Here is a 44328-nt window from a genome sequence, read left to right as displayed (position 1 = left end):
CGATGCCGATTTCACGTTCCGCTTTGCTTTGGGGGCATGTGCTGACCTCTCTGGTTTCCAACGCCTTATCCCTAATCGTCATCATTCTTGTAGCGTTGCTTATGGGTTTTCGTTCGTCCGCGGGCATAATGCCATGGCTCGCCGTAGTAGGCATACTCGCGTTGTTTACACTGGCCTTAACTTGGGTTGCGGCGATTGCCGGACTGTCCGCAAAAACGATTGAAGGTGCAAGCGCATTCTCCTATCCACTTATCTTCCTACCGTTTATCAGTTCGGCGTTTGTGCCGACCGAGTCGATGCCGTCGGTCGTTCGCGCCTTTGCCGATATCCAGCCGGTGACCTCGATCGTGAACGCCATCCGTGCACTACTGACAGAGCAGCCAGTGGGCAATGAGATATGGGTCGCGCTTGCCTGGTGCGTTGGGATTTTGATTGTAGCCTATTTCTTTGCAATGCGGGTGTACAAAAATCGGGTGTAAAAAAAGTCAGCTTCTTCTGAATTGAACATCCAGCTGAATCCAACAAAGCACCCAAGTGGTGCTTTTTATTTTGTTTTTCTCTCATTTTTTTAGTAAATATATATTTAATCCCTTCTATTTCCACCCTAATACGTCCAATAGCAATTTTCAGGATCCTTATCAAAAAGAAACCCTTTAAATATAGTCGTATGAAGCTGATGTTGATCGGTACGCTCTTGATATTGAATCCTACAACAAAGCTTTGGTTCTACCCAAAATGTTTGCTTCTCCATTCTAATTTGTAGCTGTCTTGCTATCTCTTGAAATGCGTACTTATCATCTTCACTAATACCAACTTCAACAAAACCAACAGGTTTATACTTAACTGTTTTAAAGTGCAGTCCTACTACCAAGCCAAACTGCGGTTCTGTACGATAGCCTAAAATAATGGTGTCGATCGTTTTGAAATTTTTAATTTTCAACCAATCATTCGTTACTACACCCAAAACATATTTGGAGTCTTTTCGCTTCGCTACAATGCCTTCCATATCATGTTCGTTGCTCCAAGAGCTTAAATCTCTTCCACGCCCTTCAATATAAACAGTTGGAGTGATCATGTCTGTGCTTCTGACCATCTCTTTGAGTCGATTTTTACGGGTCATAAGTGGTTCCTTCAGGTGCTCTGAACCAGTGAACAATACATCAAAAACAACAAATGTAGCAGGGTGCGTTCTAAGCGCGGCTTTTATTTTGGCTGAATCAGAAATACGTCCACGATAGGAAAAATCATCAAACACAGATCTGCCGTCTCGCATACATACGCCTTCACAATCCAATATGCAAGTATCGGCTTTTATTGAAGAAATTGCTGCCTTCAGTTCGGGAAATTTGCTTGTAACAACATGACCATTTCGGGTAAACGCTTCTAATCGAGTCCCCTGTTTGTGTAAAAGAATTCTCCAGCCGTCCCATTTGGGTTCAAAAACATATCCCTCATCATCAAACGCTTCTTTACCGCTCGCAACAATCATTGGCTTTAAAGGAGAAAATAGCATGCAAATTACACCTTTTTATTAGACCTCAGAGTAGAATGATAACCATTATGTCCTCAATCCCTATCCGAGCATACTTCTTATATAAAAAACTCACCTACACCATCCTATTCAGCGAAAATAAAGTCATATCATCTCTAGATACAATAAACAGCAAGTTGAATACGATGTAACATCGTCTTGTTCCGAAAGCAACGGACAAAGAGAAAGCCTTGGGGAAATCCCCAAGGCTTTCTTCTTTAGTATTTACTTACCCTTTTTTCTACTTTTACCATGATTCGGTTTATTATCTTCTTGATCTTTAGCGTGATTTTCTTGTTGTTTATCGTGTGTTGTCATAACATTAGCCCACCCATCTGAGTAATTGAAAACATAAATATTGTACTCATCTAAGGGGTATTGTACGCATCCACTTTGTACCAATTACTAGATCTCATTTCCATACGGTGACAAAGTGAATTACAACTCACAAACGACGTTTGGTTAGTTTTGCTGGTTCATCCGCTGCCTAGCCGCCTCAAACAGCAAAACCGTCGCCGCCATCGCGACGTTCAGCGATTCCGCCTTGCCCTGCATCGGAATAATGACCTTCACGTCCGACTGCGCAGCAACTTCCGGCGACACGCCTTTGGCCTCGTTGCCGAAAATCAACCACGTCGGCTGCCGCAGGTCCGTGTCGTAACACGAGCCCTGCGCTTGCAGGCTCGTCGTCACGAGCCGCACGCCGCGCTCACGCGCGCGCGGCAACAACTCACCCAAATCTGCCTCCACAATCGGCAGATGATACATCGATCCCATCGTCGAGCGGATCGTCTTGGGATTGAACAGATCGACCGTGCCGCGGCCGAGCACGACCGCTTTCGCCCCGACGGCATCCGCACTGCGGATGATCGTGCCGAGGTTTCCAGGGTCCTGAACACCGTCCAGGACCACGACCAAATCGTGCTCGCCAGCAAGCAGCTCGTCCATGCCAACCTGTGGCCGCGTCACGATGGCCACTACCCCCTGCGGAGTCTGTGCATCCGAGCACTTGGCCAATACCGCTGCGCTCACGCTGACCCATTCGATAGCTCGATCACCAGCGAGGGCGACAAGCTCCAGAGGGCTCCCTTTTTCCGATAGAAAAAGAATAGTCTCCACCTCGGCCCCAGCCTTCAAAGCTTCCTCAATCAAATGATAACCCTCTATGATATACTTGCCTTGCTTGTCCCTACCGCGCCGCTCTAAGAGCTGAGCCCAGTCCTTAACTCTTGTATTTTGAACAGACATGATTTCTACGTATGCATTTGTCATGAATATACCTACTCCGCAAAAGTGACTTCAAAGTTCTGAAGACTCGAATTTTTACCCACAATGACCAAAATATCTTCTTGTTTAAGTGGTGCCTCCGCACTCGGCGGAATAGTCATCTGCTCGTTATGTTTAATCGCTATCACGTTGCAACCATATTTGGCACGCACATCGAGTTCACGCAAACTTTTGCCAAGCATCTCTTTCGATGCTCTCATTTCTACAATACTATAATCAGCGGAGAGCTCTATATAATCGATAATGTTCGATGAAATCATATGATGGGCTACACGTTGCCCCATATCCCGTTCTGGATAGACGATTTTATCTGCGCCAATTTTTTTGAGAACCTTGCCATGGAGATCATTTACAGCTTTTACGATCGTTGTAGCTACGCCCATTTCTTTGAGAATTAATGTCGTTAGAATACTTGCTTGAATATCTTCCCCAATGGCCACAACCACAACGTCAAAATTGCGAATTCCGAGCGCCCGCATAGCTTCCTCATCCGTAGAATCAGCTTGAACCGCATGAGTCACATAAGCGGAAACGTCTTGAACCGTTTCTTCGTCCTGATCAATGGCAAGAACCTCGAATCCTAGTTGTGATAACGTCTTAGCAACAGCTGAGCCAAATCTTCCCATCCCAATAACCGCAAATTGTTTTCTCACCGGTCACGTTCCTCCATATTCCAAGAATATATCCCATTTATTATACCATACTCAGCCCCTAAGCTCACTTCACAACAATGGATCCACTGCCTGCATTGGCGAAGAGTGGGAAGGATGAAGCCATCTGAATCTGCACATAGTAATAGCGAGAATGAAATGGAAGCGAGGTCCTTGAATGAATATTACCCTTAGACAAGCCATCCACCAGCGGGTTAATAACAAAACACCAGAAGAACTCAAAGAAGTTATTGAAGACTCGATCGGTGGAGAAGAGAAAGTTTTACCTGGGTTAGGTGTTCTTTTTGAAATTATATGGCAGCATTCAGAAGCAAGTACGCAAGACACACTCGTCGAAACGCTTAAGGCGCATCTTGAGTAAATCCCCCCTATATGGACCATCTTATTGTTAAAATAACTACAACTTGCTGGGGGATGCTTCGGCATCCCCCAGCTAAAACAAATTAAAATCCCCCTCATCAGTCACTGACCAACAAGGAGGATATCGTCAAGCTATTACGATTTCAATTTACTTATAATACCGTTAATGGATTCATTGCTGCAGGCTTCTCGCAGCTGCTCTTCATTACATAATGCTGACCGGAGTCAGACGCATCATGGAAACCATGCATCGCTTCGAGCACGTGATAGGCAAGCTCGCCGTTCGCACGATGTGCTGAACTATCGCCTGTTATCAGCGCTTGCGCCATCGCAGCAACACCGAGTCCGCGGTTATTGTCTATGTAGCCGTGTGAAAGTGGAATCGGTTCATATACGGCAGAACTAGGTTTGCGAATAAGTACTTCCCCGCCGAAGTTATTCGGATTAGGCACACTCAACGAGCCATGACTGCCATAGATTTCAATGTGGGGCAACGCAGTACCTGCCATAATATCAAAACTTGTCACAAGCGTTGCAATAGCACCATTATGGAAATCTAATACACCAGCCACATGTGTTGGCGTATCTACTTGGATTTTCTGCCCGCGCTTCTTCTCACTCGAAATCGTACGCTCTGGGAAGCTCACAGCCGTTGAACCCGTTACACGACGAATGGGTCCGAGCAATGCCACGAGAGCCGTTAAGTAATAAGGACCCATGTCGAACATTGGGCCGCCGCCTTTGGCATAGTAAAACTCTGGATCTGGGTGCCAATGCTCATGCCCCTTACCCATCATGAAAGCCGTAGCGGCAATCGGTGTACCAATCCATCCATCCTGAATCAATTTCACACAGGTTTGGATACCCCCGCCCAGGAATGTGTCTGGCGCACTGCCAATCAGAAGTCCTTTGCGCTTAGCAACCTCCAAGATTTGCAGCCCTTCCTCACGTGTTACAGCAAGAGGCTTTTCTACATAAGCATGTTTACCTGCTTCGAGAATTTGAATACAGACTGCCGCATGTACAGCCGGGATCGTTAAATTAATCACGATGTCCACTTGCGGATCACCTAGTAATTGTTCTACTGTATAGGCATGTGCAATCCCAAACTCTTCGGCACGCGCTTCTGCTTTACTCACATCAATATCTGCACAAGCGACCAACTCCAAATGTGCGTAGTTAGGAATATTTTTCATATAAGCCGCGCTTATATTTCCGCATCCAATGATACCAACCTTCATCTTGCTCATCGCTTTATATCCTCCTATAGTTAGCGTGTTGCCCAAAGCAATCCGCGTCGCATTAATTCTAGTGTCTCTGGCATACGAACAATGTTAGCTTGATGCCCAAGTGAATTATAATAGACTTTACCTGCACCGTAAGTTTTGGTCCATACGACCGGCATTTCCACATCATCAAAGTCCGTCACCGCATGCACCTTGATAGCAGGGTCGACATGCATATAATATTTTTCCGACACTACGACGAAATCACCGATGCCTGTGGTCAGTGGCTGCTCGCTGTCTTTCATACGAACCGTATACGTAACGCCATCATTACCAGGATGCGCCACCCATTGGCCGCCCACCATGTACTGATACTCCACTTCATTACGGAACGAATCCGCCATCCCGCCATGACACCCTGCAATCCCTGTTCCGCCAACTTTCACCGCATGAATTAAAGGCGTTAGCTGTTCTTTTTCAATTTTCCCCATTGTCCACACAGGAACGATCAGATCAATACTTGCCAAACGTTCCTCATCCCGGAAGCTGTCCAGCGTATCGGAAACTTCCACCGCATAGTTCTCTTCCCTTAACAGTCCTGCAAAAATCCCCGCAACCTCCTCGGGTTGATGACCATCCCAGCCACCCCATACAATCAATGCTTGTTTCTGACTCATGCCATTCCCGCTCCTCTCTCCATAACCCTTTTATACTTCACTTATACGAACCCAGCGACGCTGTTCGATCGATTGATCCACGGCCTCCAGTACCTCTTGACACTTGACGCCATCCACAAAATTCGGAACCGGTTGCCGATCCTCGGAAAGCGCTGTCATCAACTCCACAACTTCATGAACGAAGGTATGCTCATACCCGATCGTATGTCCTGCAGGCCACCAAGCATCCATATAAGCATGTGAGGCATCCGTTGCCAGCACGCGTCTAAAGCCCTGAACATCCTCATCATCACTTGTAAAATACACCTGTAACTCATTCAATCGCTCGAAATCGAATTTCACACTGCCTTTACTGCCGTTAATTTCAAAAGAGTTCGTGCACCGGTGCCCGGGAGCAAATCTCGTTGCCTCGAAGCTGCCCAATGCACCATTCGCGAAGCGAGCCATGAATAATGTCGCATCATCAACCGTAACAGGACCATGCGGTGCATCTTTGCTGCCTTTGGCACTAAGCCCCGTCATCGATGACGGAAGCGGACGCTCCTTCACGAATGTTTCACTCATCCCGATCACTTCGGTCATCTCGCCAACGAGGAAATGCGCCAGATCGATGAGATGCGCGCCCAGATCGCCATGCGATCCTGATCCCGCAATCTCCTTCTGCAAACGCCATACCAACGGGAACGTCGGATCGACGATCCAATCCTGCAAGAACCAAGCACGGAAGTGGTAGATTTGGCCGAGGCGGCCGCTCTCCACGAGCTTCTTCGCCAGCTGCACCGCTGGTGCAAACCGATAGTTGAAGCCGACCATGTGCTTCACGCCAGCTTCTTCAGCCGCTTCCAGCATCTCCCTTGCATCCGCAAGGGTCAGTGCCAGCGGCTTCTCGCAGAATAGATGCTTGCCGGCCTTCGCCGCCGCCAAAGCAATTTCCTTGTGCGCATCACTCGGCGCATTGATATCGACGACGTCGATATCCGGATGCGTAACTAGCTCGCGCCAATCCGTTACATACCCGTCCCAGCCGAATTGCTCGGCTGCTTGGCGAACACCGTTCTCGTCGCGACCACAGATGAGCTTCATCTTTGGAATCGCCGTCTGTGGAAAGAACATAGGTAAATCTTTATAGGCATGACTATGTGCTTTTCCCATAAATTTATAGCCAATCATACCGATATTGAACGTTTTTTTCATCGCATACACGCCTCCCCAAGTGTGTTCTAATCAAGCTTCTCACCTATCACTTACCCCAGCCGGCTAACCGCCTAGCCCGTCTCACATGAACTAACTGGAAAACATACAGCTATTTCAGCCATTTCTAACTGATTTTTCATTGTAAATGGAAAACATACAGTTAATAATTCACTTTCCGCCTCTTTGTAAGTAATTCCACCAAATTAACTGTAGATAATCCATCTAAACCTCCAAACAAGCCAATTCCAAGGAAACTACCTACAGGAAATCCAGTTATTTATTTAAACCCTAGCTACTCTCACTTCACACTCTGCCAACATTCAGGGCTCACCACTGAAGGCACTCATTCAAATACTTAGCACTAGCCCTCTACCCTCAATTCCCTCGATCTCAACGCCCCTGACTTCGACGACTGCCTAATCTTCACTTCTGTCGGCAGCTTAACTTGTAGCTGAACCTCGCTGCTTCCCTGCCCAACGCTAGCTAGAACGGCACGGGCTGCTCCTTTGCCCATTTCAAAAAAAGGCACTTTAATACTACTGAGTGGTGGATCACTTAGCTTCGCAGCATCCGAGTCATCGCACCCGATGACTGCATAATCTCGCCCAGCTATCCATCCACGTTCACGAAGTCCTTGCATGAGTCCAATGGCCATGCGATCATTAGCCGCAAATACAGCCTCAACTTGATCCCGGATCTCCCACACCTTTGCGGCAATCTCATATCCGCTAGTCCGGCTGTAGTTCCCCTCAAATTGCAATGAAGGATCCATCGTTAAGCCAGCTTCTAACATCGCCTTTTGATACCCATGACGTCTATCCAAGGAATTCGTATAGTGTGGAGAACCGTTGAGAAAGGCAATTTTCCGATAGCCTTCATCCAGTAAATGACGAACTGCTTGATAGCTCCCCTCCACATGATCCGCATCAACTTCAAGGAAGCATAACCCCTCGAATCGTTGATTAACCAAGCAGAAAGGTAGTCCCTGCTCCTGCAATTGCAGTAAAGAACTTCGCTGTGATTCGGTATCTCTCGCCCCGAGAATGACACAGGCATCTACTTTTTGCGAGCGGTATAAGCGGCCGTAATCCAAATCATCATCTGGTGTTAGGAGATACAACAACATGTCATAGCCTTGCTCCCTCACCTGCTCCCCAATCCCGCTAAGAATCTCTGCAAAATAATACGCGGAAAACAGATGCACCTTCGGCATATAGGGAAGCACGACCCCCAAATTACCACTTCTTCTTCGTGCAAAGCTTTGCGCAATCGCATTGGGATGATAGCCAAGTACTTTTGCTGCTTCGAGAACTCTTTCTTTGGTTGCAGGCTTCATCGGACCAAGTCCATTGAATACACGAGATACAGTCGCCTCAGATACCCTGGCTAACTCAGCAACCTCTTTTCTCGTCACCATGTTGATTGGCTCCTTTCCGCCTAAATCCACGTAAAATGTACACGCGTACATTTTCTCATTCAGAAGCTACTTCTGTCAATATAATTTCAGAATATTACGCTTCCTATCGCATTCGCCACAATTCGACATTTTCATCAATTTTTCATTAAGAAACCCGAAAATAAAGTCCATTTTTTGTCATAAAAGCAAACTCTTAATATTGTTTATCTCCTCTTAGAGCTTTATGATAAAGGATATTGGGACAACTATGAGATGGGAATGAGTGATAGCAAATGAAAGCAATCTGGCGCCATCTTCGGTTCACTGCGTCATCAATGATCGATGCTCTCACGAGCCGATCACAGATCACTCGACTTCACTCCCGTGGGCAGCTCCTTGCCCAGTTAGAACATGCTGTTCGGAAACACGATGATACCTCATCCGCTCAGGTCCGTGCATGTCTTATTTTCGATATTGATCGTTTTCGCCAAGTGAATTTCTCCCTAGGATACGTATGCGGAGATCACCTACTGCAGGAATTAAACCGCAGATTGAAAGTACTGGATCACATCGATCTTGTGGTTCGATCTGGTGATGATGAATATACACTCCTTCTTCGAGTACACAATCAAGAACAACTTCAATCTGCGCTGCATCGTGTTGGGCAGATATTTGATCCCCCTTTTACTTACCAGGGTCAGGACTGCTTCCTTCGTGCAAGCTTCGGTCTGAGTGACCTTACGATAACACCTGATAATGTACAACAAGCACTTCACCAAGCTGAGCAAGCACTCCTCATTGCCAAACAAACAGGCAAGAATAAACTCATTACTTTTCACACCTTACCGACGCAACAACGGTTCACTAATCAGATTCAAATGGAAACCGACCTGCGCAAAGCGATCACAGAGAATCAGCTATTGTTATACTATCAACCTCGACTTGAGCTCTCGACCGGTCAAATTAGTTGTCTGGAAGCCCTTGTGCGTTGGAATCATCCCTTACATGGCATGATTGCGCCTTCCGAATTCATCCCGCTTGCTGAGGAATCCGGCCTTATTTTGCCACTTGGTGAATGGGTCTTGCGGGAGGCTTGTCTACAGAAAGCACGATGGCTCGCTGAAAATAAACTTGATTATCAAGTTGCCGTCAACATTTCGCCTTGCCAGTTTCAAGATGAGAACTTTGCGGATAAAGCCATTCACATTATTCAACAAACCGGCATTAACCCCTCTTATTTGGAGTTCGAAATTACCGAAAGCTCGATTATGCAAAATATGGAGAAAACCATCACCGTCTTGGATAAGCTTTGTTCCAAAGGAATCTCCATCTCCATCGATGATTTTGGGATTGGCTATTCGTCCCTCAATTATTTGAAGGAGTTTCCGATACATTGCCTCAAAATCGACCGTTCCTTTGTCAAAAATATTCAAAGTAATTCCAATGATTGGGCGATTACGAACGCCATCATTCACCTCGGACATGCCCTTAATATCCAAGTTGTCGCCGAAGGGGTCGAAGATGTGGGGCAACTTGATATTCTCAAGGAAACAACCTGTACAACCATTCAAGGTTTCTTGCTTAGCCCTCCGATTTCTGCCTATGACATTGAACAAACCTTTCATATGAATGACAACAGACCGGTTATGATTTCATAACCGGCCGTATGCTTTGGCGTATCTTCTGATTTTGGCAAAAATGCGCTTATCCTTTAATCTCCGGAAAATATAAGGATCCGGACTCGTATTCACTTCAAGAATCCATGGCTGCAAATCTTTATCTAAGGCTACATCAACGCCTATCTCTTTTACCCCTCTATACCGAGTATTAATCGCCTTAGCCACCTGTATACCCATGACTTGCAGCTCGTTCACATATCCAGTTCTCTCCGCCCGGGGCAAATACTTCTTTAACAAAGTATCCACCGATTTCAACGTGCCCCCATTATGAAAGTTCGTAACAATCTTTGCGGGATGTGCCACGCGGCCAATAATCCCCGTTGTCTCCCATTTTCGAGCAGGCGTTTGCTGCACCATGACGCGGAGATCAAAACGATTTCCCTTGTAAGTCAACAAATGAATCCCTTTCTGTACTAAATAACGCCGTTTCCTTGTCACCTTTAGGAGTGATACGTACATGTCATTGAAGGTTTTGAACCTTTTGATGGTGACTCCAGATTGGTAAGAATAGGACCGTTCTGCCTCTTCCCCTGTTAACTCGATACGAATCACACCGTTCCCAAACATCCCAATATTGGGTTTTACGTAGACCATTTTATATTGTTCGAGCATTTCTTGTAAGGTGACTGAATTCATACGTTTGGTACTTGGCACATACTTGCGAAGTGATTCGACAGACTCGACAGCCTTCGTTTTGCCAATTTTACTACTTACGTATCTTGCCTTCCTCAAGCTTATCGGTTTCTTTGTACTCTTCTTCCTAATTCTCTTCATACCAGGCCTCCAGCTTCGAATTCACCCCATCCTAGTGTATGAAGGTAACAGAGCATTGGCGACAAAAATACAAGAAGAGGCTCCCCCTGAAATCTATCAGGAGAGCCTCTTTATCATGTCTAGCTATTAAGGCGCACTTGTTAAGAACTGTGCGGTTGGATTTTTATCTATGGAAGAGCGCAGTGCATATTCACTTTCGAACAAGCCTACGAAATTCCCTTTCTTGTCTTTGACCAATTGGGAGTTAATGCGGAACTTAGCTGGATCGATTTTATCATCGATAATCCAACGCGCGAATTGATAATTCTGACGTTGCAGAAGAATATCCACACCATACTCCGATTTCATCCGATGCTCCAGTACCTCGAATTGAAGTTGACCTACGACACCAAGAATCATATCTTCGAAACCAATTGTCGTGAAGACTTGAATCATCCCTTCTTCCGTCAACTGATCGATCCCTTTCAAGAACTGCTTTTGTTTCAAAGCATTTTTGATCGATACTTTGCTGAATAGCTCTGGTGAGAAGGTTGGAAGCTCATCGAAGATGACCTCTTCTCCTTCGCTTAAGGAATCGCCGATACGGAAAATACCTGGATCGAATAGACCAATGATATCCCCCGGGAAAGCCTCTTCCACGATATCACGATCTTGGGCTAGGAACTGCTGCGGCTGTGCCAGCTTGATATCCTTGCCAAGCCTTACATGCTTCACGGACATTCCCCGTTCGAACTTTCCGGAAACGATACGCAAGAAAGCTACGCGGTCGCGGTGAGCTGGGTTCATATTCGCTTGAATTTTGAACACATAACCAGAGAATTTCTCTCTCGTTGGCTCGATCACACCAGCTGTGCTCGTGCGCGGCTCTGGTTGTGGAGCTAGTTGCAGGAAGTTCTCGAGGAACGTCTGAACACCGAAATTGTTCACCGCACTCCCGAAGAAAACAGGCGTAAGCTCACCCTTCATCACTTTCTCCATATCAAAAGGGTCACCAGCAACATCCAACAGCTCGATATCTCCGCACAATTGCTTGTGTAAGAACTCACCTGCGATTTGCTTCACTAACGGATCTTCTACGCCATCTACCTTGCGGACTTCAATATCCTTGTGGTCATCGCCTTGGTAGAGCTCTAGCTGCGATTTCCCGCGATCGTAAACCCCACAGAACTGCTTCCCTGACCCAATTGGCCAGTTCATCGGATAAGAACGAATGCCGAGTACTTCTTCAAGTTCTTCCAGCAACTCGAACGGATCACGACCCTCACGATCCAATTTATTAATGAATGTGAAAATAGGAATCCCACGCATACGACATACTTGGAAAAGCTTCTTCGTTTGGGTCTCGACCCCTTTGGCAACATCGATCAACATTACCGCACTATCCGCGGCTGTCAACGTACGGTAGGTGTCCTCACTAAAGTCTTGGTGACCTGGTGTATCTAGAATATTGACGCGGTGACCTTCATAGTCGAACTGCATAACGCTTGACGTTACGGAGATACCCCGTTGTTTCTCAATTTCCATCCAGTCTGATGTAGCATGTTTACTAGCTTTACGACCTTTAACCGTTCCGGCTAAGCGAATTGCCCCCCCGAACAAAAGCAGTTTCTCTGTTAATGTTGTTTTTCCCGCATCCGGGTGAGAAATAATCGCGAACGTCCGTCGTTTAGCGACTTCCGTTTCGAGAAGTTTAGTGAGTTGCGTTTTCATGTGTTCGTTTATTCCCTTCTTCTTTTAGAGGTAGTTCAAAAAGTCCACTTTTGATCACGAAGTAGTCCATGAAGCGTATTCGACATCGAATATTGAATTCAGCCGGAACTTCCGGTGCTCACGTAGCTCTCACTACGCTCCGCTCCTCATTTCCTAGCTTCTTTCAATCCTCTCGGTGCTGAAAACCGGACTTTTTGAACACGTACTTATACCTATGACTACTTTAGAATCAAGCATGTGCTTTCTCCAAGGGAACCGTCCAGTTCGCTTCTTCAATGAACGTACGATTGCTGAATTCCCTGCCGCGCACAACCACTTTATCTGCAAATACTTGCACATAAATACCCTGTGCTTTATCCTGTGCCGTTTGCTGGTACGCCCGATTCAGCGTTCTCCCTACTGAGGCATTATGGAAATAATGGAACGTTTCCTGAATATAGTGCGGTGTCCCATTCTGAAAATCCTGATGACGATGACCACAGAAGACGAATACATTCTTGTAAGGCTTCAACGTTTCTCGGAACTGAATAGCCCGAATGAGTTGGTGAGTAGCCCCGTCGGTGCCAACAGGTGGCAATGGTTGATGTGTCATCACGAAAAGCGGTCTTCCTGGTTTATATAAATTGCCCAGTCTTCCTTTGAACCAAGCGAGTTGCTCATCGGAGTACCATGCACCTTCACCCACTTCGGGCTTCTCTTGCACGTAAGCTTCTTGTGACAGCAATAGGATAGAGTGTCCGTTCGTTGTAAAATCATTATAAATAGAAGTATAGCCCATGAACTTCTTGAACTGCTCTCTACTTACCGCATCACTTTTGCCATTCGGTACGTTATCCTGATCCCAACTATTCGCTTTATTGATCCAAATCGTATAATAATCATGATTCCCCATGTTCCCATGAATAGGAGGAAGCTTATAATTATTCATTATGGCACGCAATGCCTTATAGTCAACCTCGGTACCTGTATCCGTCAAATCACCGGTCAGCATAATCGCATCGACAGGACCATCGAACTGAGTGACATCATCTAACGCAAGTCTAAGCTTTTTGTTGGGAAGAGAATCTCCAGCTGTAACATGAAGATCACTTAGGATAAAAAAGGACATCAACGGGCCAAGAGGCAGAGGTTCCTCCGAAGGCGCTGGCGTAGCTTGTTGAGGAGGCTCAGAGGTAGCTACGGGTGCGGCTATAGCCTGTTCCTCGGGAATGAATTTTTTCTTAACCAACAGACTAAACCAAGCACTTAAACCTACTAAAACAGCCCCAATGGCAAGCAGCCATCGCACAAACGCTCTTCGTGACATCGATGCACCTCAAGTGTATAAAATGAAAAAATGGCCATATGCACTAGTATACCACAAATTGTGTCCGATACATCGTCCAGACTCGACAGCATCAAGTGATTTCTTGCTCCGCTTGTACCCACACGCAAAAAACCAACAGGCGAATTCGCCTGTTGGATAAACTCCCTATTTTACGCCAATACGGTTGTTTTCTGAACAGCTTCCCAATCGACTTCCCCTTCATTCTGGCCATTTATCGGCCACCACTTGAATCCATCGTCACTCAGGAGCTTCGCTGCTTCTGCAGGCCCCCATGAGCCAGCTGGATAGTGCTTAAGGTCATCTGTCTGTTCGCCCCATGCAGCTGCAATGCGATCCACATAAGACCATGCAAGCGCCACTTCATCCCAACGTGTAAAGTAAGTGGAATCTCCGCGAGTTGCATCATACAGCAAGCGCTCGTAAGCCTCTGGCGTATTGATGCCGATTTGACAGCTTTGGCAGAAGTCCATCGCAACGGGTACGATCACGCCTTCTGAACCAGGTTGCTTCGCGTTCATTTTCAAATAGATGCCTTCCATCGGATTCACTCGGAATACGAGCAGATTCGGCTCAAGCTCATGCTTTTTAGCCAAATAGACATTGTTTGGAATGTTCTTGAATTCGACAACCACCTCAGTCGTTTTGACCGGTAGTCGTTTTCCAGTACGAATATAGAATGGCACACCCGCCCAGCGGAAATTATCCACGTGAACACGTGCTGCAAAATAAGTTTCTGTCGTCGATTGCGGATTCACAGAATCCTCTTCACGGTATGCAGGAAGTGCTTTGCCTTTGGCAGAACCGCTGGCATATTGACCGCGAACCACGTTCGCACGGACATCATCCCCGTCTTCGAACAAACGGAGTGAACGGAGTACCTTCACCTTCTCATCACGGATATCCTCCGGATGTAGACGGCTAGGTGGTTCCATCGCCATCATCATCAGCATTTGCAGCATGTGATTTTGACCCATATCGCGAAGAGCACCAGAGTGGTCATAGTAGCCGCCGCGCTCTTCTACACCCACAGTCTCACTGAGCGTGATCTGGATGTTCGCTATGTATTTATTATTCCAAAGCGGCTCGAAGAAAGCATTCGCGAAACGAACGAACTCGATGTTTTGGACCATTTCTTTACCCAAGTAATGATCGATACGGTAAATATCCTTCTCTTCGAACACTTGACGAAGTTGTCCATTCAAACGCTCCGCAGACGGCAAATCGTAGCCGAATGGTTTTTCAATAACCAAGCGATGCCAACCCTCCGTTTGGAGCAAGCCGCCTTCACTTAAATTGTACGACACATTACCGAACAACTCAGGCGCAAGCGCCAAATAGAACAGACGGTTACCGCCCGTTTGATACTTCTCATCCAATTTCGCTGTCAGTGTATTCAGTTCATGGAAACCTGCAACATTGTTAATGTCGAGTGACATGTACTCAAATCTTTGGGCGAATTTCTCCCATTCTGCAGCATCCGTATTTTTGTAACGAGCGAATTCTTGAATCGAATTTTTCACGTCTTCACGGAATTGCTCATTCGTACGGGGTCTGCGAGCCAGACCAACTACAGCAAAGTTATCTCCCAGCTTGCCTTCTCGATAAAGGCTATAAAAGGCTGGAAACAGTTTTCTTTTCGCTAAATCACCCGTTGCTCCGAAAATATAAAACACAGCTCCACTCATCTATGCATCATTCTTTCTCTATTAGAATTAGTTAATATGCTTAGCATACCTAAAATTGTCAAGCTATTCAACTTATATAGTCACTTTAACTCATAACATTTTCTTATAAGAAAATAGACATCCGTCTATACCGTTACATTATACGTGGCATAGGCTAACAGTACATACGAATACGGAGGTGCCCTTAGTCATGCAACCCTTTCATCCAATCACCGAAAAAAGTTGCAAAAATCTTGTCGGAAAACCTGTTCTTGTCTTCTTAACGAATGGCTCTGAGATATATGGAATCGTCAGTCGCGTAGAGAAAAACAAGCTCATCCTAAATGACAATCAACAAGCGAACACGAAGTCCTCTTCCAAAAGTACCAAACCCACACTTAACAAAAAGGGGAAAAAGAAGCACGCTCAACCCGCTGCACCGACTCAGCCATCAACAGAAGATCAGCTGTCTTCCTTCGGTCTCATCCGTTTTGGAGGACCACCGGTTAGACCCACGGGTCCAGTAGATATTCAAATCGACTATATTGCCGCCATGTTTAGTGAATGACGGAAATCAAGGCTGTGGATGTATACCTCATCTACAGCCCTTTCCTCAACGTTTCAACTTTTTATTCATACGGTAACAGCTAAGATCAGGTACATAAGAATCAATCTCATACCCTCTTTTACTATAAAATCGTATTGCCTTCGGATTGCTGTCATCAACAAATAGCTCCACCGTATGACAACGTTCACTAAGCCCGTAGTCTTCTGCAGCTTTCATAAGTGTATGTCCAATGCCTTTGCCCTGCTCACGCGGATCAACAGCCAGCATATCTATGAAGAGCTTACTTGATTTACGTATGACGGAAATGAAGCCGTAAGGCCGTTTGTACCCTTTGGCGATGACGAACGTTTTATTGGCGTTCAGTCGCTTACGGATCTCTGAGTATGTCACAGAATTACCTGAATCATACATTCTGGAAAAAGGAACTAATTGTTCAACAACTAATCGATATATAGCGGGGTCGTCAATGGTAGCCAACCGTTTGCGTATCACATGGCACCGCCTCCACAAGAAGCAATAATGCTATCTTATGTTGGTAAACCTGTAATTGACCCCACAAGTACCAATTTACCCCAGTCTACTGGGGTGATATACTTAACGTATACGAAATGAGGTGATCGTAATGATCAATGCTTATCCATCCGTCATGGCGGTGAACAGGTATCAAACTCATAAAGATTATTACCGTGTTGGCGCTGTAAGTGCAGTCTCCGGTGGTAAATCGAATACGATACGACGAATGTTGGATTTACCTTATGAGCAACTCGCCTACAAGCAGTTCGCACAGACGGCTGCCAAAGACGTGGCGGGTTTAGTTCAATCTACGCAAACTGTCAAGCAATCCGCTCAAACACTCGTCAACACGACTGCGTTCACTCGGACGAAAGAGTCGCAAGCCGATATCACCCAGAACCTTCAAACGTTTATTCATACATATAATGAGTTGCAAGATCAGCTAGGTGATTCACCTGACTACGTGAGTCATGCCCTGCTTCAAGGTCTGGAAGGGGCAGCAAAGCCTAACACACTGCACGATCTTGGCATCACCAAGAGTGATAATGGCAAATTGAGCCTACAACCTGAAGTATTAGAGAAGCAACTTAATCAACCTAGTGGCATTCATCGCAAAAGCTTGCTTGATCTCACCAACTTCGCAAGCTCGTTAGTAAGCCGTATTGATCGTCTGCAACAACTGCCTTCCGTCTCCTTGTTTCAACTCTCCACATCACCGCTTAAACCATATGGTCAGTATCAATCGCAGCTTGAGGCATATTTGCCGGTTCCGATGCGTGGCTTATTGCTGGATGCGAAGATGTGAGGAACAAAAAGGCTGTATCCCCAAGTAGAATCATCTACGGGTGATACAGCCTTTTCCATTTAAAATAGCTTTTTACCTAGCACATGGTCAATAGGAATGAAGCCAATAACACGACTATCCATGCTATTGTTCCGATTATCCCCCATCACGAAAATATGATCAGCTGGAACGGTCCACTTTTTGTTCCCGTTCGCTCTCATTTCCTCATTGATGTAAGATTCATTCAGCAGTTCACCATTGCGGTACATCTGATTATCCTTCAGCTCAAGCTGATCTCCAGGCTTACCAATCACACGCTTGATCCATACATGCTTATCATCGCCTCGAACAAATAAGCTAAGCAATGGGCTGTCCAACAAATCATTTTTAAAAGTCCGCTTCATTTCAACCCTAGAATCGATAATGACAATATCTTCATAATTGGGTTCGTAGTGAAACGTATGCGAAAGCTTCGAAACATACACGCGCTGACTATCATGCAATGTCGGATCCATCGAATGACCGCTAACTCTCGTAGATTGAAACACAAAAACACCTAAAAAGACGACTAATACAAAGGAAATTGCAATGGAACCAAACCAGCTCCAAATCTGTTTGACTACATTCAAATTTATCTCTCCCTTGCCTTATTCCGCCAGTCCGTGCTTAAAGGCATAAATCGCCGCTTGCGTGCGATCTTCTACGCCAAGCTTGGATAGAACGTTGGTGACGTGGAATTTCACCGTCTTCACACCGATGAATAAATCATCAGCCAACTCTTGATTCGATTTGCCTTTCGCGATCAATCGAAGTACTTCCATCTCGCGGTCCGTTAGTTCCTCATGGGGCTCCGCAACCGGCTTTGGTTGACGGAAGCGGTTCATGATTTTCGAAGCCACCTGCGACTCCAGAATCGATTGTCCTTTGGCCGCGGCTCTAATCGCTTGCGCGATTTCGGAGGCTCGCGAGGTTTTCAACAAATAGCTGAAGGCACCCGCTTCAATAACTGGATACATTTTCTCATCATCTAAGAAGCTAGTCAATACAATGACTTTACAGTCTGGATATAGTTGCAGTAATTTTCTTGTCGTTTCGATGCCATCCATACCTTCCATAACAAGGTCCATCAGCACCACATCAGGACGATATTCTTGAGCTAAACGAATGCCATCGTGGCCATTGCTAGCTTCGCCAACGACCTCAATCCCATCTTCCGTCCCTAGAACAGCTGCAAGTCCAATTCTGACCATCTCATGATCATCGACTAGTAGTACTTTGATTAAGGTGTCGTCCATTTCGCTTCTTCCTCTCTATGTACGATGTTAATTCTCGATCAATTGAGGATCGGTTGCTAAGATTGGTACTCGAATCTCAATACGTGTTCCTCGGTCTGGTGCTGTAATTATATCCACCGAACCACCGATTTCGTTCACACGTTCCTTCATGGACACGATGCCATAAGAAGTTAGCTTCTTCGCATCCAGCTCAAAACCAACACCATCATCGCGGATCACTAATCGGATACCGTCTGAACGATGCAGCAGCTTCACTTCTAGCTTATTCGCCTTAGAGTGACGCAGGGCATTCGAAAGCGCTTCTTGCACAATTCGAAATAAATGATCCTCGATCCCCTTGTTTAAGCGGATTTCCTCATCCATATCCCAGCTGATCGCCATCGGAACCTTGGCCGCTAGCTCCTTCAAGAGCTCAACGAGTCCCTCCGACAGTCGTTTTCCTTCGAGATGGATCGGCCTCAGATGCAGCAACAAGGCTCTCATTTCGGATTGAGCGACGGAAGCCATCTCTTCAATCAGATGAATCTGTCGCTTCGCTTTCTCAAAATCTTTATCCAAGGTACGTCCAACAGCCGTAGCTGTCATAGATATAGCAAACAATTGCTGACTTACCGCATCATGCAGCTCGCGCGCCAAGCGCTGACGCTCTTCAATAACCGCCGAAAGCTTGGCTTTCTCGGTAAGCTCAGCATTACTATTCGACAGTCGTTGAAGGGAGGTCACTTGCTCTTCCCATCGCTTCATAATACGGCTGAGTTGTTCGCCTAAACGTCCAATCTCATCATCATCCCCGTTTTGAAAGCCTTCTCGGGCAAATGTCCCTTTTTCTAATAAAATCATCGTCTCCATCATCGGCTCAAGTCTACGTGTCACCTTAGAGCTGTTCCAGTAACCGAATACCGCTCCAATGACACCCAGAATCAACAAAGCCATGAACGAGAACTTGACACCCTGCTGCCAGCTGGTAAAGGGCTCAATCAAATGTCTTGAATTCAGAAAATACAGCATAGCTCCGAAAACGGCGAAGCTAAAAAGGATGGCTTCCCCCATGCTGCGCCAGATCATGTTCGTTAATCGTCGTTTGTAGCCGTCCACTTGGTGAAGAACCCCCTAAAGAAAGTTACAATACTTTGACCTTGATATCTCCTACGATGAAAGAAAGAATGAGTTTCACCCGATGGTCGCAATGTTGATAATTCTGCGATTGCCAAACAACTTTGTTCATCACACCTGACTCTTTTTCTTCCGCGATTTGAAGCTGACCTAGCATGACGGAAGCTGTAACGGAAACGCCGATATCGTCTGGCACTTTTATATCAATATCTCCTACAACACCCTGTAGGATAACTGTCGTTTCTTTCTGTTCTAGAATAGCCATAGAAAGATCCATATACGTTTCCCCCACTAAGTACCACGTCGAGGTATTCCGTTGAATCCATGGCTCTCGGCCTAGGCGAACGCTATCGACAATCTTTTGCTTTTGGGTATACGTATCGTCTTTATGAACCTGTTTGGATCGAATGAAAAACAATCCTAATGAAATCAATACTACTGAAATGACAATGGTGAGATGATCACCGAATAAAATGACGGCACCTATCCCCATCAACACATAACCCTTGCGCTCTTTGCGTGAACGAACACGATGAATGCCCAGCAAAATAAGGATTACGGCCATAACGGGAAAAAAGCCTATGGTATGTTCCAGAAGCAAAAAAACACCGGCTCCAATCAGCACAAGCGCTGTATTCCGGCTGCGGTTATTTTTCGTTTCCTCTCCCATCGATGCACCTCCTCTGGCTGCCATTTCTCTTTCGTTCATACGATTCCTAGCATACCATAAGAATGGACGACCTCCAAGATGCAAATCCTTATAGGACAAGGGTTTGCTTTCGTGGAGGTCACCGTCCAGGATTATTTGCTATCGCGCGGATCTCGCTCACCGCGAGAGCGTTGCTCCTGGTGCCACTCGTGCTGCAGCTTGCTGCGCAGCGCGCGCAGTTCATGCTGAAGGTTGCCACCGGCTTCCTTCAACGTCTCCTTCGACAGGCGGCCCGCCACGCGGAGCCCCTGCAACGCCTCCCGGCCGAGTTCGCGGCCGGTGACCTCCAGCTCGCGCCACGTGTCGCGAGCCTCTTTGCCGTGCAGCCCGCCGCGCGGCTGCACATCCTCCGCTGCGTGCCCCGCACGCAGCCCGCGCAGTTCCTCTGCGAGCGCCAGGCACAAGTCCTGGCTGCTCGCGTACTGCGCGCGGTAGTGCTCACTCGCGGCTTCCTCGCGCAGTTTCTCTTGCAAGGCAAGCCGAGCGAGATCCTCTTCGCCAGCGCGCATCGCAAGCTCAGCCTGCTCGCCGCGCAGCTTCGCCATCTCTTCCGCTCGCGCGATGTTACTGCGCAGCGCGAACGTTGCCTGCAGCGCATCCTCATAGCGCTCCTCAAGCTGAGCTATCTGGCCGCTGTCGTCAGAAGTACCTGGGTTCGTTTTGCCGATGGTCTCCTGCCAGACGGTTTCAGCCATTTTGCCAATACGATCAAATATATTAGTAGGATCAATTTCCCGATTCTTATTATTGTTCATGTTCAATCGCCCCTCATCCATCATCATACTCTTATGGTAGCTCAATTTTTGAGGTTCTAAAACCGACTATCGACTGTTTTCTAACCTAGACCTAAGTCTAGTATGAACGGTCACACCCATATATTGGTCGTTGTCCTAGCATGCCAGTGATGCTAAAATGTTTGAAGCCGAGTCTGGTGCGTAAATTAGGCACTAGTACGGGGGACGAAATACTTGGGGTGAATATTTGCTTCGGCTTGGAGCAGACTAGGGAGAACCTTCTTCCCGAACCCGTCAACTAACCTCGAAGGCTCATGAAGGAGGATTACCAATTGAATAAGCTTACTAAAGGGTTAACTAGCCTTGCTGTTTCACTAACAGTTTTGGCAGGAGGCTTTCTTTCCCCATTTACAGCACCTGCGCAAGCTGCTGAAATGGCCGTGAAAGTGCAAGTCAATGATGACCTGATCCATTTTCCTGATGCACAGCCATTTCTGGATGGCAACCACACGACCCAAGTCCCGCTTCGATTTGTAACGGAGAAGCTCGGATATACGGTGAATTGGCAGAAAGATGGCAATCAGATTAAGGTCACACTAAATAACGACAATCATACGATTACCTTGGTTTCAGGGCAAAAAGAAGCTAACATTGATGATACAACGGTCATCTTGGACGGAGCTTCACAGTATCAAAATGGACGTGTATATGTGCCTCTTCGCTTCCTTTCCACGGCTGCAGGCGTACCTGTGCAGTGGGATGCAAGCAGTAATCTAGCTATCTTAAGTAAAGATGGCGAGAAACATGCACCTGATTATCAAGTATTTGAATCTACAGCTTATTCGGCAGATCCTTCTGAAAATGGCGGGTATGGAGCCATTGATTACATGGGCAACCCTCTAGCGATCGGCACAGTAGCTGTTGATCCTTCCGTCATTCCACTTGGCACGAAGCTTTATATTGAAGGTTATTCGTTTAGCGGGCTTCCTAAAGGCGGAATGTACGTCTATGCAACCGATACTGGTGGAGCTATTAAAGGAAATCGAATGGACATCTTTATTCCAGGCTCAAGGAAATCGTTACAAAGCTTTGGCTTTCAGAAGATTAAAGTGTATCAAATCCCCAACTAAATCAGAAGAAAGCTGCCGTGAGAACTTACTCATGTGCAGCTTTTTTTGTAGGTGAATGTTCCATCGAATAAGGGCATATGTCCAATCAACAGGGTTCCCACCTACATATGCTGTATAGTGTTTAACCCACATTACTTCAAAACCGGAGGGGATACTATGTCAGCTGTAGTTGGTGGAACGCCAGGATACGGAAGTTCCGTAGGGCTAGTTCTTGTTCTTTATGTGTTGTTGGTCATCATTCTTGCTACTTTCTACTAGTACTATCTCCCACCTGAGAAAATAGCCCCGCCTGCTGAAGCTTCTCATTCCGAAGCTTTAGCAGGCGGGCTTTTTTCATTTAAAATCAATACCACTCGTTCGCTGCTTCAAAATTTCTTCAAGTATTCCCCCAATATACGCACCCGCTTCCATGGCAGGCGTTCCACCGCGATGAATGTTCGAAATAACCATCCGATCCGAATCCGTTCTTCCCGTTCTTGGCTTGTAACACATGTACGCACTTAACGACTCAGCTGTCACAAGACCAGGTCGCTCGCCGATAAGCAGCACAAGACATTCCGGATTCAGTAGATCTCCGATGGCATCCATACAGCCGACCCTTCCTCTATTGACATAAATCGTCGTTCCCGCCGATAGGCCTCGCAGTCGTAAGGAATCCAGCAGGGCAGGATACAAGTCACGCATATTCGCTTCGATACTATTTGCGCTTAATCCATCGGATACCACGATTTGCACCTGCCGTCCTTGTTGACATTTCGCAAGCAGCTCCTGCATGCTGTCCGGTTTCAATACTCTCCCGAGCTGTGGACGTTTCAAATACATATCCTTTGTTTCTGCACGAGAATCGGCGATGAGCCACCCCATTTCCGCTAAGAGAGCAGAACTCACCTCACTTTGCACGGCATCCACGCTGCTAGCATGGTCCCATCGAAAAGTAAGTAACTCGCTTGTTAAGGGACGTGTGCCTGATCTAGAAACGCCAATGCGTGCCGGAGTTAGTGCTTTCATCCGAGCGAATTCATCCACGCTTCCCACCTCCTCGCCAGAATAGCCTAGGATCACCAGCTAAAGGACTTAGCGTACCGTTCAACCATAGTCCTATGTCCTGCAGCCAATCTCGAAATTCAGGTGCTGGCGTGCGTCCAAACAACTCGCGTAAAGTAGCAATATCGTGGTAGCTGAGTGATTGATAATTGAGCATGCAGTCATCCGCCATAGGTACTCCAATAAGGAAGTTCACATGAGCAGAAGCCAGCATGACCGCTAAGGAATCCATATCATTTTGATCGGCATTCATATGATTGGTATAGCACACATCAACCCCCATCGGAAGACCATGCATTTTGCCCATAAAATGATCCTCAAGGCCTGCGCGTATAACTTGCTTACTATTGTACAAGTACTCTGGACCGATAAAGCCTACCACCGTGTTAACCAGAAAAGGCTTGTAGATTCTAGCTAAACCATAGCATCTCGCTTCCAACGTCACTTGGTCTATGCCATGATGCGCTTCTGAAGATAGCTCCGAACCCTGCCCCGTTTCAAAATACCACCGATTCGGCCCCGTTGCACTGCCCATGCTATGAATCAAGGCATCCGCTTCATCCAGAAGCGCGTTATGAATGCCAAAAGCGCGATTGCCTTTCTCCGTACCCGCCAAGCTCTGGAATATAAGATCAGCCCTTGCCCCCTGCTTGATCGCTTCCATCTGTGTCGTCACATGGGCTAAGACACAGTTCTGCGTTGGGATGCGCCACGTCTCCATGACTTCCTTCGCAGCTTCTAGCAGCGCTTTGGTCGTCTGCGGATGGTCCGTTACCGGATTTATCCCAATAACCGCATCCCCAATCCCATAGCTCAGTGCCTCGTATAGCGAAGCTTTCATGCCCTCCAAGGAATCGGTCGGATGATTGGGCTGCGCTCGGCTGCTCAATGTACCTCTATGTCCGATCTCCGTATTACACCTTGTCCGCACTTCAATACGCGATGCGGCTTGAATAAGATCCAGATTCGTCATGATTTTGGCAACAGCAGCAATCATCTCGCTCGTGAGTCCCTTTGATATTCGGAGCAGCTCAACACCCTTTGTTTCCGTCCGCAGGATGTATTCGCGCAGCTCCGCAACTGACCAATGGCTAATAGACGCATAGACAGTTTCATCTATACTTTCCTCAATCAACCGCGATACCTCATCTTCTTCAGCAGGCAAAAGGGGATTATTTCGAATCTCAGTAAGGAGAAGATCTGCAAGTACAGCCTTTGCTGCAATTCTTTCCTTGAGATGAGAGGCACTAACACCTGCCAAGTCATCACCAGAGCGCTCCTCATTTGCCTTACCGAACACTTCTTTCAAGCTCCCAAATTCGTAGACATGGCCTTTCATCGACGTTTTCAATTTCATAGACGCACCTCAGAAGTCTCATTTGGAAAAAGCAGTGTTTTTACGATTACTGGAATCGTTCGATTCCCAATCCGTTCGCCAAGATCAATATAATCACCGAAATTCAACGAAATGCCATCGATGCAGACAATGCGAGGGCTACCTTGGCATCCGAGTGAGAGTAACTAGCCCAGTGCTTTCGCCATATCTTGATCGCAAAGCATGACTATCGTGTGTTGATGTGTAAAATAGGAAGTCAACTGAGGAATCAATTGGCTCGCAAGCACTTGCAAGTGTTTATAGGTATAGAACTGCTCATGTTCTGTAGTAAGTGCAATCCCAAAAGGCGTCTGATTCGATGTTCCGTAGAGCTGACTTGCTTGTTGTAACAGATCCTTTAAAGCAGTAGCCAGCCTAACTGGTTCCTGTTGTAAGTGGAGCGTAACAATCGGTACATTACGTATGGGCAGCGTATCTGCGTCGACATGAATGGTCGATCCGCTGAGCTCCACACTCTGCAAACCCGCTCCTATGACCGTGGCCCGCTGCATGTGCCCTGCCTTCACCAACTGTAAGCCAAGCTCCGTCCACGTCTCCTGAATGACTTGTGCGAGTAAGGGACCGATATCGGCATAGGTTGTGACCTCCGCTAGTTCCATAATTGCTGGACGTGACAGCAGCTCTGCAATTCCCCCAGACAGCATCCATTCATCTGCATGCGGGAGCTGGTTGGGACACTGGCCTAGAAGCAGAAGCTCAGCTCCTGCCTTATCAGGACTGCCAGCTACAAACTGCCCTATATCTCGTGCCATGCGACGTGTCAGCTCTCGAAGCTCATGGATGCCAACGATCTGATCTGGCACCATTAACATGCCCTGCTCATCCAGCCAACGCTGAATGGCTGAGGACACATAAGTCACCGTTCCATCAGCTTGCAATCGAATGACACTTCCCCCCATATGAAAAGTTACCGTCGCAATCGGTATTCCGTTCCGAAACCAAGCCACATTTGCTGTACCGCCCCCAATATCCATGTTCGCTACTGTATTATGCAGCGTAAGCGAACGCCCAGCGGCCCCTGAACCTTTACCGGCCATAATCGCTTCCAAATCACTCCCCGCTGTTGCCACAACGAAAGCACCTGCTTGTTCTGCTAGTCTATGCAAAAGAGCTTCTGCGTTCGTTTTCGTTGCGGTTTCGCCCGTCATGATGACGGCTCCGCTGCCAATATCAGCAAGAGCTACACCTGCAGTAGCAAGCTCCGCTTCAAGAAATTCCGTGAGCTGAGCTGCATCTAACGTGATAGGATCAAGCAGCGGTGTGCGATAAATCGGACTCGCGTACAAAAGCTTTCTCTCCGTGATTTCATCTCGTGAAATGGTGTATGATGAACCGCGTTCCGCCAGCGTAAGTCGACTTACAACAAGCTTCGTTGTACAGGTTCCGATGTCGAGTCCAACACTCATGAGATGTGTTTCCTTCATGCACAATCCCCCTCTCTTCCACCGCAGCCAACTTTAAATTCATACAAAAAAAAGACGCCACAGCTTCCCCTCCTGACAGACGGTTACTTGTTAGCGTCAAACTTGTGAAGATATAAGTTATTGATGTTCTTCATAACATTTTGCATCCAAGAATTTCACATATAAAAGGATAAGTTCATTAAAATCATCGCGTTGTATACACCTTCACGCTATCACCACGCTGATAGCCCTGCCCCCCGGCTGGCAGCCAAATTAAGCAATCCGCATCTTTGATCGACACCATAATGCTAGATTTATCAATACCAGCGGGTCTTACCCATAAACACCCTGCTTCCACTCGGGTTGTCCCTCGTATATAACGTGGATAAGCGGAGGGTTTATCGTAGGGAACATCCAAGAAGGCTGTTAACTCTTCCGACTCGGGACGCTGGCTCCCTAGCATTGACCTAATAATCGGCTTAGCGAATAACTCAAAGCCTACGAACGAAGCGCCAGGATTACCAGACAGCGCCATGAGCAGCTTGCCTTTCCATAACGCAGCACTCGTTGGAGTTCCTGGCCGCATCGCTACCTTATTAAACAATAGCTTCCCATCGAACCGACCGAATACATCGACGAGCACATCATAGTCACCAACAGAGACGCCGCCAGAAGTCAGAATAAGATCGACATCAGGCAGTATAGCTTCAAGCGCGGCTTCCACTTGCCCAGGATCATCCGAGAGTGCTGGCATGATGAGGGCTGCTCCCCCGTTTGCTTCCACTTGAGCAGCTAACATGTAACTGTTACTGTTACGTATTTTCCCTGGTTGCAGCTCCTGTTCGACTTGTAAGAGCTCTGAGCCAGTTGAGAAAATAGCCACTCTTGGCCTTCGGTACACCTCAACCATCGAGAAACCGAACGTCGCTAATATCGCGGCTTCTCCTGGACCAATCCGAGTACCCTGCGAGATCACTAACTCCCCAAGAGTAACTTCACCAGCGATCGGCGTAATATTACTTGCTGTTTGCACATTTTTCTTAATCTTCACCTTGGCACCCAATGATGACAGCAACTCATCCTGCAAGGAATCCGTCATTTCCAGCATCACAACCGTGTCCGCACCATCTGGAACAGGGGCTCCCGTCATGATACGGGCAGCCTTCCCTGCTCGAACCGTACACTTAGGTATAGTACCACTTGGAATTCGCTCAATCACATCTAACACAATCGGATTGTCCGGAGTCGCTGCAGCGATATCCTGGGAACGCACCGCATACCCATCCACGCCTGATCTACGAAAATGTGGCACCGCATGACCCGCATAAATATCCTTTGCTAACATTCTGCCGAAAGACGTCGGAAGCGAAACAGTCTCCGTCTCTGTGGGTTTAACGTATTCGTAAAGTGCGGCTCGTGCCTCATCGACCGAGATCACTTTACGGCCAAACCTAAGTTTCATTTCGCTGCTCACTTGCTTCCCATGCCTCCCTGTGCCCGTTAGCTAACCACCGATTTGTGACATTCGACGAATAGTTGGTGTATGCGACTGCTCTTCATTCATCAAAGCCTGTGCCATCTCGTGATTTTGTGGCTTAATATCCAGCGCTCGGAAGAACAAATCTTCCACCGCAGCATCATCCCCAATATATTTTCGCACATTAAATTCGTCCGACCAGTATAAGCAAGGCTTAATATTGCCATCTGCCGTTAGCCGCAACCTGTTGCAGGTTTCACAGAAGTGATCGCTAATTGGATGTATGAGCCCGAATGAGCCTAATGCACCTTCAATGCGAAAGTTCTGTGCTGGGCCGTTGCCATAAACCGCGTTCGAAGCTGTTGCTTCCCAACCCATTTCCTTGCAGCGATCGAGAACCGTTGTAAGGGATAAATAACGCTTTTTCCAATCCTCATCTTGATGACCGATAGGCATATATTCAATAAAACGAACCTGAATCGGTCGATCAATCGTCATTTGTAAGAAATCAGCAATCTCGTCATCATTAATGCCTTTCATCAGCACCACATTCAGCTTAATCGGTGTAATCCCTACACGATATGCTTCTTCAATGGAAGCTAGCACGCGACGAATATCACCACCACGGGTGATTAATGAGAACCGATCTGCCCGCAAGGAATCCAAACTAATATTTACACGAGTTAGCCCTGCTGCACGAAGCTTCTCAGCCCGTGACGCAAAGTAAATCCCATTCGTAGTCAATGCTATATCTTCAATACCGGGAATCTGTGATAACCTGCCGATTAACTGCTCTAGGTTTTTACGAACTAGCGGCTCTCCCCCGGTTAAACGCAATTTGCGAACGCCAAGTCCAGCTAATACACGAACAATCTCGGTTATTTCATCAAAAGTTAACAGCTTCTCATCCGGTTCAAATTCCATTCCGTCTTCCGGCATACAATATACACAACGCAAATTACAACGATCTGTCACTGAGATGCGCAGGTAATCATGCATCCGTCCAAAACGATCCAACAGCAGCTTTGGCATCGGAGTTCACCTTCTCTCTCTGTCCATTATGGCATATTTTCTAACAAAATCCTAGATTATTAAGCATTTTATCTAGAAAAATGAATTATAATGGTAGATTTTCTAACATGCACTCATATTCTTCTGGGGTATTAATATTGGTAACGAAATTCGTTCGAAGACCACGTTGAACCAAATAATGCTCATCCACAGACTGCCAATCCAAATGCTCCAGCAGGCCCATCAATCGGTAGTTTTGTTGCCCAAGCAGCAGTTCGGTTTCAGGCCCAACTTCTCTTACATAGATCCCATGCAGGGGATGCAGACGACCCTCAATCTCGGGTATAACCGCATCCACATTAGACTCGCGGCACAGTTCTGCCATCACCTTAGCTGCATCTGCAGAAATAAAAGGCATATCACACCCAACAACCCATACATGAGATGCGCTTGCGACTTTCAGGGCAGCGTGAATGCCGCTTAACGGACCCTTTTGGATATAATGGTCACTCACACATTGTACGTCAATATCCTTAACCCCAACCAGTAACGGCTGAAGAGTTTCAATGTCATTGGTCACTACAATAATTTGCTCGCATCCCCGGGACATTTCTTTCAGTTGCCTTAAGAGAATAGTTTCGCCTTGCACAGGTAGAAGCGCTTTGTGTTTCCCACCCATGCGGCGATTCAAGCCCCCTGCAAGTATAACCCCCGTCATCATGCCTCGAGCTCCGCCAATCGTTTCCTAAACGACTGCTTCCAGCTAGCCGAAAGGCTATCTACAGAAAGCACTCTTTTGATCGCATCGATATTGAACTTATCGTGATACTTAATCTGATTGGCGAACGTAACTGTCACACCCGCTTCATCTCTAGCGATGAGTTTCATCTTGGAATCCGGTGCAATGTAACCCTCTTTCAGCACACGAAAATAATAGCCTGTATATCCCGTTTCCTGAACGTGTAGCGTTGCTTCTGGCCAATCCATGCGCTTTGCTAGCTTATGACAGGGCTGCCTAGGCTGTGAGACCTGCACGATAACCTCGTCAATGGCAAATTGATCACCAATACAAACCTCATGCTCCTGCAAGCCGCGAATCGTCAGATTTTCACCAAAGGTAGCAGCGTCCAATGTATGGCCCCGCAAGTTTTCCCAGTAGGCATAGTGTTCTTCTGGATACACGCAGATGGCTTTATCAACACCACCATGAACCGTTAGATCAGCCTGCCCATCTCCGTCAATCTGCACCTTCGATACAAACAAAGAGGAGCTGACCGGCGTCTTATAAATCCCCGTGGTCAGCTCTTTGCCTTGATAAGTTATAGTCTGGGGTAACCCCACATTGATAGATGTAATTTGCATGACAAATGCCCCTCATTCCGAACAGGATTCTTTGCCCTTACTATACCAAATTTTCAGCGAAAAGTCAGTGCCCGCTTCAACAGCTCTGAACCTCTGTTAGGCATTTGATTTGCCTACGCAAGCATCGTTATCATAGCCACGTACTTCCCAATACCCCATGTGCTCTTTCTCGATTAACTCAATGCCTTGCAGCCATTTCACTGATTTATAGGCGTACATCTGAGGCACAATCAGTCGCACTGGCCCACCTAGTTGCTGTGGAATCGGCTTACCGTCCATCAATACGGCGACCATGATATCATCTCCGTTTGCCTGACTCAAGGACAGTGCATCCGTATATACTTTATCGCCTGAATAAAATTTCACAAATTTTGCTGATGTTTGAACACCTGCCACCGCTAACAGCTGCTTCAGTGGAATGCCTTCCCATGTACATTGGTATACGGACCATCCCGTCACACAGTGAAAGTCACTCACTTGAACCGTGCGTTTCATCTGCAGGAACTGTTCCCAGTTCCACGCATTGGGCTTATCCACGAGACCTGAAATTGCAAATTTCCAGGTGTCCGAGGAGAACGTTGGAATTTCCGTCACCGTGTAGATGCGGAAATTCCCTTTGGCCCCTCCGCCAACAACAGCGGCGGAGTCCGGCAATGGCGCTGGCGGCGGCAACATGCGGTTGCCGTCGTTAGCCACATACTCGGCGGTCGACGACCCGCCGGTGTCGAAGGCGCCTTTTATCCAGCGATAAAAGGCAGGGCCGACCGCGATCACGAGCAGCACCCCTGCGACGAGTCGCAGGAAGGAGGCGCGTGTGATCGGTGATTCCTTCAGCGCGGCGATGACCGCCTGCGCTGCTGTGCGCCCTGCAGTGGCGTCTTCGGACGCCACCGGGGCTATGTCTGCCGCTGCGACGCTCGCGGCGGCAGGCGGCCTGCTGGCAGCGGCTTGTTCGAGCCGCTGTTGGCGCTTGAGCCATCGGCTGCGCGAGATGGCGTGGTACACGGCATACGGCACTCCGACCCAGGTGAGCAGGTCATGCACGAGGAGTGCCGCGTTGTTCAATCCTGGTGGCATGTGCCGGAACTGCCACAGGATCACGCCTGATGCAGCCCAGCCGATCAGGAGCGCGAGCACGAACACCAAATTCGCGCGTTGGTTGCGGCGCGCGCGAATCTGGCGCCAATGCTTGCGGATCATTGGCGCGTACAGAACCATGAGCAGCACAGAGGCTAATCCCAAATAAATGTGGAGCTGCTTCAGCGTCACACGAAATGCACCAAGGTCTCCGCGGATCGCACCAATACTGAGCACTATCCCTGTCACCGTCAGAAGCACCACAATCCAAGCATTCCAGCTATGCAGAGCATTTAAACGCTTTCCAAACGATTGCTTCAGCCAGCCTCTTTTTGACTCCACCTTCGGCCACATCCTTCACGAAATACGTACACGATTGTTTTACGTCTATCATAACGTATAAACCTTAAAATTAGCTTACAATTGGATAAATTTATCAGCGTCATCTGCGACCTTAGCCCTCAATCCACGAACAATCCACCAACATCCCCCACCGACAACGCATCCGTACAAAAAGAAAAAGGTCAAATCGCGTCGCAACGGATTTCACCTTTATCATTTTAAATTCTTGTAATTAGCCTCCAATACGAATCTTGCGGTATGTATCGATAAACGATAGGACATCGACCCGTTTCCCCCTCTTTTTAGCTACACGAGCCATTTTCACAAGGGTTGTCCAGAACTCATCTAGCACTGGCGATTCAAATCCATCTTCATTCGATTCTTGCGTTAATTTATGTTTGTTTTTGTAGGAAGTGCCTTCATCCGAAATGAGGTATTGAATTTGACTTTTTTTCCATTGCTCACCCGATACATAGCTAACACCCATTTCACGCATTTTTTTGCGGACAGATGTAACAGGACGTGATAATTCTCTAGCAATGATAACTGGCGGACACTCCGAGGAAAGGCGAATTAGTTTGTCCAGCTCTTGAGTGGACCATGGTTTTTTAGTCATTTCAATAAACCCCATTTCGTAAATATAAATGTTTCATTTTGCCTGTTCTTGGTTAAGTACTAAAGGTATAATCAGAGAATAGCAATGAAATGTTAAGTAAGTATGAGTTAACCATAATGAAAGTATGAAGACATAACTTTTTCGCTATTTTTCTTAAAAACAGGTCCTTGGAGGGTGAAAAACAATGAAAAAACACGTAAATGGTACCGAATTATTCGTTCAAGATCAGGGTCAAGGAACTCCTGTTATCCTACTTCATGGCTTTCCCTTGGATCATCGGATGTGGCAATCACAAATGGAGACATTGTCAGCAAACTACCGCGTACTTGCACCTGATTTCCGTGGCATGGGTCAATCCGATTTGCCAGTTACGCCAATGTCTCTCACGCAGTATGCGCAAGATATTCTTGCTCTTATGGATGAATTACGTATAGAAAAAGCCACCCTCGGAGGCTTCTCCATGGGTGGCTATGTCGCTTTTGCTCTACTTCGTCTTGCACCTGAACGCTTCTCAGCGTTGATTCTAGCCAATACACGCCCCGAGCCAGATGGCCAAGAAGGACGGAAAAATCGCCTGAATATGGCTGTCTCTTTGTATGACAAGGGAGCCGCGGCCGCTCGAGATGCCATGCTGCCTAAACTTGTGACTGAAGCCACACATCAAGAGCAGCCGCAGCTGATCGATTCCCTCAAGGTGATCATGGACAGCATGCCAGCCGAAGGACTTGTCCACGCCAGCATCGCGATGGCCTACCGCGCGGACTCGGTTGATCTCCTGCCTACCATCACTGTGCCAACCCTCGTCATCGCAGGCGAACAGGATGCAATCGCGCCGCCAGATGTTATGAAGTCTATGGCCGATCAGATTCCAGGCGCTAACTTTCACGTCATTCCTTCTGCTTCCCACTTAACACCAATGGAGAAACCGGAAGCCTTCAATGATCTAGTTCTTGCCTTTCTGAAGGAAGCTTCGCTTAAATCAATGGACTACCGCTCGCCTTCCTAAAGAAGCTAAGCTTTAACCAGCTGATTCATAACCATCACGGCAGCTCCTATGGCTAATGCTTCATCACCAAGCTGTCCTTTGCTGAAAACAACCTGATAGGCGGGGTAATAATAAGTCTTGCGAATCGCAACCTTCGTTGCTGTCTGGAAGAACAATTCCCCGCCTGTTATCAACGGCCCCCCGATGATCACTTTCTCCGGGTGCAAAATATTTAATAAATTCGCCAGGCCGATCCCGAAATAGGTCGCAGCCTCCGTCACGATCTCCACGGCTAGGGGATCATTTTTTTTGAGTGCCTCCATAATATGCTGGTAAGTAACCTGCTCTGGATCCTCAACCATATGTACTAACACGGTAGATTTCCCTTGTTTCAAGGCAGATTTCGCAGCTTTCTCTATCGCATATAGCGATGCATAAGATTCCAAAGCGCCATAATTGCCAGCTTGGTTGCGATGGGCAACACCATCGGTTTGAATGATCATTTGCCCCACAGAGCCTTCCATATCGACCGCCCCATAGATAACCTTGCCTTCTGACACCATCGAGGAACGTAAGCCTACGCCAGCGTGAATATAAAGGAGATGCTTGAAGCTCCGGGTCCGTTGATGCCAGGATTCCGCCAGAATCGCTGTGTTCGCGCCATTGTCCAGCAATGCAGGGACTTGGAGCTCTCCAGTTAACCACCTGCATATGTCCACATGTCTCCAGCCACTTGCCGGGAAATATGACGGCTCCAAAATAACTCCGGCTACTCGGTCTACCGGTCCCACTGCTCCAATTCCTATACCCAACACCTGCGAAGTTTCGATGCCATGGTGAGTTATCATACGCTTCGCTTCCTTGACAATAAGGGGAAGCAGTACTCCTGGAGTCATAACTTCTGTCATCGCCCAGCTCTTCGTTTCCAGCTTGTTCATCCCTAGATCTACAAGTACCAGCTTGGACAGGGTTCTCGAGATTTCCAAACCAAATATATAAGCATAGGCCGGATTCTTCTCATATAAAATCGGCCTACGCCCGCCCGTAGATGCACCAAAGCCTGATTCCAAGATGAGTCCCTGACTCGTTAACTCCTCTAGAAGTCGCGTTAACGTCGAGACCGTCATACCGCTTTGGTCTAATAAATCTATTTTCGAAACCGTCGTTTGCCGTGTAATCAGCTCGTAAACTTCCTTGGCTTTTCGGTTCGAAATTCGTTCTGTAATAACGTCTACATTCAAAAGAAGCAGCCTCCAATGATAATCTTTCTCATATGCTTCGCCATGAAGGAATCATTATCCTGCTTCTTAGTGTATCCTTAGTCCTTGGAGCCTATCATTAGGGTGTAACCCATATAAGGATGATACTTGCTGACAAGCTCATCATACCGAGCTGTGATTTGCCATACACGGGGATCCATGAAGGATTGTCGGTCAGATAAATGAACAGGATCTGGATGCTGAACCTGATCTTCGAACATCGTCAATGGGAAGGGATGGATGCCTGTCGAAGTGACGGTAGCGAAGTTATTGCTCTCCAGCAGCTCTTGCCACTCTTCCAGCTTATAGATCTTACTCACCCCATAGAAACTGCATAGCGCCCTATGAATGCCTGTTGTCATATCTTTTACTTTAATCACTTCTCGGTCATATAGCTTTCCTTCTGGTTTTAATACCCGATAGTACTCCGATACAGCTTTCTGAGCGTCTGCGAAGTTCGTAACAGATTCCACCATCACGACATCGAAAGAATTTGCATCGAATGGCAGCTGACAAACATCACCAATCAAGAATTTCACCTGGGTCCCCTGCTTCTCCGCTCTGATCTTGGCTTTATTAATCATCTCCGGACGTATATCGATGGCAGTGACATCGCAGCCCTGCTCTGCCAAATAACAGGCTGTTCTACCTGTTCCGCAGCCAACTTCCAACACCTTTTTCCCTATGTCGATCGGATATTTCTTCAGTTGCTCAATGGTTTCTCCAAATCCCCCGGGATGTGCATTTCCTATCCCGAGCTTCGCTAACATATCCAAGTAATCGATAGCCCTTACACCTCCGCAATGGCATTACGTTCTTTTTCTACCATATGGAAGGCTACTGCCACTTGTTCAACTTCTCGCCATCTTTTAACAAAAACAGGCTCTTGCCTAAAAGTCGTGATTATCCCTATAGATTTAGGCGAAACACCCAAGCAAATCGTGACATCTCTCCATAGGATAGTATTGTCTCTCATTCGCTTCTGCGGAAGAGCATTCCTAGAGATGGGGGGTGACATAAATGGGTGTTGCTGTAGGTGCTGGTTCTTGTGCAGGTTATGGTGGTACGTCGTCCGCTGCAGTTGTTCTTGTTCTGTTCGTTCTGCTTGTTATCGTAACAATGACTTTTGTTTGGTAATTAGTCATAGATGTCTGCAATCAAAAGGAGCCAAGACTCATTGCTGAGTCTGGCTCCTTCTACATAGAACCTCTTATTTCTTCGAAGCTGCTAAGAACGCATCCAATTGCTTTTGCTTTTCAGCTATGATTTTATCAATGCCTGCTGCTTTCATTTTATCTTGATATTTCGGCAAGGAAGCATCCATATCCACAGAACCTGTATCCATCGCTGCATCGAATTCTTTGCCTACGTTAACTGCTGCAGCCACTTGGGTTTTAACAGGCTCAGAGTCGAACGTAAAGCCTAGACCTGGTGATTTTTTGCCTGATTTATTGAACTCTTTGAATTTATCCCATTTCTGTGGATCTTCATTATCGTACAAATAGTTCAAGAATTGGTTACCGAACTGCCATGCAGCACCTGGTGCATAATTTTTGCCTGCATCTGTTGCTTTAATAATGTTTTCCGACACTTTCGTGTAGTGCGTACCTTCGATACCAAAGTTGATGAGATTGTTTAATTGTTTATCCGTGTGCAAGAGGTTAATCACCATCATCGTACGAGCTGGATCCTTGGACGTTACGGAAATACCTAACATGGAACCTGCTGTGTCGCCGGTGGAAATTGTACGTGGTGTCAACTCGATTTGGCCAAGTTTACCTACCAAGTTCGTTGCATTTGCCAGTTCACTATCTTTACCTGGTTTCAAAGAAGATGTAATCATGAATACATTCCCGGATTTCAAAGCATCTTGACCCGACAATTGCGTTGTAGCTGCATCTTTATTGATATAGCCTTTTTGCATAAAATCACGTGTTAATTTCAAAATTTCCTTATAACGCGGTTGATCCCATTTCGGAATCACTTTTGTATCTGTGCCATCTTTCATAATAACACCTGGAATTGTGCTGTCACCCAGATAGTCATACTGTGCCAAATAGTGCGCATTCAAGTTATCCCCGTCGCGAAGGAAGAAAGCTGTCATTTCTGGCTTTTTCTCTTTGACTGTTTTCAGTACATTAGCCAGGTCTGCCATCGTCTTCACAGCTGTCATATCAATGCCTAATTCTTTGGCGATATCCGCACGATACACAACCCCACCGGAAGCTGCAAGTTCTTTATTCGTTGGGACACCATAGTTTTTACCGTTGATTTTAGCTCCTTGCAAGAACGCTGGATCCAAGGAATCCGTAATACCCTTTCCATATTGCCCAATCAAATCATTAAGCGGCATCAAGGCGCCTTTACCCACATTGACAGCGTGACCATTCCATTGTGCTGTGAAAAGGATATCGAACTCTTCACGGGAAGCAATCATTAAGTTCGTTTTATTATCCCATTGGCCCCAGTCGATTGGCATTAATTTGATCGTTGCGTTGATTTTTTCTTTCAAAACCTTGTTCATAGCGTCTTCTACTTTAGCTTGATCCGGTTGTGGTGTTCCAGGGTAGACTAGTTTCACTTCATAAGGCTTCAAATCCGTTGTAGCTGCTTTCGTCGCAGCAGGCGCTGTACTTGTTGCTGGTGCTGCTGTAGCACTTGCAGCAGGCTCTGGTGTGCTCTTCGAACAGCCCGCCAAGGTGAGTGATAACGAAAACGTTAGGGTAAGAAGTGCAAGAGTGCTTTTTTTCAAAGCTTTCATTGATGGATTGCCTCCCTTTATCTCAATTCTTCATATATGCTAAACCAGTCTACACTGGTACAAGCCGTGTTAAACTATCCTTTTATTGCACCAACCGTCAGGCCTTTCTTAAAATACTTCTGGAAGAATGGATACGCGAACACGATCGGTCCTATTCCGAGTACGGCCATCGCCATACGGACTGTTTCCGTTGGTAGTTGTAGCATGCCCCCTGCTTGGGATAAACCTTGACTCGCTTGCACATTCGAGGTTAAAAACTGAATATCCAGCATGGTTTTGTACATCATGAACTGCAGATTGATGTTTTTGCTGCCAGAAATGAACACCAGACTCAGGAACCAGTCATTCCAATAGTTCAGCACCTGAAACAAACCAACCGAAGCCAATACCGGTAAAGAGAGTGGAATAATGATTTGACTGAAAATCCGAACCTCACCGGCTCCATCAATTTTCGCTGCTTCGATTAAAGGCATCGGAATCGAATTCGCAAAGAATGTCCGAAGCAATAGGACGAAGAAGGCGGAGACCAACAAGGGCAGCATTAGTGCTGCGATCGTATTTTTCAAATCCAGCATCTGGGTATAGACAAGATACCATGGAACGAGCCCACCATTGAATAACATCGTGAAAAACATGAAGAAGGAGAAGAAACTTCTATGTGGAAAATCACTTCGCGAGATCGGATACGCATAAAGTGACATCATCACTAAACTAATTGCTGTTCCTACCGTTGCTAGAAAGACTGAGATCCCGAAGGAGCGCAAGATTTGATGCCAATCCTTGAACATGAACTTATACGCTTCCAAACTCCAAGCTTCAGGTATGAAATTGTAGCCATGTATGAGAACTCCCTTTTCATCTGAAAAGGATACGATGATTACCAATACCAGAGGCATTATACAAGCTGCGGTATAAATCCAGAAGAACACGTTAACCAACAAATTCGCTGTAGGCGTTAATTCATTTGGTCCTCGTTTTCTGGCTATCCGTTGTTTACGTACTGAAATTGCTTCACTCATGACAGCCACTCCTTCTTAAAATAGTGCGTTCTCTTTGCTTACTTTTCTTACAAATAAATTCGTAACTAGAACAAGTAGGAAGCCCACAACGGCTTGGTACAAGCCTGCTGCAGATGACATTCCGATATCCCCCATCGTCAGGAACGTTTGATACACATAGGTATCAATAACTTGTGTTGTCGGAAATAAAGCGCCTGCATTTTTCGTTACTTGGAAGAATAGGCCAAAGTCAGCATAGAAAATTCTACCTACTTGAAGAAGTGTCATCGTAATCATGACCGGCATGATCAGTGGGATCGTGATGCGTTTTACTTGCTGCCATTTATTCGCTCCATCGATTAAAGCCGCTTCATAATACTCATGATCAATCCCTATAATGGCTGCCATATAAATGACTGTATAGTACCCAAGGTTTTTCCATGTGTTCACAATCGGTAGAATGACCGTCCAATATTTCGGCTCTGTATACCAGTCAATCGGCTCTATGCCTAATTTAGGCAGAAGCACGGTATTCACGAAACCATGCTCAGCGCCCAAGAAAGCGTATACTAGATATGCTACACATACCATCGAGAGAAAGAAGGGCAGAAACATCGTGCTTTGATGAAACTTCGATAGAAATTTACTACGCATCTCATTAAACATAATAGCCATTGCAACGGCGATTACCAAATTCAATACGATGAAAACCAGATTATACGAGATCGTATTTCGAGTAATGACCCACGCAACCTCACTAGAGAACAAATACTTGAAATTATCGAAACCCACCCATGGACTTCCTAAAATCCCTTTTGTGTAATTCACATTTTTAAAAGCAATCAGAACGCCCGCCATTGGAATGTAGTTGTTAATGATGAGCAGCAGTGCTGCTGGTGCCATCATCACATAGAAGATCCAGTATTTGCGAACCGTCCATAGAAAGTTTGATTGAACCCTAGTTCGTTTCGTAGTACGTATAGGGGCTGCCTGAGCTGCCGTATTTGGCGTATTGTTCATCTTTAATTTTGCTCCCCTTTCCATTCAATCCGCTTATATCCTCTCTCTTATAGGTTCATTGTAAATTGTTTGGAAATAAATCTCTATCTGCGTAGTGACCGAATAAGCACTTCTGTGACATTCGTCTAAACCTTGATTCGCCTGCCATCTCTCCCTGGAAAGCACAAAAAGCTACCCATTCCCGGGCAGCTTTTGGCCATTTCATCTTGAGTTGTTCTAACCCCTGATTCCATGCCTCAGAACCTCATCACCCCTGGAAGTTTTTACGATACTCTTGTGGGGAAAGTCCTGAATACTTCTTGAACATTTTCGCGAAAAAGGAAAAGTGTGAATAACCCGTTTGCTCCGCTACATAGCTGATCTTATCGTTGGTTTCCGCAAGCAGCTTCATCGCTTTCTCCATCCGAACCTTGAGACTGTACTCCGAAATGGAAAGCCCCGTTTCTTTTTTAAATAAACGCGATAAATAGGCCGGATTGAGAAACACAGAAGCCGCCAATTCCTCTCTGCTAAGCTCTTCCTCCATATGGTCGTCAATGTATTGGCATACCTTCGCTGTAACCGCTGAGACGCCTTTCAGATGGCTATTCATGTAGTCACAGCTAACGGTAGCGGTTCGAACCGCCCAATTCCTCAGTTGATTTAATGAACGCGTCGCACTGGTGTAGTCTTGTAGCTCTTGATGAGGGAGCATATCATGTACGGCTAATCCTTTTTTATGCAAAACATGATACACCACATGCAACATTCCATAATAGAAGGCCTCCACCGTTTCGGAACCCACGTCATCAGTCTTCTGCAGACGATCAATATTCTCCTGAATGCGAGCCACCAGTTCTGCCTTCTTTCCAGACTCCAATAACACAATCCAATCGGAAAAGGTTGGCGCCTGCGGCTTGTTCATAAGAGGCTGATCTGTTTCATTGTCCAAAAGCACACAGTTACTTTTTGTCACATTGTTCCGCTCATTTTGAAACAGGTCCGCTACCTTCGCCGTTAGCTTAAGTAAAGGCGTTTCCTCGCCTACATAGCAGGACAAGCTGCACTGAAAATAACGGTGACAAGCACTAATATAAGCCTCGCACTTCGCTTTGATGTCAGTTAGCGATAGTTCGCTTCCTTCCTCTACATACAGGAGAACTAAAGATGAACCATTCTCTTGAATCACGCAGCCAGCCTGCTCCACAACAATGATTTCAGCAGCAGCTTTTCGAATCGCGTACTCCATAATCTCTTCATCTCTTGCATTCAACTCTTCCTTCCAGTGCTCCACACTTATGAGGATGGGTAAGATCCTACTCGTCATGTCCAATGGGATTTCATACATCTGGAAATTGCGAGTCAACCGCTCCTCATTCGCAGGTATTTTCCCGCTCAACAGCTCCTGCCAAAACTTCTCAACCAACGTCGGCAGCTCACTAACCCAGTGACTGTAATACATCTTATATGTTTCATGAAAATCAGTCTGTTCCTGATCTTCTTTAATCTTCTCAATGGCGAGCTTCACAATGTCTTGCAGCCGATCGTGATCCACTGGCTTCAAGACGTAGTCAAAGCTCCCTAAGCGAACAGCCTGCTGCGCATATTCGAAATTCGCATGACCCGTTAAGAAAATCGTCTCCGTTTGTGGTGAATGCGTACGTACCCACTCCTGCAGCTGCAAGCCATTACTACCCGGCATTTCGATGTCCGAAATCATGATGTCGATTCGATTCTGAGATAGCACCTGCTTCGCTTCATTCACATCCAGTGCTTCAAAAATCTGACCAATCGGAAACGTCTCCCAATCGATCCCCACAGTGATTCCTTTTACCGCGATCTTCTCGTCGTCCACAACCAATAAATTAAACATCCTTCTCCGTCCCTTCCACAATGGGGGTGTGAAGCGGCAGCCTAATTTGAACCAAGGCCCCTCTCTCCGGCTTATTCAGAAATCTCAGCGCAACTCTGTTCCCATAATTCATTTGCAACCGATGCCGTACATTCCAAATCCCAAGGTGCTCATCGCCCGATTGGTCCAAATACTGAGCTGAATTTAATTGCTGCAGCATTTCTGGCTGAAAACCATCCCCGTTGTCGCTTATCGACAAGAGAAAGAACTCCTCGGGCGCTTCTTGATCTTGCTCCGCTTTCACTTGAATGACATACGTACCGTACTGCTTCGTAAACCCATGAATCACTGCATTTTCTACAAATGGCTGTACAATAAGCGGAGGTATAGCGTATTGGCTGTAGGTCTCTGGTAATTGGAGGTCAAATGTCAAATTGTCCGGATATCTCATGACTTGAATCTCCAAATAATTGCGAATATGATCGATCTCATCCTTCAGTGTCATCGTTGTCCGATTCGTACGCATAATAAAACGAAAATAATCGGCAAGATGCAGTGACATCTTCTGTACGGATTTCGTATCTTTTAACGCCGCGAGGTTATAAATGATATTTAAACTGTTCATATAGAAGTGAGGATTAATTTGAACTTGCAAATGCTTAAATTCCGCCTGCTGTACGCGGATCTTCTCCTCATAGACCGAAATCTTCAGATTCTCAATCTGATCCACCATGTTGTTAAAAGTAGCTATCAGAAAAGCAAATTCAGTCGAGCTGCCTTCATGCAACCTGACTGACAATTCCCCTTGGGCAATTTTCCTCATACCACGTATTAATTGCATCAATGGCTTGAATAAGATGCGCTGCACATACAACAAATAAATCCCAAGCACAAACGCTCCACCCAATGGTAAAAAGTAAATCAACAGCTGCAAATATGGCAAATTCTGCAGCATATTTTTCTCGGCAATGATGAGCTCAAATTCCAAATCTGCATGTGAGGAGGCTTCCCGCACAATCAAAAACTGCTGATCAAGCTCCTTATCTTTGACAATTTGAAAACCAGAAGTTTTCGCTGTGATTTGATCACTTATGTTCTTATATCTTTGTGATGGAAAATAGGCGTTTGTTAAAGTAGTTCCATCTGGAGATACGACAATGGTGCCTCCACCTTCTCCTGTGTCCCACTTGCTGAGCGGTTCAACCATGCTGCTCATTTTAATGAGAATGCCGCCTGACAGCCCTGCGCCCAAATCCTTATTAATCTTCATCAAATAGTGGTCGCCATTCACTGCCTTCATAATGAGCCAGTTACCATTCGAGCTGTCATTTGGACGACTCTTCGAATTTTCAACGATGAATTGTTTCACCGTCTGAACACGATCATAGTAATACGTATTTTCCCTTGTAGATACAAGTAGATCCCCCGTCGTATTCGAAAAGACGAAAAACGTATTAACCAAATTGTATATATCCAGCTGACGAGTTAACTTATTGAATAAGCGCTGCTTCGCTAGTACATAATCATCCGATTCCAAGGGGTACAAGTTCATATTAATCACATCAGGATCACTGTAGAGATGAAACAAATAATTATCGAATTCTTTGAGTGTATTATCCGTATCCTCCACATACTGCTGCAGGAGTTTATTATAGTTTTGAGAAATTTGATCCCTCACCACATTCATGGAATACACATTATTAAAAATCAGAAACAAGACCAAGGGAGCAACCACTAGCACAAACCCAATAAAAATCTTAAACCTTACCGAATTCACAATATTCAAAGGGTCCCCGCCTCATATGTTGTATTTGGGAATGAACTTCCATTGTAAGCGTTCCCTTCTTATTTTACTATCTGTAAAACACATATACATAGCATTTTAGATACAATGTGTACGAAGTACTTTGATATCTCTTCCGTTCCAAAAGTGAACAAAAAAAAGCCCATGAAATCAAATGATTTCATAGACTTTCTTTGTTCGTTATACCGGCAAGAGGACTCGAACCTCCACCCTTTCGGACTCGATTTTGAGTCGAGCGCGTCTGCCATTCCGCCATGCCGGCATAAACTTGTAAAACAATGGTGCCGAAGACCAGACTTGAACTGGTACGGTAGTCACCTACCGCAGGATTTTAAGTCCTGTGCGTCTGCCGATTCCGCCACTCCGGCTTATAAATTTTGTGGAGGCGCCACCCAGATTCGAACTGGGGGTAAAGCTTTTGCAGAGCTCTGCCTTACCACTTGGCTATGGCGCCTTAGTAATAATGGAGCGGAAGACGGGGATCGAACCCGCGACCCTCGCCTTGGCAAGGCGATGCTCTACCGCTGAGCCACTTCCGCATATAAAACTGGGGATCAAGGATTTGAACCTTGGCATGACGGAGTCAAAGTCCGTTGCCTTACCGCTTGGCTAATCCCCATTATGTTGCTTTGGTAATAATGGGCGGACGACGGGACTTGAACCCGCGAATGCCGGATCCACAAACCGGTGCGTTAACCCCTTCGCCACGACCGCCACAATATTAAGTTTCTTGCATTTTTGGCAGGGGCAGCAGGAATTGAACCCACACCAAAGGTTTTGGAGACCTTTGTTCTACCCTTAAACTATGCCCCTACATAAAGAAAATGGAGGCTGATGGATTCGAACCACCGAACTCGAAGAGAGCAGATTTACAGTCTGCCGTGTTTAGCCACTTCACTAAGCCTCCACAAAGCAATGGTGCCGTCGAGAGGACTTGAACCCCCAACCTACTGATTACAAGTCAGTTGCTCTACCAGTTGAGCTACAACGGCTTATTAAATTTTTAAATGGTGGCTTTGGACGGAATCGAACCGCCGACACGAGGATTTTCAGTCCTCTGCTCTACCGACTGAGCTACAAAGCCTAACTAAATTGTGTAATAATAATGGCGGAGCTGACGGGATTCGAACCCGCGGTCTCCTGCGTGACAGGCAGGCATGTTAGGCCACTACACCACAGCTCCACATGTATTATTTGGTTGCGGGGGCAGGATTTGAACCTGCGGCCTTCGGGTTATGAGCCCGACGAGCTACCGGGCTGCTCCACCCCGCGTCATTAAGTATAAGTCACGTTTCCTATTAAATCAAGTCTTTCATAAGGAAAAGTGATGGAGGCTGACGGGATCGAACCGCCGACCCTCTGCTTGTAAGGCAGATGCTCTCCCAGCTGAGCTAAGCCTCCATGGGAAGTAAAAATGGTGACCCGTAGGGGACTCGAACCCCTGTTACCTCCGTGAAAGGGAGGTGTCTTAACCACTTGACCAACGGGCCTTACTAGAAAGATTGTGGCGGAGAGAGAGGGATTCGAACCCTCGAGACGCTTGTGACGCCTACACGATTTCCAATCGTGCTCCTTCGGCCAGCTCGGACACCTCTCCATA

The 44328-nt window shown here is 46.5% G+C and carries 41 protein-coding genes, 15 tRNA genes, 1 pseudogene and 1 riboswitch; of the genes and pseudogenes, 9 read left to right on the top strand and 48 right to left on the bottom strand.

The window, feature by feature from the left end:
• Positions 1 to 479 (top strand): ABC transporter permease (locus ASL11_RS20530; protein WP_157256986.1); only part of this gene is annotated, 479 nt, incomplete at its 5' end.
• A 125-nt stretch (positions 480 to 604) separates the two neighbouring features.
• Here the strand turns inward: ASL11_RS20530 and ASL11_RS20525 are convergent.
• The 3 genes from ASL11_RS20525 to ASL11_RS20515 form a co-directional block, all read right to left on the bottom strand.
• Positions 605 to 1513: an ATP-dependent DNA ligase gene (locus ASL11_RS20525; protein ID WP_056618934.1), complete on the bottom strand. Its 909-nt coding sequence runs from the start codon at positions 1511 to 1513 to the stop codon at positions 605 to 607.
• Positions 1514 to 1993: 480 nt separating this feature from the next.
• Positions 1994 to 2803, bottom strand: coding sequence for a TrmH family RNA methyltransferase (locus ASL11_RS20520; protein ID WP_056618932.1), 810 nt, complete (start codon positions 2801 to 2803; stop codon positions 1994 to 1996).
• Between the two features lie 8 nt (positions 2804 to 2811).
• Positions 2812 to 3471, bottom strand: a complete 660-nt coding sequence (locus tag ASL11_RS20515; RefSeq protein WP_056618928.1) for a potassium channel family protein — start codon at positions 3469 to 3471, stop codon at positions 2812 to 2814.
• 175 nt (positions 3472 to 3646) lie between these two features.
• Between ASL11_RS20515 and sspI the strand changes: the two genes are divergently transcribed.
• Positions 3647 to 3850: a small acid-soluble spore protein SspI gene (gene sspI / locus ASL11_RS20510; RefSeq protein ID WP_056618924.1), complete on the top strand. Its 204-nt coding sequence runs from the start codon at positions 3647 to 3649 to the stop codon at positions 3848 to 3850.
• Between the two features lie 151 nt (positions 3851 to 4001).
• On the opposite strand, the gene ASL11_RS20505 is transcribed toward sspI, so the two are convergent.
• The 4 genes from ASL11_RS20505 to ASL11_RS20490 form a co-directional block, all read right to left on the bottom strand.
• Positions 4002 to 5099: a Gfo/Idh/MocA family protein gene (locus ASL11_RS20505; protein ID WP_056618921.1), complete on the bottom strand. Its 1098-nt coding sequence runs from the start codon at positions 5097 to 5099 to the stop codon at positions 4002 to 4004.
• A gap of 20 nt (positions 5100 to 5119) precedes the next feature.
• The gene (locus ASL11_RS20500) at positions 5120 to 5752 is read right to left on the bottom strand and encodes a ThuA domain-containing protein (protein WP_056618918.1); all 633 of its coding nucleotides are present in this window, start codon (positions 5750 to 5752) and stop codon (positions 5120 to 5122) included.
• Between the two features lie 30 nt (positions 5753 to 5782).
• A complete protein-coding gene (locus ASL11_RS20495; protein WP_056618915.1) occupies positions 5783 to 6946 on the bottom strand; it encodes a Gfo/Idh/MocA family protein in 1164 nt (387 codons plus the stop codon).
• Positions 6947 to 7307: 361 nt separating this feature from the next.
• Positions 7308 to 8363 (bottom strand): LacI family DNA-binding transcriptional regulator, encoded by a 1056-nt coding sequence (locus ASL11_RS20490; RefSeq protein WP_056618912.1) that lies wholly within the window; start codon positions 8361 to 8363, stop codon positions 7308 to 7310.
• A gap of 272 nt (positions 8364 to 8635) precedes the next feature.
• Between ASL11_RS20490 and ASL11_RS20485 the strand changes: the two genes are divergently transcribed.
• Positions 8636 to 10000 (top strand): putative bifunctional diguanylate cyclase/phosphodiesterase, encoded by a 1365-nt coding sequence (locus tag ASL11_RS20485; RefSeq protein ID WP_056618909.1) that lies wholly within the window; start codon positions 8636 to 8638, stop codon positions 9998 to 10000.
• Here the strand turns inward: ASL11_RS20485 and ASL11_RS20480 are convergent.
• From ASL11_RS20480 to zwf, 4 genes are all read right to left on the bottom strand, one after another.
• Positions 9995 to 10795 (bottom strand): YheC/YheD family protein, encoded by an 801-nt coding sequence (locus ASL11_RS20480; protein ID WP_056618907.1) that lies wholly within the window; start codon positions 10793 to 10795, stop codon positions 9995 to 9997. The genes ASL11_RS20485 and ASL11_RS20480 overlap by 6 nt on opposite strands.
• Before the next feature lie 126 nt (positions 10796 to 10921).
• Positions 10922 to 12505, bottom strand: a complete 1584-nt coding sequence (locus ASL11_RS20475; RefSeq protein WP_056618904.1) for a peptide chain release factor 3 — start codon at positions 12503 to 12505, stop codon at positions 10922 to 10924.
• 229 nt (positions 12506 to 12734) lie between these two features.
• Positions 12735 to 13811, bottom strand: coding sequence for a metallophosphoesterase family protein (locus ASL11_RS20470; protein ID WP_056618901.1), 1077 nt, complete (start codon positions 13809 to 13811; stop codon positions 12735 to 12737).
• A 170-nt stretch (positions 13812 to 13981) separates the two neighbouring features.
• On the bottom strand, positions 13982 to 15517 hold the full coding sequence (gene zwf, locus ASL11_RS20465) for a glucose-6-phosphate dehydrogenase (RefSeq protein WP_056618898.1): 1536 nt from the start codon (positions 15515 to 15517) through the stop codon (positions 13982 to 13984).
• Positions 15518 to 15707: 190 nt separating this feature from the next.
• On the opposite strand from zwf, the gene ASL11_RS20460 reads away from it, so the two are divergent.
• Positions 15708 to 16064: a hypothetical protein gene (locus tag ASL11_RS20460; protein ID WP_056618895.1), complete on the top strand. Its 357-nt coding sequence runs from the start codon at positions 15708 to 15710 to the stop codon at positions 16062 to 16064.
• A 45-nt stretch (positions 16065 to 16109) separates the two neighbouring features.
• On the opposite strand, the gene ASL11_RS20455 is transcribed toward ASL11_RS20460, so the two are convergent.
• The gene (locus ASL11_RS20455) at positions 16110 to 16556 is read right to left on the bottom strand and encodes a GNAT family N-acetyltransferase (protein ID WP_056618891.1); all 447 of its coding nucleotides are present in this window, start codon (positions 16554 to 16556) and stop codon (positions 16110 to 16112) included.
• A 130-nt stretch (positions 16557 to 16686) separates the two neighbouring features.
• Between ASL11_RS20455 and ASL11_RS20450 the strand changes: the two genes are divergently transcribed.
• On the top strand, positions 16687 to 17382 hold the full coding sequence (locus ASL11_RS20450; RefSeq protein ID WP_056618887.1) for a hypothetical protein: 696 nt from the start codon (positions 16687 to 16689) through the stop codon (positions 17380 to 17382).
• Positions 17383 to 17441: 59 nt separating this feature from the next.
• Here the strand turns inward: ASL11_RS20450 and lepB are convergent, their stop codons facing one another.
• From lepB to ASL11_RS20425, 5 genes are all read right to left on the bottom strand, one after another.
• Positions 17442 to 17990 (bottom strand): signal peptidase I, encoded by a 549-nt coding sequence (gene lepB, locus ASL11_RS20445; RefSeq protein ID WP_056618882.1) that lies wholly within the window; start codon positions 17988 to 17990, stop codon positions 17442 to 17444.
• 18 nt (positions 17991 to 18008) lie between these two features.
• On the bottom strand, positions 18009 to 18656 hold the full coding sequence (locus ASL11_RS20440) for a response regulator transcription factor (protein WP_056618875.1): 648 nt from the start codon (positions 18654 to 18656) through the stop codon (positions 18009 to 18011).
• A gap of 27 nt (positions 18657 to 18683) precedes the next feature.
• The gene (locus ASL11_RS20435) at positions 18684 to 19751 is read right to left on the bottom strand and encodes a sensor histidine kinase (RefSeq protein WP_056618871.1); all 1068 of its coding nucleotides are present in this window, start codon (positions 19749 to 19751) and stop codon (positions 18684 to 18686) included.
• A 25-nt stretch (positions 19752 to 19776) separates the two neighbouring features.
• On the bottom strand, positions 19777 to 20439 hold the full coding sequence (gene liaF / locus ASL11_RS20430) for a cell wall-active antibiotics response protein LiaF (RefSeq protein ID WP_056618868.1): 663 nt from the start codon (positions 20437 to 20439) through the stop codon (positions 19777 to 19779).
• A gap of 131 nt (positions 20440 to 20570) precedes the next feature.
• Complete coding sequence (locus ASL11_RS20425; protein ID WP_157256985.1) at positions 20571 to 21233, bottom strand: PspA/IM30 family protein; 663 nt, start codon at positions 21231 to 21233, stop codon at positions 20571 to 20573.
• A gap of 155 nt (positions 21234 to 21388) precedes the next feature.
• A riboswitch (cyclic di-AMP (ydaO/yuaA leader) is annotated at positions 21389 to 21540 on the top strand.
• Between the two features lie 4 nt (positions 21541 to 21544).
• Between ASL11_RS20425 and ASL11_RS38010 the strand changes: the two genes are divergently transcribed.
• Both ASL11_RS38010 and ASL11_RS37205 read left to right on the top strand, forming a co-directional pair.
• Entirely contained in the window at positions 21545 to 22342 is a 798-nt protein-coding gene (locus ASL11_RS38010) for a stalk domain-containing protein (RefSeq protein WP_056618861.1), read from the top strand.
• Between the two features lie 156 nt (positions 22343 to 22498).
• The gene (locus tag ASL11_RS37205) at positions 22499 to 22600 is read left to right on the top strand and encodes a sporulation protein YjcZ (RefSeq protein ID WP_200962459.1); all 102 of its coding nucleotides are present in this window, start codon (positions 22499 to 22501) and stop codon (positions 22598 to 22600) included.
• Between the two features lie 75 nt (positions 22601 to 22675).
• On the opposite strand, the gene eutC is transcribed toward ASL11_RS37205, so the two are convergent.
• The 9 genes and pseudogenes from eutC to ASL11_RS20375 form a co-directional block, all read right to left on the bottom strand.
• The gene (gene eutC / locus ASL11_RS20415) at positions 22676 to 23368 is read right to left on the bottom strand and encodes an ethanolamine ammonia-lyase subunit EutC (RefSeq protein WP_235550522.1); all 693 of its coding nucleotides are present in this window, start codon (positions 23366 to 23368) and stop codon (positions 22676 to 22678) included.
• On the bottom strand, positions 23361 to 24743 hold the full coding sequence (locus ASL11_RS20410) for an ethanolamine ammonia-lyase subunit EutB (RefSeq protein ID WP_056618850.1): 1383 nt from the start codon (positions 24741 to 24743) through the stop codon (positions 23361 to 23363). The genes eutC and ASL11_RS20410 overlap by 8 nt, the downstream gene beginning before the upstream one ends.
• A pseudogene (locus ASL11_RS20405) lies at positions 24740 to 26188 on the bottom strand (ethanolamine ammonia-lyase reactivating factor EutA). The gene ASL11_RS20410 and the pseudogene ASL11_RS20405 overlap by 4 nt, the downstream one beginning before the upstream one ends.
• A 202-nt stretch (positions 26189 to 26390) precedes the next feature.
• On the bottom strand, positions 26391 to 27659 hold the full coding sequence (locus ASL11_RS20400) for a molybdopterin molybdotransferase MoeA (RefSeq protein ID WP_235550521.1): 1269 nt from the start codon (positions 27657 to 27659) through the stop codon (positions 26391 to 26393).
• A gap of 30 nt (positions 27660 to 27689) precedes the next feature.
• Positions 27690 to 28694: a GTP 3',8-cyclase MoaA gene (gene moaA / locus ASL11_RS20395; RefSeq protein ID WP_056618844.1), complete on the bottom strand. Its 1005-nt coding sequence runs from the start codon at positions 28692 to 28694 to the stop codon at positions 27690 to 27692.
• 85 nt (positions 28695 to 28779) lie between these two features.
• Positions 28780 to 29394 carry a molybdenum cofactor guanylyltransferase gene (gene mobA, locus ASL11_RS20390; RefSeq protein WP_056618842.1) on the bottom strand — a complete coding sequence of 205 codons (615 nt, stop codon included), beginning with the start codon at positions 29392 to 29394 and terminating at the stop codon, positions 28780 to 28782.
• Positions 29391 to 30035, bottom strand: a complete 645-nt coding sequence (locus ASL11_RS20385) for an MOSC domain-containing protein (protein WP_056618840.1) — start codon at positions 30033 to 30035, stop codon at positions 29391 to 29393. Before ASL11_RS20385 ends, mobA begins: the two co-directional genes overlap by 4 nt.
• 96 nt (positions 30036 to 30131) lie before the next feature.
• Complete coding sequence (locus tag ASL11_RS38005; protein WP_327205107.1) at positions 30132 to 30926, bottom strand: molybdopterin-dependent oxidoreductase; 795 nt, start codon at positions 30924 to 30926, stop codon at positions 30132 to 30134.
• 760 nt (positions 30927 to 31686) lie between these two features.
• Entirely contained in the window at positions 31687 to 32070 is a 384-nt protein-coding gene (locus ASL11_RS20375) for a hypothetical protein (RefSeq protein ID WP_056618835.1), read from the bottom strand.
• Positions 32071 to 32254: 184 nt separating this feature from the next.
• On the opposite strand from ASL11_RS20375, the gene ASL11_RS20370 reads away from it, so the two are divergent.
• Positions 32255 to 33076 carry an alpha/beta fold hydrolase gene (locus ASL11_RS20370; RefSeq protein WP_056618832.1) on the top strand — a complete coding sequence of 274 codons (822 nt, stop codon included), beginning with the start codon at positions 32255 to 32257 and terminating at the stop codon, positions 33074 to 33076.
• A 5-nt stretch (positions 33077 to 33081) separates the two neighbouring features.
• Here ASL11_RS20370 and ASL11_RS20365 read toward each other — a convergent pair whose 3' ends face one another.
• Together ASL11_RS20365 and ASL11_RS20360 are read right to left on the bottom strand one after the other, a co-directional pair.
• Complete coding sequence (locus ASL11_RS20365; protein WP_235550520.1) at positions 33082 to 34296, bottom strand: ROK family protein; 1215 nt, start codon at positions 34294 to 34296, stop codon at positions 33082 to 33084.
• A 77-nt stretch (positions 34297 to 34373) separates the two neighbouring features.
• Positions 34374 to 35084, bottom strand: coding sequence for a class I SAM-dependent methyltransferase (locus ASL11_RS20360; protein WP_056618824.1), 711 nt, complete (start codon positions 35082 to 35084; stop codon positions 34374 to 34376).
• Positions 35085 to 35334: 250 nt separating this feature from the next.
• Here ASL11_RS20360 and ASL11_RS36575 point away from each other — a divergent pair, with 250 nt between their 5' ends.
• Positions 35335 to 35451, top strand: coding sequence for an MYXO-CTERM sorting domain-containing protein (locus tag ASL11_RS36575; RefSeq protein ID WP_157256982.1), 117 nt, complete (start codon positions 35335 to 35337; stop codon positions 35449 to 35451).
• Between the two features lie 73 nt (positions 35452 to 35524).
• Here ASL11_RS36575 and ASL11_RS20355 read toward each other — a convergent pair whose 3' ends face one another.
• The 20 genes from ASL11_RS20355 to ASL11_RS20260 all read right to left on the bottom strand — a co-directional run bounded on the left by ASL11_RS20355 (position 35525) and on the right by ASL11_RS20260 (position 44325).
• Positions 35525 to 37075 (bottom strand): ABC transporter substrate-binding protein, encoded by a 1551-nt coding sequence (locus ASL11_RS20355; RefSeq protein ID WP_056618822.1) that lies wholly within the window; start codon positions 37073 to 37075, stop codon positions 35525 to 35527.
• A 74-nt stretch (positions 37076 to 37149) separates the two neighbouring features.
• Positions 37150 to 38094 (bottom strand): carbohydrate ABC transporter permease, encoded by a 945-nt coding sequence (locus tag ASL11_RS20350; protein ID WP_056618820.1) that lies wholly within the window; start codon positions 38092 to 38094, stop codon positions 37150 to 37152.
• A gap of 15 nt (positions 38095 to 38109) precedes the next feature.
• Complete coding sequence (locus tag ASL11_RS20345) at positions 38110 to 39093, bottom strand: ABC transporter permease (RefSeq protein ID WP_056618817.1); 984 nt, start codon at positions 39091 to 39093, stop codon at positions 38110 to 38112.
• Positions 39094 to 39340: 247 nt separating this feature from the next.
• The gene (locus tag ASL11_RS20340) at positions 39341 to 40945 is read right to left on the bottom strand and encodes a response regulator transcription factor (protein WP_056618814.1); all 1605 of its coding nucleotides are present in this window, start codon (positions 40943 to 40945) and stop codon (positions 39341 to 39343) included.
• Positions 40938 to 42701: a cache domain-containing sensor histidine kinase gene (locus tag ASL11_RS20335; RefSeq protein WP_235550523.1), complete on the bottom strand. Its 1764-nt coding sequence runs from the start codon at positions 42699 to 42701 to the stop codon at positions 40938 to 40940. Before ASL11_RS20335 ends, ASL11_RS20340 begins: the two co-directional genes overlap by 8 nt.
• Positions 42702 to 42911: 210 nt before the next feature.
• A tRNA-Leu gene (locus ASL11_RS20330) sits at positions 42912 to 42990 on the bottom strand.
• 17 nt (positions 42991 to 43007) lie between these two features.
• Positions 43008 to 43096 (bottom strand) — tRNA-Leu (locus ASL11_RS20325).
• Positions 43097 to 43108: 12 nt separating this feature from the next.
• Positions 43109 to 43182, bottom strand: a tRNA-Cys gene (locus ASL11_RS20320).
• A gap of 10 nt (positions 43183 to 43192) precedes the next feature.
• Positions 43193 to 43267: transfer RNA gene (locus tag ASL11_RS20315), tRNA-Gly, on the bottom strand.
• Between the two features lie 8 nt (positions 43268 to 43275).
• A tRNA-Gln gene (locus ASL11_RS20310) sits at positions 43276 to 43347 on the bottom strand.
• Positions 43348 to 43369: 22 nt separating this feature from the next.
• Positions 43370 to 43442: transfer RNA gene (locus tag ASL11_RS20305), tRNA-His, on the bottom strand.
• A gap of 25 nt (positions 43443 to 43467) precedes the next feature.
• A tRNA-Trp gene (locus tag ASL11_RS20300) sits at positions 43468 to 43541 on the bottom strand.
• 12 nt (positions 43542 to 43553) lie between these two features.
• A tRNA-Tyr gene (locus ASL11_RS20295) sits at positions 43554 to 43635 on the bottom strand.
• Between the two features lie 9 nt (positions 43636 to 43644).
• Positions 43645 to 43720, bottom strand: a tRNA-Thr gene (locus tag ASL11_RS20290).
• A 16-nt stretch (positions 43721 to 43736) separates the two neighbouring features.
• Positions 43737 to 43812, bottom strand: a tRNA-Phe gene (locus tag ASL11_RS20285).
• 22 nt (positions 43813 to 43834) lie between these two features.
• A tRNA-Asp gene (locus tag ASL11_RS20280) sits at positions 43835 to 43911 on the bottom strand.
• 12 nt (positions 43912 to 43923) lie between these two features.
• Positions 43924 to 44000 (bottom strand) — tRNA-Met (locus ASL11_RS20275).
• 56 nt (positions 44001 to 44056) lie between these two features.
• Positions 44057 to 44129: transfer RNA gene (locus ASL11_RS20270), tRNA-Val, on the bottom strand.
• Between the two features lie 14 nt (positions 44130 to 44143).
• Positions 44144 to 44218, bottom strand: a tRNA-Glu gene (locus ASL11_RS20265).
• A 15-nt stretch (positions 44219 to 44233) separates the two neighbouring features.
• Positions 44234 to 44325: transfer RNA gene (locus ASL11_RS20260), tRNA-Ser, on the bottom strand.
• Positions 44326 to 44328: the final 3 nt, after the last annotated feature.

It is taken from the genome of Paenibacillus sp. Soil750 (assembly GCF_001428045.1).
GTDB lineage: Bacteria > Bacillota > Bacilli > Paenibacillales > NBRC-103111 > Paenibacillus_E > Paenibacillus_E allorhizoplanae.
Note: the sequence above shows the minus strand (reverse complement) of the source record. Positions and strands in the feature narration are given on the sequence as shown.

Coding starts and splice junctions, on each gene's coding strand:
- ASL11_RS20525 (WP_056618934.1), bottom strand. CDS start 1,513: ATGCTATTTTCTCCTTTAAAGCCAATGATTGTTGCGAGCGGTAAAGAA.
- ASL11_RS20520 (WP_056618932.1), bottom strand. CDS start 2,803: ATGACAAATGCATACGTAGAAATCATGTCTGTTCAAAATACAAGAGTT.
- sspI (WP_056618924.1), top strand. CDS start 3,647: ATGAATATTACCCTTAGACAAGCCATCCACCAGCGGGTTAATAACAAA.
- ASL11_RS20505 (WP_056618921.1), bottom strand. CDS start 5,099: ATGAGCAAGATGAAGGTTGGTATCATTGGATGCGGAAATATAAGCGCG.
- ASL11_RS20500 (WP_056618918.1), bottom strand. CDS start 5,752: ATGAGTCAGAAACAAGCATTGATTGTATGGGGTGGCTGGGATGGTCAT.
- ASL11_RS20495 (WP_056618915.1), bottom strand. CDS start 6,946: ATGAAAAAAACGTTCAATATCGGTATGATTGGCTATAAATTTATGGGA.
- ASL11_RS20490 (WP_056618912.1), bottom strand. CDS start 8,363: ATGGTGACGAGAAAAGAGGTTGCTGAGTTAGCCAGGGTATCTGAGGCG.
- ASL11_RS20485 (WP_056618909.1), top strand. CDS start 8,636: ATGAAAGCAATCTGGCGCCATCTTCGGTTCACTGCGTCATCAATGATC.
- ASL11_RS20480 (WP_056618907.1), bottom strand. CDS start 10,795: ATGAAGAGAATTAGGAAGAAGAGTACAAAGAAACCGATAAGCTTGAGG.
- ASL11_RS20475 (WP_056618904.1), bottom strand. CDS start 12,505: ATGAAAACGCAACTCACTAAACTTCTCGAAACGGAAGTCGCTAAACGA.
- ASL11_RS20470 (WP_056618901.1), bottom strand. CDS start 13,811: ATGTCACGAAGAGCGTTTGTGCGATGGCTGCTTGCCATTGGGGCTGTT.
- zwf (WP_056618898.1), bottom strand. CDS start 15,517: ATGAGTGGAGCTGTGTTTTATATTTTCGGAGCAACGGGTGATTTAGCG.
- ASL11_RS20460 (WP_056618895.1), top strand. CDS start 15,708: ATGCAACCCTTTCATCCAATCACCGAAAAAAGTTGCAAAAATCTTGTC.
- ASL11_RS20450 (WP_056618887.1), top strand. CDS start 16,687: ATGATCAATGCTTATCCATCCGTCATGGCGGTGAACAGGTATCAAACT.
- ASL11_RS20440 (WP_056618875.1), bottom strand. CDS start 18,656: ATGGACGACACCTTAATCAAAGTACTACTAGTCGATGATCATGAGATG.
- liaF (WP_056618868.1), bottom strand. CDS start 20,439: ATGGGAGAGGAAACGAAAAATAACCGCAGCCGGAATACAGCGCTTGTG.
- ASL11_RS20425 (WP_157256985.1), bottom strand. CDS start 21,233: ATGAACAATAATAAGAATCGGGAAATTGATCCTACTAATATATTTGAT.
- ASL11_RS37205 (WP_200962459.1), top strand. CDS start 22,499: ATGTCAGCTGTAGTTGGTGGAACGCCAGGATACGGAAGTTCCGTAGGG.
- ASL11_RS20410 (WP_056618850.1), bottom strand. CDS start 24,743: ATGAAATTGAAAACGTCGATGAAAGGCCATGTCTACGAATTTGGGAGC.
- moaA (WP_056618844.1), bottom strand. CDS start 28,694: ATGCCAAAGCTGCTGTTGGATCGTTTTGGACGGATGCATGATTACCTG.
- mobA (WP_056618842.1), bottom strand. CDS start 29,394: ATGATGACGGGGGTTATACTTGCAGGGGGCTTGAATCGCCGCATGGGT.
- ASL11_RS20385 (WP_056618840.1), bottom strand. CDS start 30,035: ATGCAAATTACATCTATCAATGTGGGGTTACCCCAGACTATAACTTAT.
- ASL11_RS20375 (WP_056618835.1), bottom strand. CDS start 32,070: ATGACTAAAAAACCATGGTCCACTCAAGAGCTGGACAAACTAATTCGC.
- ASL11_RS20370 (WP_056618832.1), top strand. CDS start 32,255: ATGAAAAAACACGTAAATGGTACCGAATTATTCGTTCAAGATCAGGGT.
- ASL11_RS20360 (WP_056618824.1), bottom strand. CDS start 35,084: ATGTTAGCGAAGCTCGGGATAGGAAATGCACATCCCGGGGGATTTGGA.
- ASL11_RS36575 (WP_157256982.1), top strand. CDS start 35,335: ATGGGTGTTGCTGTAGGTGCTGGTTCTTGTGCAGGTTATGGTGGTACG.
- ASL11_RS20355 (WP_056618822.1), bottom strand. CDS start 37,075: ATGAAAGCTTTGAAAAAAAGCACTCTTGCACTTCTTACCCTAACGTTT.
- ASL11_RS20350 (WP_056618820.1), bottom strand. CDS start 38,094: ATGAGTGAAGCAATTTCAGTACGTAAACAACGGATAGCCAGAAAACGA.
- ASL11_RS20345 (WP_056618817.1), bottom strand. CDS start 39,093: ATGAACAATACGCCAAATACGGCAGCTCAGGCAGCCCCTATACGTACT.
- ASL11_RS20340 (WP_056618814.1), bottom strand. CDS start 40,945: ATGTTTAATTTATTGGTTGTGGACGACGAGAAGATCGCGGTAAAAGGA.